Here is a 57,671-nt window from a genome sequence, read left to right as displayed (position 1 = left end):
GATGTTAAAGGTGTGTTCATCCAGCGCAATATTCACATTACCCCACCATACTTCCTTTTCAACTCCGGGAGTTTTCACAACCCGCTTGTCGGCCGGACTTCGCCCCGTTCTTTTCCCTGAACGAACAACCAAAGCACCCGACTCTGATACCGCAGAACCGGGATCGAATTTGATGGCATCCTCATAGAATTTTGCAGGAGCCGGGTTCCTGATGATATTTTCTACTGAAATTTTATGTTTCGATAAATCCACGTTATTTCCCATTGCTTCGAGGCTTAGAGTTCTTCGATTGAGTAAGTACTTATAGGTACCCATCAATCATGAATATTTGATTAACAAATTGCGATCGATTTCGATTTCTAAGAAAAATATTCCTACGCATTACTATTTACAGGGGTTTTTTCCCTAAAATATCAAAATCATACTTTCGGGTGATGCATTCCTTTTTCAATTTCACTTACTTGGAGCTGCACTTTAAACCAAGCATCTCACAATATGTCAAAAATTATACTCACATTCGGCATTCTTGCCGGGCTGATTAACTTGTTCATCGCTACCCTCCTCACCAACCTTGCGGGAGATGAAATGATGCACGCCAATTCGGAGTGGATTGGCTATTTGGTTATGATCATTGCTCTGTCCATGATCTTTGTGGGAATAAAACAATATCGGGATAACTACCTGGGCGGCGTAATCAAATTCGGAAAAGCATTTTTGGCAGGATTATATATCGCGTTGGTTGCCAGTGCTTTCTATGTGGGCGGATGGGAAATTTACCTCCAAACCTCTGATGTCAACTTCATCGAAACCTATTCAACTTCCGTTATTGAAAACATGGAAGCTGATGGCGCATCTGATGAAGCGATAGCGGAAATGGAAGAACAAATACAGTTCTATTCTGATATGTATGAAAACCCGTTTTTCCGTGTCCTCTTAACGCTGTCAGAAATTCTGCCTGTCGGTTTGATTATTTCACTGATTAGTGCAGCTTTATTGCGAAAGAGCACCTTTATGCCAACCGAAGAAAATATGAACCCGGATGCGTCCGCAATTTAAAATTCAACAAGAAAAGCTATGAAAATTGAAGCCGACAGTCCTGAAGAATACATTCAAAAAATCCCCGAAGAACGTAAAGAACCCATCAAAAAACTTCGATCGGTTATTAGTAAAAACCTGCCTGAAGGGTTCAAAGAACAAATGAGCTACGGGATGATTGGTTATGTTGTGCCCCATTCGCTGTACCCGAATGGATACCACGTAGCGCCGGAGCTTCCTCTGCCCTTTATAAATATTGCTTCTCAAAAGAATCATATTGCGGTGTACCACTCCGGCATTTATGCTGATGATGAACTCATGAACTGGTTTAAGGGAGAGTATCCCAAACACGTAAAAACCAAGCTCGATATGGGCAAAAGTTGTATCCGTTTTCGAAATCCGGATCACATTCCCTACGAATTGATAGGCGAGCTGGCGGGAAAAATGACACCCAAGGAATGGATCGAGCTTTACGAAAAGAACATTAAAAGTTAACGAAACCACATTATCATGAATCCTAATAATCACTCTCTTTCACTTGCAGTTAAAGACATCCATGCCTCTAAAGCATTTTATGAAAAACTGGGGTTTGAACCGGTTGAAGGTACCGGCCCCATCGAGAACAACTGGATTATTATGAAGAAGGGAAATTCTCTGATCGGTTTATTCCAGGATATGTTTGAGGAAAATATCATCACCTTTAACCCAACAGATGCCCGAAGTGTCTATAAAGATTTAAAGGAAAAGGAGGTTACATTCCTGATGGAGTCAGATTCCATCCACGAGGATAAAGGTCCGTGCCACTTTTGCATCGAAGACCCGGATGGAAACCAGATTTTATTTGACCAGCATAACGATTAATAAGTTAGCTTTCAGCCATCAGTAAACAGCTTTCAGTTTTTTTCAGAGACATAAACTGAAAGCTGAAGGCCGAAAGCTAACAGCTAAAAATCAAAATCTATGAAAAAGCGAGTAACCGGAATTGGTGGCGTATTTTTGAAAGCTAAAGATCCCGATGCCACAAGAGATTGGTACCGGGACCATCTGGGTATTAAAAGCGGAAAGTATGGCGGCACCTTTGAGTGGCGACATGCCGAAAACCCGGATAAGAAGGGCTACACCGCCTGGAGCATGTTTGATGAAAACACCGAATACACCAATCCCAGCAAAAAAGACGCAATGGTTAATTACCGGGTAGATAACCTGGAAGAGCTGCTTAAGGTTCTTGAAGAGGAAGGCGTGGAAATTATAGGAGAAATGGAAGTTTACGAATACGGCAAGTTCGGCTGGATTATGGATCCCAATGGCTACAAAATCGAACTCTGGGAACCAAACGATGAAGAGTATGAGAAAATTAAGGGCGAGACTAATTTGTCCAGCTAAGCTGGAATTCAAAATTAAGAATTTAAAATTAAAAATTGGGTGGTCAAGAACTCCCAACCCAATTTTTAATTCTTAATTTTAAATTTTCAATCCTCTTCCGCCCAGGCTTCTACATCATCCAGAACTTCGGCAAAGTCGATGCCATCTTTTGCTTTGTTGATGGTGGCCTCGTAATGAACCGGGCCTTCTTCTTCACGGCTGATTAATTTCGTGGCCAGTTTATTGGTGATATTCTGTTGAATCACCCGCTTCAGCGGACGCGCTCCATACACCGGGTCATATCCCCGGACAGCCAGCCAGTCTTTGACAGTATCAGATACATCAAGGGTCACTTCACTCTTCCGGAGCATTTCGTGCACTCTTCGAAGCTGAATATCCACAATGGCTCGGATGTGTTCCTGACCCAGCGGATGAAATACAATGGTATCGTCCACTCGGTTCAAAAACTCCGGCCGGATGGTTTGCTTCAGCTGCTCAATCAGTTTGTTTTGAAGCTCTTCGTATTTCTCATCACTCATATTGCCACCGGTTTTCTCAATCTCATTGGAAATCAGGTGCGAACCAATATTCGACGTCATAATGATGATCGTATTTTTGAAATCCACCGTAACACCTTTGTTATCAGTCAGGCGGCCTTCATCCAGTACCTGCAGCAGAATGTTGAATACATCCGCGTGTGCTTTTTCGATTTCGTCCAGCAGAATAACCGAATAAGGATGTCGACGTGCGGCCTCCGTAAGCTGTCCACCCTCGTCGTAGCCTACATATCCCGGAGGAGCTCCCACCAAACGGCTTACGCTGTGCTTCTCCATGTACTCACTCATATCGATTCGAATCATGGCATTTTCGTCGTTGAACAAAAAATCTGCCAGCGAACGGGCAAGCTCGGTTTTACCCACACCGGTTGACCCGAGAAAGAAGAAGGAGCCAATCGGTTTCTGTTCATCCTGAAGTCCGGCCCGCGAACGCCGAACAGCATGAGATACAGCTTCAATTGCTTTATCTTGGCCGATTACCCGCTTATGTAGTTCTTCTTCCAACTGCAGCAGTTTCTTACGTTCACTTTGTAGCATCTTCCGAACCGGAATGCCGGTCCAGCGTGCAACGATATCGGCGATGTCTTCCGCATCCACCTCCTCTTTCAGCAAAGACTGATTTTCCTGCATGTCATCCAGTTTCTTTTGCGACTCCTGCAGTTCATTCTCAAGCTGGGTGATTGTTCCATAGCGTAATTCAGCTACTTTTTCATAGTTCCCCTGTCGCTCAGCTTTATCGGCTTCGTTTCGGGCCGTGTCAATGGCTTGCTTCAGCTCTCTCACCCTTTGGATCAGTTCGCGTTCCTGCTCCCATTGCACCCGCATCGATTTTCGATCTTCTTCCAGATCGGCGAGCTCTTTCTCAATCCCTTTCATTTTGGATTGATCTTTTTCCCGTTTTAATGCCTCCCGCTCAATTTCTAACTGACGGATTTGGCGTTCCAGGGCATCCAGTTCTTCCGGAAGGGAATCAATCTGAAGCCGTAACCGGGAAGCGGCCTCATCAATCAGGTCAATAGCTTTATCCGGGAGAAAACGATCTCCGATATATCGGTGGGAAAGCTCGGCTGCAGCTACCACGGCCGAGTCGGTTATCCGAACACCGTGATGTACTTCATAACGCTCCTGCAATCCGCGGAGAATCGAAACCGTATCTTCAACAGAAGGTTCGCCCACCAACACAGTTTGTAGTCGCCGTTCCAACGCTTTGTCTTTCTCAATGTACTTGCGGTATTCATCGAGCGTAGTGGCCCCGATGGCGTGAAGTTCGCCCCGGGCAAGCGCCGGCTTCAGAATGTTGGCAGCATCCATGGCGCCCTCGGTGGCACCGGCTCCAACCAGGGTATGAATCTCATCAATAAACAAAATGATTTCACCGTCAGAATCCGATACATCTTTCACTACCGCTTTCAGTCGTTCTTCAAACTCACCACGGAATTTTGTACCTGCTACCAGCGAGCCCATATCGAGGGCTACAATTCGTTTGGTTTTAAGTCCTTCAGGAACATCCCCACGAACTATTCTCAAAGCCATGCCTTCAGCGATAGCTGTTTTACCTACACCGGGTTCACCAATTAAAACGGGGTTATTCTTTGTTCGGCGGGTAAGAATTTGCATTACGCGCCGGATTTCCTGATCCCGGCCAATAACGGGATCCAGCTTATTCTTTTCGGCCAGGTCATTGAGGTCGCGGGCGTATTTCTTCAGGGCCCCATACCGGCTTTCAGCATTCGGATCGTCCACGGTTTGATTGCCACGGACATCCTTCAACACTTTCAGAATGTTCTCTTTGGTCACGCTCTGATCTTTCAACAGATTCGCGATCTCCCCTTTTACGGTCGTCATTCCAATTAATACGTGTTCGGAACTGATGTATTCATCGCCCAGCTTATTTCCTTCTTTCTGGGCAACATCAAAAAGTTCTTTACTCGTATTGGATAAATACTGACCTGAAACGGAAGCACCCTGAACTTTTGGAAGCCGGTCCAGGGTTGTTTCCACCACGTTCTCAATAGCCGACGGGTTTGCCCCCAATTTGCTCAACAATGTATTTACTATGCTCTCTTGGTCACTCAGAAATGCTTTTAAAATATGGGCAGGTTCAACGGCTTGGTTGTTGTAGCTTTGGGCCAGCTCAAGTGCTTTTTGTACAGCCTCCTGCGCTTTCAGTGTAAATTTATTCAGATTCATGTCAATCTCCTTTTTTCTTTTCTACCTGAATAAAAACCAAAATCGTGCCTACGAAATTTTATTGACAGAATTGCAGGACGAAAATGAATTTGAAGGGTAATGGCTGCAGTTCATTTTTTTGAGAAGCTACATATAGACAGGAACAGAAGAGCATCAGTATTAGAAATCAACTCAAACCGGTGATTGCTGTGCGTGCAATAACATCAGCTCTACTTGTCATTTAATGGAAGCTCATATTCTATTGAAGTAGATGCTATCCCCCTGAAATTGCTTAAAATAAAAAACCCCGAACTGTATCAGAGTTCAGGGTTTGGGTTTTTCGGGGTACAAATTCTTTTCTAAAATCTTATGCTATAAGATACAAAATGTTAACAAAGTATCCGTGTAATTTTTGGTAAATGGAAAACACGTTTTGAGTCGGTTATAGTTCCCGACCCGGAATAAAAACCCTGATCCGTATCAGGGATCAAGGTTTGGGTTTTCGGGGTACAAAAATCTATGCTTCGATTACATTTATATCTCGAAAGCGATGTATTGTTCCAAATCATTTCTTTTAATGGTCAAAAGAACAACATCAGTTTCTAAATCTTCAAGCTGTTCGTAAAAATCTTTTGTTGAATCAATAGGTGTTCTGCCAACTTCGGTAATAATGTCCCGGGATCTGAGCCCTCTTTCGTAAGCATTACTGCCATCTCTCACTTCCAGAACAACAACTCCTTCGGTTTCGTTTTCAATATTGAGCTGTCTGCGAATTTCAGATGACAGCTCCCGTACCGTAAAGCCAAGTCGCTCGTCCATCTCTTCTTTATTTTGAGGGGCGATAGAAGCTGTTTGTTCCTGAGGACGTTTTCCTAACGTAACGTCCAGCGTCATATTATCTTCATCACGGATAATACCCAGGGCAATTTCATCTCCCGGTTTGAAAGAAGCAATTCTGGTTCGGAAACTGGCCCAGTCTTTGACCTTTTCTCCGTTCAATGATACGATGATATCTTTTTCCTGTAAACCGGCTTTATCCGCAGGCCCGTCTTCATCAACACGACCTACCATGATTCCCCGGATATCCCCAAGTCCCAGTCCACGTGCCATCGTTTGATCTACTTCTCCGGCCATGTACATTCCCAGATACCCTCTGGAAACTTCGCCATCATCAACCAGATCGTTCATAATTCGTTTTGCCAGGTTGATGGGGATGGTAAATCCAATGCCGTCATTTCCACCGGATCGGGATGCAATAGCCGAATTAATTCCTACTAATTCTCCATTTATATCAATGAGGGCGCCGCCGGAGTTACCCGGATTGATGGCTGCATCCGTCTGAATAAAATCTTCATAACCAACCCATTGCTCCTGTCGGTTTTGGATCAACCCAATATTCCGGCCCTTAGCAGAGACGATTCCAAAAGATACCGTGTGTGCTAAATTCTCGCTAAGCGGACTTCCAATTGCCAGTACAAATGAGCCTACTTTTAATTCATCGCTGTTGCCCATTGGAACAGCCGGTGGATTATCTACATCTATTCTTAGTACGGCGATGTCGGTTTGCGGGTCTGTGCCAATCAGTTCGGCATCAACTTCGTTGCCATCAAACAAACGCACCTGTATTTCATCGGCTTGTTCAATTACATGGTTATTGGTCAGTATATACCCTTCATCAGATACAATCACTCCTGAACCTAACCCACGCTGAACTCGCTCCCGGGTTTCACCGTCACCTCTGGGGTTTCCAAAAAACTGTGAAAAAGGATTGATTACCCGCACTTCTTCCACACGCTTAGTGGTTATGGTTACAACCGATGGATTTGTGTTTTCGGCGATATCAACAATGGCATCATTAAAATCTTTGAGTGAAGCAACCGGCTTTTCCTCAGCAGATTCTACTTTATTTTTGGTAGAATCCGAAAAGGTTACGGAAGTGCTGTCGATGGCAAGATTAAAACCTAACAACACAACAACCGCTGCGGCCACCCCAAATATATTCTTTACTGTGGTACTCATATTTACTCTGATTTAATTGTTATTCATGGATTGCGGTCTTAACAACGTGTCACCTTATTAAAATTGTGTGCTTCCACAAACCTTTACAATTCTGTAGATGTAAATAAGAAACCGAAGCCCCACTGAAGGGACTTCGGCTCCCTTAACCTAATGGATCAGATTTATGAAATCTCGATCTTCTTCTTAACCTTTTCTTCGCTTTTGGCAATGGTGATATTCAGAATACCATTTTCATATTTCGCAGTAATACTTTCTTCATCAATACTGTCGGGTAGCTGGAAAGAACGGCTGAATGAGCCATAACTTGATTCTACCCTGTGAAAGTTTTTACCGCTTCCTTCGCTCTCGAGTTTACGCTCACCGCTTATTGTAAGGTGTCCGTTGTCGAGATCAACGTTAATATCTTCTTTATTCATACCGGGTAGCGAAACTGAAACATCGAACTGATTTTCAGTTTCAGAAATATCTACTGAAGGCATGAACGAATCGTTTCTGTAATTCAGTGATTCATTGAAAAACTCATCTAAGATATCGCTGAATCTTTTTGAGTGAAGATCAACATTGGGTCGGGTGTAATTAACAAGTGCCATAATTAACCTCGCATTTAAGTTTTCGTTTTTTCATTAATTCATTTCAACTAATGCAAGGCATATGCCAACAGAATCAGCAAAGGGATATGCTGACAGACGGGCAAACGATACTGATGAAATTTCAGACAGAATCTATAAAATAGAAAGGTTGACAGTGAAGCCGTTTCAACTATGACAGACTCCAGACAAAATTGACAGAGGGGGAGCTTAGGTTTTAGGGATTAGGTGTTAGGTGTTAGGGTCATCTTGAGCGGAAGCGAAAGATCTTTGCCCTTAATACTTGGTATCTAAATAAAGCTAAGATTCTTCGCTTACGCTGAGTGACTAACTAACACCTAACACCTAATCCCTAATCCCTAATCCCTATCCCCTAACACCTCTAAGAATAACTCTTCTTCCACTCGCGGGCTACGAGAAAGGCCATTTCGAGGCTCTGTTCGTAATTGAGTCGCGGATCACAGAAAGTCTCATAATTATGCTGAAGTTCTTTTTCACCCAAGCCTTTGGCGCCACCCACACATTCGGTCACATTATCACCGGTAAGCTCAAGGTGAACACCGCCGAGGTAACTCCCCTCCGACCGATGTATAGCAAATGATGACTGAACTTCACTTAATATATCATCAAAGTTTCGGGTCTTAATGCCGCCATCGGTGCTGAATGTATTTCCGTGCATGGGGTCTGAACTCCAAACAACCGGGAATCCTTCCCGACGAACGGCTTGTATCAGTTTAGGTAGTTCCTTTTCAACGATGTCTTTTCCGAAACGGGTGATGAGCACAATTTTACCTGCCTCATGATTAGGATTCAGCGTTTCTATCAGCTTCATCGTTTCATCAATTTCATAAGGAGGCCCTAATTTAATGCCCACCGGATTATTGATCCCCTTAAAGTACTCAACATGTGCCCCGTCCAGGTCACGGGTTCGATTACCCAGCCACACCATATGTGCACTCAGGTTAAAATATCCTTTTTTACGCGGAACAGGTCGGGTTTGGGCTGAATCGTAATACAAGTTCAGCGCTTCGTGTGAAGTATAGAAGTCTACTTTTTGTAGTGTTGAGAACGTATCCGGTGCAATAGACTCAACAAAACGCACGGCTTTGGTTATGGAGTTCACCATATCCTCGTATTCGGCGTAATATTCGTTGTTCTGCATAAAATCGAGTTCCCATTGTTCGGGATGATGCAAATCGGCAAAACCTTCATCTGCCAAAGCTCGCAAGAAATTCAGCGTTAAACCGGCTTTGTGATAGCCTTCCAACAGTCGCTGTGGATCGGGCATGCGAATTCCGGACTCAGACTCATAGCCATTGATAAGATCTCCGCGGTAATTATGAATCTCTTCCCCATTCACCATTTCAAAATCATTGGAGCGTGGCTTGGCATACTGCCCGGCAATCCGGCCAACTCTCAACACGGGTACGCCCATCTCGTGAATCAGAATGAAGCTGGTTTGCAGCAGCACCTTCACCATGTTCACAATTTTGGGTGCTTTTGTAGCGTCAAAACTCTCGGCACAGTCTCCACCCTGTAAAAGAAATGCTTTTCCTGCCGCAACATTGGCCAGCTTATCCTTCAGGGCTTCAATTTCCCATGAAGTGACAAGCGGTGGCAGAGATTTTAGGGTTTCAAAACTTTTATCCAGTCGCTCCTGATCGGGATATTCCGGCAGTTGCTTTACCGGTTTATCTTTCCACGATGTTGGCGACCAATTTTTATGTGCTACTTCTTGCATGCGTACAATTTTTGTTGAATGAACAGGTAAACTATCGGTTTTTTGGGGTTAATGCTTAAAAAATTCTCACACACATTGTTTTGCCTAATCAAATATATTACCAGCGAATTCTTAAAGACAGATTATGTTAGAAACGAAATTGCGGATTTTGGTGGTTGACGACCATCCGGCATTAGTAACACTTACGAGGCATAAATTAATTCAAAAAGGGTACGAGGTGTTAACCGCTCAGAATGGCGAAGATGCCCTCGAATTAACCCGAACAGAATATCCGGATCTCATCCTCAGTGATGTAGATATGCCGATTATGGATGGGTTCGAACTTTGTGAGCATATCAAGAAAGATACCCGGCTTAATAAAATCCCGATTATTCTGGTTACTTCTATGGTGACCACCGAACACATTATGAAGGGAATTGAAGCCGGTGCAGATAATTACCTCACCAAGCCATTTGATGACGAAACCCTTTACAGTAAGATCGATGAGTTGATGCTGAATCCCCCTCCTCCGGTAAAGGAAGATGATACGGTAAAAGTGGAAATTGAGGGCAAAGAGTATGAGATCAAAGCCGATTATTCGTACCTGGTTAATCTGTTGATTTCCACTTATAAGAATACCCTTGCTCAAAATAATCAGCTGAGCAGAATGCAAAGCGGGTTAAACGCCGCCAATAAAGAGCTTGAGCTTACCAAAAATGAACATGAGGAACTGATCCATAACATTTTCCCGGAAAAGATTGCGGAGAACCTGCTGGCTTATGGAACCGTAACCCCCGAGCGGTACCATGATACCACCATCATGTTTACGGACTTTGAAGGATTTACAAAGGTAGTCCCCGAACTCAGCCCGGAAAAACTCATCGAAAGCCTTTCGTTTTACTTCGACCGGTTTGACGAATACACCCGGCAACACAATCTGATTAAGATAAAAACCATTGGCGACAGCTACATGGCTGCTGGGGGAATCCCTGAGCGTAACCAGTCGCACCCCATCGATACCATCCTTACAGCTCTTAAAATCAGGGATTTTGTTCAATCCTTTGGAGATAAAAATCAATCGGGCACTCCATACCTCCCGGTACGCATTGGTATTCACACCGGAAAAGTAGTAGTTGGGGTGATTGGAAAGACCCGCTTTGCTTACGACATCTGGGGAGAAACCGTAAATGTGGCATCCCGATTGGAAGAACATTCCAGAGAAAACTCCATCAATATCTCTGAATCTACTTACGAGCGGGTTAAAGATTTCTTTGAGTGTGAATCGCGCGGAGAAATTGAAACCAAGTACATCGGCAACCTGAAGATGTATTTTGTGAAGAGAATTAAACCCGAATTATCTGAAGATGCTGAAGGTATATTTCCGAACCGGCTATTTATCAGAGAGTACAATAGTCTAATCAGGACTGCCGGGGAAGATAACGACGAATAATCTACGCCTTTTCTCCTCCTTTAGGACCGTAGAAAAATACCCAGGTGGCAAAGTCTTCCGTAAAATCTTCAAACCGGTGCACCTCTCCGGCCGGCACAAATAATACCTGTCCGGCTTCAAAAGGATATCTTTTATCTCCATTTACAAAAAAGCCGGAGCCGGATATCACCACATAAATTTCATCCTGTTCATGCGGTTGCTGTTTGTCTGTCTGATCGGGCTTATAATACTCCACTTCAAGACTTCCATGCCCGAACAGTTTAATGAATTCCTTATCCGTTTCTTTTAAACGTTTGGCTGCTTTTTCGGGGGTGATTTCGGTGGCTGATAGGTTTTATTCTTCCATGCTCATTTGATTTATCGCAATTAGTAAAATTCACCCATCAAATTCCATTTCCTTATCAGTCTTCACCTTGCATTCAAATCTTTCTAAAAAAGGAATGAAGGAATTCCGGGCTCTGTTTTGTATTTTTCAAAGTTCTGAATTTTAAAAACACGAGAGACTTTGCAACATAACATTGTAGTACGCGGCGCCCGCGAACACAACCTCAAAAATATTGACATCGACATCCCCCGCGATCAGTTGGTCGTGATTACCGGACTTTCCGGTTCGGGGAAATCATCACTGGCTTTTGACACTATTTATGCTGAAGGCCAGCGACGGTTTTTGGAATCTCTTTCCGCCTATGCCCGCCAGTTTTTGGGGATGATGGAACGCCCTGCCGTAGATTTTATTGACGGCCTCTCTCCCGTTATTTCCATCGATCAAAAAACCACCAATCGAAATCCACGCTCTACCGTTGGTACTGTCACTGAAATTTATGACTTCCTCCGCCTGCTCTACGCCCGCGTTGGTATTCCCTATTCTTACAAAACCGGGAATGAGATGAAAAAACAGTCGGCCGACCAGGTGGTGCAGGCTGTGATGGATATGCCGGAAGGAACCAAAGCATATTGTTTGGCCCCGGTGGTACGTGGTAGAAAAGGGCACTATCGCGAATTATTTGAGCAAACCATTAAACAGGGTTTTGTACAAGCCCGAATTGACGGTGAGTTTAAAGATCTGGAAGATGACATGAAGCTGGATCGTTATAAAACTCATAATATTGAGATTGTGGTTGACCGGTTCGTGATTTCAGAAAAAAGTGAGAAACGCATTGCTGACAGTATTCGGTTGGCGCTGGAAATGGCCGATGGAAATGTGATTCTTGCCATCAAAGAAGGTGACGAAACTACAGACCGGCTGTTCTCCCAGAAACTATTCGATCCTGAAAGCGGACTCGCTTATGAAGATCCCGCTCCGAACCTGTTTTCCTTCAACTCCCCCTACGGAAATTGTAAAGAATGTGAAGGACTTGGATATACGTATGATGTAAGCTGGGATTTACTCGTTCCCAATAAAGACCAAAGCATTGCCGATGGCGGAATTCGTTTCCTGGGTGCTCCCCGCGATATTTTTGTATTCAAGCAGCTGAAAGCCATTCTCGATTCTTTTGGTCTGGACTTTGAAACCCCCATCAAGGATTACCCTGAAGAGCTGATCGATATCCTCATGAATGGCAGCGGAGATAAGAAATTCTCTGTCAGCTACGATTTCAAGGATAACTCGGTGACCTATAAGCACAAGTTTGAAGGCTTACGAAATACCATCATCGATCAGTATCACAATAGTAAATCCAACAAACAGCGCGACAAAGCCAAAGCCTTTATGGATAAGGTGACTTGTCCGGAATGTGATGGCGGCCGGCTCAACAAAGAAGCTCTTTCCTATAAAATTGACGGCCATACCATTCACGATCTCGTGCAAAAAGATATTCAGGAACTGCGCGATACCTTGTATGGAATTAACCTGAATGAACGTCAGCAGATTATCGGAAATCAGGTGCTAAAAGAAATTCGTGACCGGCTCGACTTCCTGCTGAATGTAGGGTTGAGTTACCTCAGCCTTGACCGGGAAGCACAAACTCTGAGTGGCGGTGAGGCTCAGCGCATCAGGCTTGCAACACAAATCGGAACCCAATTGGTGGGTGTACTTTATATTCTCGACGAGCCAAGCATCGGTCTTCACCAGCGCGACAACATCAAACTGATAAAATCATTAGAAACCCTTCGCGATCTTGGAAACAGCGTGATTGTTGTAGAACACGACCGGGAAACCATAGAACATGCTGATTTTGTAGCTGATCTTGGTCCGGGAGCCGGGGTTAATGGCGGACACATTGTAACGGCCGGCAAACCGGATGAACTCGATCCCGAATCCAGTACAGCCAAATTCCTGAACGATGAAGAAGTCATTGAAATGCCGGAAACAAGGCGTGAAGGAAACGAAAAATCTATCAAAGTGACCAATGCCCGCGGACATAACCTTAAAAATCAGGATCTGGAAGTTCCTCTGGGCAAATTCATTTGTGTTACAGGTGTTAGCGGAAGTGGAAAAAGTTCACTGATCAACCAAACACTGGTACCGATTCTTTCCAATTATTTCTACAAGTCGAAAACCGTGCCACTGACTTATGATGGCATTGAAGGTATCGACAATGTTGACAAAATCATCTCCATTGATCAGAGTCCGATTGGCCGTACACCTCGTTCCAATCCCGGCACATATACCAAAGTGTTTGACTACATTCGACGGTTGTTTGCCGAGCTGCCCGAATCTAAAATCCGGGGCTATGACCAGGGGCGTTTTTCTTTTAATGTGAAAGGCGGACGATGTGAGGAATGTGGCGGAGATGGTGTCCGCAAAATCGAAATGAACTTCCTGCCCGACGTGTATGTAACCTGTGAAACCTGCAATGGAAAACGCTACAACCGGGAAACCCTCGAAATCTATTATAAAGGCAAAAACATCTCGGATGTATTGAAAATGCCCATCAGAGATGCAGCCGATTTTTTTGATGCCCAACCGGCTATAAGCCGAAAACTGGAAACACTGGTAGATGTTGGGCTGGGATATCTTACCCTTGGCCAATCTTCCACCACGTTATCGGGCGGGGAGGCTCAACGCATTAAGCTGGCTCGCGAGCTTTCCAAAGTTGGAACCGGTGATACGTTGTATGTGATGGACGAACCCACAACCGGACTTCACTTCCAGGATGTGCGAATGCTCGTAAATGTAATCCAGCAGCTTGTAGAAAAAGGAAATACGGTGATGGTGATTGAGCACAACCTCGACCTCATCAAAGCCGCCGACTGGATTATTGACCTCGGTCCCGAGGGTGGAGCCGGAGGCGGTGAGATCATCGCAACCGGAACTCCTGAAGAGGTAGCCGAAGTGGAAAAATCTTATACGGGGCAGTTTTTAAAGCAGGAATTTGAGCGATTGAGCAAACAACCGGCATAGCTTCATTTCTTTTCAACTTTTACTTTCACAATGGGGTATTTGTTGATTATATTTTGAGTCTGAATGAACTTTTTCAGAACACATATCACCCGATCGTTTAGCGTTGGCCTGCTGCTTGCCGGAATGGTTTTCTATTTCATGAAACCGGTAAGTGATAATGCAGAGCAAGACGCGTTTACCTCGTGGCTGAAATCAAATTTGAAGTCCGGTGACAATACATCGGTTGTAGATCAGCTCAAAGAACTTTCCTCCGGCACTGATGAACTGGAATCTGTGATTCGTCAGGCATCGGCTTTGGTGAAAGCCCACGCAGATGACTTTCAATTTCCCGTGGATGCACAATCCAAAGACGAAAGTGAAGTTTTCCGTGTTCTGCTAAAAGAATGGACTGCCTATCAGAATTCATCTTCCGGAATGGGCAACGCTGTACTTATTAAACAAGCTCAGCCTCATTCAGTTTTACCGGTTGATGGATTAGCCTTTTATGGCAAAATGGTTGCGGAACAACAAGCATTTACTTTTTCTCCTGCCGGGGAAAAGTTTGAGCAGCAGTCTGTCAGCCAGTACAACTTTCATATCTCTCCCCTTTCCGGCGGCACAGCAATTGGTGCGCCATAGAAGCCAACTCTTCTCTAAAAACTTTTTCATTTCTTTTTAAGTGAAAAGTGATCACGCAATAAAGTAAATAGCATTAAGAACTTGCTCACTTTATTGTTCTTCACGTATCACCCCAAATTTTCAAACTTCTAAATAATAAATAACATGCAAGGAAACGGATTTAAAATCGGTTGTATCGTGGCTTTTCTGGCCCTTACAATTTATTACCTCTACCCAACAGTAGTATGGTCATTAGAACAAAACTATATGGAAGAGCTCAGTCCTTCTGAACGAGCTCAGTACCAGGAAGAAAACCAGCAAAAGCTGGAAGATCTTCGTACCAACACCCTTTCCCTGGGTCTTGACCTTCAGGGTGGTATGCACGTAACGCTTGAAGTGGGCGTGCCACAGCTGATCAGAGAATTGGCCGGCGAAAATGCCGATCAGCTTCTGAATGACGTGATTGATGTAGCTGCTGAACGATCGCTCGAAAACGACACGGATTTCATCGACGAAATGGTTGCTGAATTCGAATCTCGCGACCCTGATGCCCGTCTCAGCCGGTACTACCGAAATGATGCAATGGACATCACCCGTCGTTCTACCAACGAAGAAATCGCTACCTTCCTGAAAACACAGCGACAGTCCGCTCTCGACAGGGCCATCGAAATTATTCGTACCCGTGTTGACCGTTACGGTGTAACCGAGCCTTCTATTGTGAAGCAGGGTAACAACCGTATTGTTGTTGAGCTGCCCGGCGTGGAAGACAAAGAACGTGTACGCAGCCTTCTGAAAGGAACTGCGCGACTCGAATTCCGCCTGGCTGCTGATGCCCAGGAGTTCCGTGGTTTTGTAAACTCCGTATATGAATATTACGACGACTACACCGCAAGTGCTGATACTGCTGATTCAGCCGCTTCAAACCAATTCAATCCTTTAGAGGAAGTGTTGGTACCGGCTCAAAGTCCATACCTCGTTGGGTATGCTACTCCTGAAGATACCGCCAGGGTCATGGACCTTTTGACAACTGATGATATTCAGCGCATGATGCCAAGAAGTACCACCATGATGTGGAGTGCGAATCCTCTTGAAGGACAAGGCGGTTCAGACCTTTACCAGCTGATTGGTGTAAGAACTCAGGTAGAGCTGACCGGAGACGTAATTGAAGCCGCAAGCGTACAGTTTGACCCGGCTACCAACGTACCCGAAGTTTCTATGACTATGAATAGCGAAGGCGCCCGTAAATGGGGGCGAATCACCGGTGCTAACATTGGCAAGCCGGTAGCTATTGTTCTGGATGGATTTGTATTCTCTTACCCGAATGTAAATACCAAGATTTCCAATGGTCGTTCGTCCATCACCGGGTTAGATGGTGTGGACGAAGCCGAGGATTTGGTAAACATCCTGCTTTCAGGTGCCCTGCCCGCTCCTTTGGAAATTCTTGAAGAACGTACCGTTGGTGCTACTCTTGGTGCTGAATCTATTCAAGCCGGTTTAAACTCCATCCTGTTTGGATTGGGTATTGTAGCCATCTTTATGATTATCTACTACCGCACCGGTGGCGGAATTGCAGATCTCGCGCTGCTGCTCAACATTATTTTCATCCTCGGTATTCTGGCGGCATTCAAAGCCACCCTTACCCTGCCGGGAATTGCCGGTATTGTATTGACAATCGGTATGGCGGTGGATGCCAACGTACTGATATTTGACCGTATCCGTGAAGAGCAACGAACAGGAAAAACCCTCAAAGCATCTATTGAAGCAGGTTATGCCAACGCAATGAGTGCCATTGTTGATGCCAACGTAACCACCTTCTTTGTGGCTATCATCCTCTTCAGTTTTGGAGTTGGGCCAATCAAAGGTTTCGCAGTTACACTGATGGCCGGTATTGTAGCATCATTGTTTAGTGCTATTGTGATTACACGGGTAGTTGTTGATTACCTGACACAAGCCAAAAAATCTGCTGTAAGCTTCGGTTAATCAGTAAAAAGAAATTTAAAACGACAAAAGGAATAATATTATGAGATGGTTTGAAACCCCTAATTTTGACTTTAACGGAGCACGGAAGGTGGCCTATATTTTCTCGGCTATTCTGTTCCTCGCTTCGCTTGGAGCAATTCTGACAAAAGGACTCCAGTATGGTATCGACTTTAAAGGCGGTAAGGAGTTCGTACTGGATTTCGAGAACCCGGTAAGCGTGGTTGACATGAGATCGGACCTTTCCGAGCCCCTCGGTGCCACACCGGAACTGAAACTGTTCGGTTCTGAAAGTGAGATCCTCATCCGTACCGACAATGAGCTACCCATCAGCGAGGTGCAACAAATTATTACCTCCTCGATGACCGAACTCTACCCCGATAACCCATTCACGGTGATTAAAACCGATGTAGTAGGTCCGCGTTTTGCCGAAGATTTGAAATCCGGAGCATTACAGGCCATTATCTACGCCATTGTGATTATCTTTATCTACATCCTCATCCGTTTCCGGAACTGGACGTTCTCGGCCGGGGCGGTCGCTGCACTGATTCATGATGTGGTTATTGTATTGGGTGTATTCACCTTAATGTCTGACCTCGTTCCGTTCAGCCTTCAGGTTGACCAGGCCATTATTGCGGCCTTCCTGACCATTGTGGGTTATTCATTGAACGATACGGTGGTTGTATTTGACCGTATCCGTGAAAACTCCAATGTGCACAAAGGGATGGAATTTATGCCGATGGTAAACAAAAGTTTGAATGACACTCTAAGCCGTACCGTCATAACTTCCATTACCACCTTGTTTGTGGTAACTGTGCTGTTTATTTTCGGCGGTGAGGTGTTGAAAGGCTTTTCTTTTGCCCTCTTAATCGGTATTGTACTTGGTACATACAGTTCGCTATTTGTAGCCAGTTCGTTGGTAGTTGAACTCGAAGCACGTACAAAAAAATCTTAAAACATAAACAACAGGAAATCTATGAGCTTTAATACATCAGAACGCTACAACAGCGTTGTTATCGAATTCAAAGGGAACGTTATGGGTGGCCCTGATGCAGTTAGTCTGAATGAAAAATTGCATGAACTCATCGACAATGATAAAACCAACATTGTGGTTGATCTTGGAAAAGTGAAATTCATGAATTCATCCGGACTTGGTATGTTGATTGGAGCTCTTACCACTATGCGTAAAGCCGGTGGTGATCTTAGAATTGCCAACGCAACCGACAAGATCGAAAGCCTGTTGATAGTCACGAAACTGATCACGGTATTCAAACACTACAAGTCTGTAGAAGAAGCCGCTGAATCATTTGAAGAGTGATTTTATAACTTAAAACTGAATACAGAGGGGTGTTCCGCACCCCTTTTTTATTGAACAAATTATGAGTACAAGAGTTGTTATTGGAGCACAGTGGGGTGATGAAGGTAAAGGCAAAATTGTTGACCTGCTCAGCGATAAAGCCGATTACGTTGTTCGTTTCCAGGGCGGTGCGAATGCCGGACATACCCTCAAGTTCGACGATAAAAAAGTAGTTCTTCATCTTATTCCTTCGGGGATATTTAATGGCGATGCTGATTGTGTGATCGGTAATGGGGTTGTTATCGATCCCATCGCACTGGTGGAAGAAATCAAAGGCGTACAAGACCTGGGATTCAGTCTCGAGGGACGGTTTCACATCAGTCAAACGGCCCATGTAATCCTTCCCTACCACAAACTCCTTGATCAGCTTAAAGAAAAACGTCGCGGTGGCGATGCCATCGGTACCACAGGTCGGGGTATTGGCCCGGCTTATGTGAGTAAAGTATCCCGCGTGGGTATTCGTATGGTTGATCTGCTGGATCGCGAAATCCTTAAAGAGAAGATTGACCAAAACCTCAAAGACATCAATTTTGCGCTGGAAAACCTGTATAAGGAACCTACGCTAAAAACAAAAGAACTGATGGCTGAGCTGGAAGATGCCATCCAAACGCTGGAACCCTTTATCTGCAACACCACCAACATGCTGCACGAGGGTATCAAGAATGATAAATCCATTTTACTTGAAGGCGCACAGGGTACCATGCTGGATGTAGATCATGGAACGTATCCTTTTGTAACCTCTTCATCTCCAACCTCCGGCGGAGCCTGTACCGGGTCAGGAATTCCACCTACGGCTTTAGATAAAGTAATGGGTATCACCAAAGCCTATTGCACCCGTGTTGGAAACGGCCCCTTCCCTACTGAACTACTTGACGAAACCGGCGAAGAATTGCGTAAGAAAGGAGCTGAATTCGGTGCCACTACCGGGCGTCCTCGTCGCTGTGGCTGGCTCGATTTAGTTGCGCTGAAATATGTGGTTCAACTGAACGGCATCAACGAGCTCACGCTCACCAAGATGGACGTGATGGACGGCTTTGAAGAGATTAAAGTATGTACCGGCTACAAGCTGAATGGAGAAGAAACTGATGTTTTCCCACTTTGCCTTGATGAAATCCGTGATGTGGAACCGGTGTACACCTCACTTCCGGGCTGGAAAAATTCAATTGAAGGGATGACCAACTGGGACGACCTTCCCGCTACGGCACAATCCTATATTCACTTTATTGAAGAATACCTGGGTGTGAAGTTCACCATTATTTCTACCGGGCCGAAGCGTACCGAAACTATTGTGCTTTAAAAAAATCACCATGGTCATCCCGGCCTTGAGCCGGGATATCCCATAAACAAACGAAAAAGTTTATGAAGATCGCGAGTCTAAGCCCGCGATGGCTCCGGGTAATACCTTAGTTCGATTACTTCCCGGCGTATTCCAGCAGCTCATCATAGGCTTCCTGGCATTCTTCCAGCAGGTCTTCCAGTTCCTCAGGAAAAGGCTCGTTCTTGGATTTGTAAGCCCTGAACCCTGTTGAGCGGTGAACATTATGGTACCAATATTTGGCCCAAACACCGTCTTCTTTACGGGGACCGGCCGGCCATTTCAGCATGGCTTCATCAAAAGGAATACCAAGTGTACCGCATAATTCACGAAGACGGGATTGCGGATACTGCAGAATATCTTTCGAATCCACTATGAGTGGCTTCTTGCCAATATTGTCCAGGTACTTGACCACTTCCAGGTGTTTGGCATATCCGACATCCTGCATAGTTGGGTTCTTAACCTGCTTTGCATATGAAGGCAGCATATCCTTTGGTGGGCGAGTCAGGATGACGTTAATCGTTTCTTCCAGAAAGCTCCAATCCAGGTTTACCAGATGGTGGGTCATATTCTTGAAGAAAGCGATCGGGGTATCGTAATCGCCCAGGATAATTTCATCCACCACTTTCTGTCCATCATTTTCTTGGCTTTTCAGTACTTCATCAGCACCGGGATGATAGTTTTTGGCATCGGTATTTGCCAGGTAATGAGCATACAAAGGCTCATCAAAAACCGTGGAATCATCGCGCTGGGCGAAAGAATACATAAGTGCTGTTGAGATATTTCGTGGACCGCTCCACAAACAAATTCGTTTTGTCTTTAACATTTCTCCGTTTTTTACTTTAGCGGTCAGTCCGGTCCTTCTCAAATAATCCTACTCTGCGGACGACCTGTATCTATATTAAAAAATTATACTTTAACTTCATTCACTTGTGCCTCAATAGCCTGCTCATACAGTTTCTGAAGGCGTTGAGTCATGGTTCCGGGTACAGTTTCCGTAATTGTTCGGCCGTCTATCCCGGTTACGGGAGTGAGCCCTCCAAAACTTCCGGTTACAAAAGCTTCATCTGCTCCATACACATCAAATAAGGAAAAGTTCTTCTGGAAACAGGGGATTCCTGCTTGTTCACAAATTTCAATCACTTTACCGCGGGTTATACCATTCATGCAATACTGACCGGTGGATGTCCACACTTCACCGTCCTTCACCATAAAAAAGTTAGTGGCGTTACAGGTAGAAACGAAACCGTTTACATCCAGCATCAAAGCTTCATCAGCGCCGGCTTCCAGGGCTTGGACCAGTGCCTGCACCTCATGGATCTTGCTATGGCAGTTAAGCCGGGGATCCAGGTAATCGGGCGAACCCCGGCGAATGGTACTGGTGAACAACGTCACTCCTTTGTCTCGGCTCTCCGGGTCTGCTTTCTTGTATTCTGCGATAATTACAAGATTAGGCCCTGATACGGTGAGCCGTGGGTCTTGAGATGGGGTTTTCTTGATTCCCCGGGTAAACATGAGGCGCACGTGTACGCCATCCTTCATGTCGTTGGCGTCCAGGGTTTCCCAAATAGCTTTGGTTATTTCATCGCGGCTCATGCCCAAATCCATGCCCACCGTTTTGGCGCCCTGAAACAACCGGTCATAATGTTCTTTCAGAAAGACGAGCACTCCTTTGTGTAGGCGAAATCCTTCCCAAACGCCATCCCCCACCAAATACCCGCTGTCAAAAACAGATATTTTGGCTTCGTTACGGGGAAAAAGCTCCCCGTTCACATAAATAAGTACTTCTTCGTTACGCGGATCATAAACCGCATTATGTGTGCCGTGCGTCATGCTTTTATTCAATAATGATTGCCCTCAAATAAAAGAAATATAACGCTCGGTTGCGAATTTCGTTTTTAGAGAGGTTCTGAGGAGGATTTTACCCGTTTTCGGGCTCATTCGTCCAGCACAACACCTAAGGTTCAGTCAGCCACGTAAAGTTGTCGATCTCCTTATTCCTCAAAAACAAGAGCATCAGGATCGGCACCCAGCTCTTTGAGGTATCCCATCACGGCTTCATTGAAAGGCATTGGCCCGCAAACGTAGAATGGCTGATCAAAGTCATCGATTTGAGATTCTAAAAACTCCTTATCGATAAAGCCATCCAGGAACAGGTGATCTCCGGAAGGTTCTTCGTTCGTGATGGCATTCACAAAATTATCTCCCAGGATGTTTTCAAACTCCTCTTTCAGGATGATATCCTCTTCCGTTTTATTGGAGAAGATGAGTTTGTTATCCCCTACTTTTCCCTTCTTATGCAAGTCTCTGAAGATGGCTATAAACGGGGTTACACCAGCTCCACCGGCCAGGAACACACCTTCACCTTTATATTGAATGGTTCCCCATGCGTCGTCCACAATCAGGGAATCTCCAACTTGCAGCTTACCAAGCTGCTCAGTAACCCCGTCATGGTCGGGATAGATTTTAATCACAAATTCGAGGTCCGGGTCTTCATTGAGTGAGGTAAAAGTAAACGGCCGCTTTTCGTCCCGCCAGCCATCCTTGTCTATAGCAACTTCGGTCGCCTGGCCGGGTTCGAATGTGTATCCCTCAGGCTTTTCGAGGGTGAACTGTTTAACGTCGTGCGTTACATTTTGAATGTCTTTAATCTTCAGTGTATGCGCCATAATTCTATCTTTCTTAATCTTCGATAGTAACTACAATTATGGCTTTAAAAACATTCGCTACACTTATTGAGAACTCCGAAAAAGCCTCAGGTTCTTCATGGCTTCGCCCTGAACTTTCTTTTGCAGGAATGGAGACCAGCCCAGAATGTATCCCGGCACGCCCAATGCCATCGCTGACCATTTCCAGAAATTAAACTCATCGAGGTGACCAGCAATCAAACCGTCCTGAAACTCAAAATGAGCGGTAATTTTGTTATGGACTTTTCTACCTGTTTTAGAAAAAAGATATGAAGCTTCCCATTGGGCCGACCCTCTCTGGTCATTGGCCCGAACAGAGTGAAAACGAAGATCAAATTCTTTAGCCTTTGAACACAGCATGCTCCACATAGCATCAATTTCTTCTTTAGAACCAAGATCAAATACCGGGTCTTTAAAGGATGCTTCCTCATGATAACAGCTCATCATGGATTCAGTATCCAAATCCTGGAAGGCCGAATAGAAGCGGGTGATTAGTTTTTCATTCTTATGCATGCTTTGATCCTCGTAGTATTGCTGAAATTGAACCTGTGATTACAACTATTAAACTACCCACAAGTGTATAAAGTGGCCAGGCGATGGCCAGCCCGTCTCCGGGAAGCAAATTTTGAATTGGGCCCTGAACCATGAAAAGCAATGCGATCAACCCGCAGAAAAAGCCAATTAATGCATCTGTTTTGTCCGGCTTGCTGAAAAACATTCCCAACAGAAATGCTCCTAATAATCCGCCATAGGTATAGGACGCTATCCCCAGCCCCAATTCCACAATGGCCGGGCGTTCGCCTCCCTGAAGCTGCAGAATCGCAAAGAAAACAGCTGATGCCGTAAGAATTATCCCCCAGCCCATCGTAATTTTACGGGACATGGACAGGTCCTCAGCTTCGGTATTATTCTTTCCGAAATAAGGTTTGTATAAATCATAGGTGGTTGAGGAAGCCAATGAGTTCAGAGAGGAGCTCAGGCTGCTCATGGCTGCTGCAAACAGGGCGGCCACAATAAGCCCCGACACCCCGACCGGTAGCTGCTCTACGATGAATTTAGCAAATACTTCGTCAGTGGTAGCCAATCCCATTTCTGTGGCAGAAACTCCTTCATAAAACATGTAAAGCAACAACCCAATCCCCATAAAAAGAGCAAACTGAAGCATAGCCACAATTCCACTCCAGATCATCGCCTTTTGGCCGGATTTTAGATTACGAGTAGCCAGCACCCGCTGCACCAAAAGCTGATCGGTTCCATGAGAAGCCAGCGAGAATACAGCCCCGCCCACAAGTGCTGTGATTAAGGTGTACGGCTGAGCGATGAATTCCCTGAAACTCATATCAAAGCCAAGATTGACCAGTTGCAACTTCTCGCCGGGCAGTTCGAATCCTGCCGGCAAATTCCCCAGTAAAACTCCTACTGCTATTAATGCACCACCGATGTACACGATCATCTGCACAAAATCCATCCAAACCACCGCTTTGATGCCTCCAAAGAATGTATAAACAAGCGTTATGGCCGTAATCACGCAAATGGACAGAATGTAGAGCTCAAGATCACCCCAACCGGAAAAAGCACCGCCTAACCGCAGAATAATAGCGAGAGGAATAGCGGTGGCAAACAGCCGGACTCCATCAGCCAGCAGGCGGGTAATCATAAAAGTTGAACTTGCCGCATTACGCATGCCGGCACCGAATCGCTTTTCCAGAAAGGTATAAGCCGTGAACAATTCGCCTTCATAGTATTTGGGGAGAAAGAACAACGCGACGCCGATCCTGCCAATTACATATCCCACCGTTATTTGCAGAAAGGTCAGGTTCCCTCCATAAGCCACGGCCGGAATACTGATAAAAGTAAGCGTGCTTGTTTCGGTGGCTACAATAGAGAATAACACCGCCCACCATGGAATCCCTTCACCCCCTAAAAAGTAATCTTTATTGGAAGTTTGCTTTCCGGATGACTTTAATCCCAAAAAAGCTACACCGACCAGGTAAACAACAATAACAATGTAATCGATAACAGAAAATTGCATACAGCTCAGTTTAGATGAGAAGTGGGTTCTGCCCGGTTTCCATCTGCATTGCAAACTGAAACATCAAAGCCCTTAACAATGCTGTACCCGCCATAAACGCCTTCTTTATTCAGAGCTATATATCCAACCTGTGTATCTTTCTTGTTCGAGGAATCTCTTTCAATAATTCGCTGAATAGCAATTTTGCATGCTTCTTCCGGGGAATGACCGGCACGCATCATTTCCACCACCAAATGGCACCCCGCCGTTTTAATAACCTCTTCTCCAGCTCCGGTTGCAACAGCCCCTCCAAATTTGGGATCGATAAAAAGACCGGCTCCGATTATGGGAGAATCGCCTACACGTCCGTGCATCTTATAAGCAGCGCCACTGGTGGTACAGGCTCCACAAAGCCTGCCGTCTTTGTCCAGAGCCAGCATTCCTATGGTATCGTGGTTCTCTATATTGACTTCAAGCTGATACTCTGAAGTCTCGAGCCATTTCTTCCATTCTTTTTCCGCCACCGGTGTAAGCAGGTTTTCCTTTTCAAATCCCTGAGAAAGAGCAAACTGCCGGGCTCCTTCTCCCACCAGCATAGCATGTGGAGTGTCCGTCATTACTTTACGCGCCACCGAGACCGGGTGTTTGATATCCTGCAGAAAAGCTACCGATCCACATTCTCCGTTTTCATCCATCACGCAGGCATCCAGGGTTACATTTCCGTCTCGGTCGGGCCGGCCTCCATAACCAACCGTACTATTTTTTGGATTTGCCTCTTCCACCTTCACACCGGCTTCTACGGCGTCAAGGGCGTAGCCACCTTTGTCTAAAATCTGCCAGGCCGCCTCATTTGCCCTTACTCCCGTTCTCCAGGTTGAAACGACCACCGGTTTCTTACCGGTTTGAACCGGTCCCGATTTTGCTTTTAAAACATTTAGTGGAAGCAACCCCAGTGCTGTGGCCTTTATAAACTCTTTTCTGTTGAACATGCTATCTCCGTTAAGGTGTGCGACCTGCTCTTATTTACCCCATATTCGTCAATTCTTTTATCTCTTCAAAAAAGAGACAAACTTCTGAACGGCTTTCCCGCGGTGTGAAATATCATTTTTAATAGCCGAATCCAGTTCGGCAAAAGTTTTATCGAAGCCTTCCGGCTTAAAAACGGGATCGTACCCAAATCCTTTATCACCTTTTTCTTCGGTAAGTATTTCCCCTTTACAAATCCCTTCAAAAACATATTCCTTATCAGAATGCACGAGTGCAACTACGGTTCTGAATTGTGCTTTCCGGTCGGTAATCCCGTCTAATTCGGTCAGCAATTTGTTCACGTTATCCTGATAGCTTGCCCGCTTTCCGGCATAACGGGCGGAATACACTCCGGGTTCTCCGTTCAAGGAGTCCACTTCCAGGCCAGTATCATCCGACAGAGCAGGAAGCCCGGTTTCTTTGGCGACGTATCGAGCTTTTTTGAGCGCATTCCCCTGCAAGGTTGGTTGATCTTCCACGACCTCTTTCAGCTCCGGAAAGCCTTTTGTGGAAAGAACCTCAATCCCGAGAGGCCTCAGAATTTGTTCGAGTTCCTCAATCTTATGAGGGTTCTGCGATGCTATAACAAGTTTGGTAAGCTTCACCCTTTCTTCCTCGGAAAAAGTTTAAAGTACAAGTTAATTCCACTCCCGATCGTAAGCAACGCGTTCAGAGCCGTAAATACCGTATCGTCAATCAGCACGGAGTAAACGGTAAGCATCAGGCTTGATGAAAAATACATAATGATAAAGGCGATGTTCATGGAGGTACTGCCCTCTTTAATGGTTTCCCAGGTTTGAGGTATCCATGCGGCTACTAAAATGCCGAACCCGACCCATCCTAATAATTCTATTCCTGTCATTCTCTGCCTTATTTTAGCTGATGTAAAATTTCCTGTGCTTCATGCCACTTCAATCTTGGCCCGTATTGCGATACGATCCTGGAACCCGCTAAACTTGCCAGCTTCCCGGAATTTGCGAACCCAAGGTTATTGGTAACCCCGTATAGAAAAGCTCCGGCAAACATATCTCCTGCCCCGTTGCTATCCACAGCTTTTACTTCATATGGCTCTATGTCGATAAAAGTATCACCATCAAAAATCATGGCTCCATTTCGGCCCTGAGTGATTACGAACCTTTTGGCTTCCTGCTTCAGGTCTTCACGGGCTTCCAGCAGATCATCCTTTCCGGTAAAAGCTTTGGCTTCTTCTTCATTACAGAACATGAGATCTACAGAAGCTCCAATCACATCTTTAAAATTTTCTTTAAAGGCCTGAACGATAGATGGATCGGAAAGGGTGATGGCTGTCTTCACATTATTGTCTTCCGCGATTTTTTTTGCTTGCTTCATCGCTGCCAGCCCTTCTTCTGCTGCAACCAGGTATCCTTCCAGGTACACGTACTCTGAATCTTTGATTGCCCGTTCGTCGACTTCATTCGTTGATAGTCCGGATGAAATTCCCAGATAGGTATTCATTGTTCGGTCGGCGTCTTCGGTGATCATCACCAGGCATTTCCCTGTGACTCCCTCTTCCCGCTGCTGCCGATCAAAGTTAGTGGGGATGCCGGCGTCTTCCATGTCTTTAAGATAGAAATCTCCGAATTCGTCGGCCGCCACTTTACACGAATAAAAGGCATTCCCGCCAAACTGACTGACCGCAATAACCGTATTCGCCGCCGAACCGCCGGATTTTTTCTCCGTTTTTTGATGATCAATAGCTCCTATCAGGCGACGCTGGGTTTCTTCATCCACCAGGGTCATCAACCCTTTCTGGACATCGTGTTGCTGAAGAAAATCGGGACTTACTTTAAACTCTAAATCTACCAGGGCATTACCAATGCCGTACACATTATACTTTTTACTCATGGATAATTTTGTGACTCAATATCAATTTTTTTCGGAGCCCTAAAAGTACGGACATGAGATAAGCTTTAAAAACAATAGATAGATACCAAAAAAAATAAAGCCCTCTCTTCTTTCGAAAAGAGGGCTTGAAGTTTGTGACTAAACTCTACTTAGTTCACAATAATTGGGTCTGCATTTCCATCCGGATCTCCATTCACATTCCCATCTGTGCTGGCATTTCCAAGAAGCAGGACACCGGCTGCATGTGGCGCCGCCATAGATGTACCGCTAATGGTGTTGTATCCGCCATCTTTCCAGGTAGAAGTGATGCTTACACCCGGTGCAGCATAATCAACGGGAGGATTTCCGTAGTTCGAGAAAGACGCCCAGTTATCATTACTGTCCATAGCAGAAATAGTAACTATGTTACTTCCGTTTACTCTGGCAGGAGATGAATTATTGGCATCAGTGCCTTCATTACCTGCGGCAAGTGAAAATTTAATTCCGTTTTGTGAAGCCGCAAGCACCGCATCATCAAGAGCCTGAGAAGTTGGTCCGCCTAAACTCATGTTAGCAACATCTCCCTTACTTCCGTTTGCTCCAACGTGGTCAACACCGGCAATTACACCAGAATAAGAACCACTTCCGCGGCTGTCCAGAACTTTAACCGGAATTACGGTTGCTCCTGCTGCTACACCAATCACACCTTCTGTATTATCAATGGCTGCTATAGTCCCTGCCACGTGTGTTCCATGACCGTTTCCATCATCTAAAGATTTACCATCCCTGCCTGATGTAAAGGCGTTAAAGCCTCTGGAAGCATCTACATTTAAATCCGGGTGATCTAAATCAATACCTGAATCAAGAATCCACGCAACATTACTGCCTGTATAAGTAGCGCCGCCATTAACACGGGTAATTCCATATGGCGTTTCCTGAGTGGTACTTCCACCACCATCGTCATCACCGCCATCTTTACATCCAGGCCATGGAGAGCAAGATCCGGGAGGTGCAAAAGAAACTACACGGTCTTTTTCGATGTATTTCACCCCTTTGTTAGCATTCAGGCGTGCGATTTGCTCATCAGTAAGCTGAGCTGTGAATCCTGCAATTGTATTATTGTATTTAACTACAACGTCCCTTTCCGGAATTTGCGCATCACTCATGATTGCATCCCGGGCAACTTCAATTTGTGAGGTGTTGCCAAGCTTGTATCGGGCGGTTTCAGATGCCTGCATGACCACAATATATTGGCCTTCAATAATCTGATCTCCTCCGGGTAAGTCTGGATTGTTTGTAACATCCGTTACATTTTGACACCCCACTACCATTAACATAAGTACCAATGCCCCAGTAGTTAGTTTAGATATTATTCTACTATTCATATTAATTTAGGTTTGATTAGTATTCTATTGATTTCGAGTAAATGAGAATAATGACGGGCTTACAACACTATATTCACCCATAAGAAGAGCAACATTTATAGAGTGATTATTTAAATAAATGGTATGTTGTTTGTACCGCATCATATACAACAGTAATACACCCCCCTTAATGTTACAAGAAAATTTTAAAAAATTTTTACAATCTCGTTTAATTGGTTCATTACCGGGTAGAGATGCCCAGCGAATTATGGCCCCTCACCCAAAAAACGGGAAACCAAATAAAACGCATTACGAGCCTGCACATGATGATTTCAGAAACAGCAGTGTTTTGGTTCCATTTATAGCTTGGAAGGAAGAGCTGGAAGTCCTGCTAACCCTGCGCACCGAGTCTATTAATCATGGCGGACAACTAAGCTTTCCCGGGGGTGGTAAGGAAGGTGATGAAAGCATAGAAGAAACCGCTCTGCGGGAGGCTCAGGAAGAAATTGGGTTACACACCGGTCAGGTTGAAATTATCGGACAACTAACCCCGCTGTACGTGGGACACTCGGATAACATGGTAACCCCGGTTATTGCTTTTCTAAACGAAGAGCAGTCGTTCACCCCCAACCCGAACGAAGTAGATGAAATCATCACTGTCCCGGTCTCCGACTTAATCAAAGAACACAACCGTGTGGAAGAAGAATGGGATTTACGAGGTACCCCTTATCGAGTTCCTTTCTGGAATATTCATCGTGTCCCTTTATGGGGAGCCACCGCCATGATGATGAGCGAATTGGTTGAACTATATAAGGAATTCGTTAATCGTTAATCGTTAATCGTTATTCGTTATTCGTTATTCGTTATTCGTTATTCGTTATTAGTTTTTGGTCATTGGTCATTGGTCATTGGTCATTGGTCATTAGTCATTGGTCATTGGTCGTTGGTCGTTGGTCGTCATTCATTCACCTTACAAAACAATCCCCTAATCGCTATCTTTACGTTCAATAATCAATAAGCAGATTCATGTCCCTTTTACTGGTAGCCAAAAACCGAGATTTTACTTCCCTGAAAAAAGCTCTTCTGGAAAAAGACCCTAACCTGGATGTAGAAATCTGGCCGCGTGTAGAAAATAAGGAGCGGGTTCAATTTGCCGTTTGCTGGAACCATCCAAAGCATGTACTCGACAGCTACCCAAACCTACGGGCAGTATCTTCGCTGGGCGCCGGGGTCAATCACTTATTAAACGATGAAGATCTTTCTGAGGATGTAAACATTTGTCGTTTGATTACAAGCTCCCTCAAAGACCAAATGGCGGAGTATATTTTGAATGCCATTACCAATTACCGGTTGCATACAATCACCTATGCCGATCAAAGAAGAACCGCAAAATGGGAGCCTCAGAGCTCTATACCTAAAAAGCATGCCCCTATAGGAATTATGGGGATGGGAGAAATGGGATTAACTGTTGCAACATTATTGTTGCAACAAGGATATATCGTGAATAGCTGGTCGCTTTCAAAAAAAGACCTTGAGGGTTTGCAATCTTTTGCCGGAAATAAAGAACTCGATGACTTTCTGGGGCAAACGAAAATCCTGGTCAACTTGCTACCTCTTACTGATGAGACGGAAGGAATCCTGGATCTTGAAGTGTTTAAAAAACTTCAGAAACCCGGCTACCTGATTAACGTGGGCAGAGGAAGTCATTTGGTGGAAGAAGATTTGATCTACGCTTTGGATACCGATAACCTTGAGGGAGCCTGCCTGGATGTTTTTGAAACAGAGCCGTTGCCGGAGAACCATCCCTTTTGGAACCGGGATAATATCATGATCACCCCTCATATTGCGGCCATAACTCCAGCCAAAGAAGCGGCCGAAGTGATCATTGAGAATTATAAACGTGCTTTATCCGGTATGGATATGTTGTATGAAGTGGATCGGGAAAAGGGATATTAGAAAAGCCTGACTACTTGATAACCCAGCCAAACAAAGAAGAGACCTAACACTACCTGAAGCCCAAGATTCAAGAAACTCAGCAGAAGCTTACTGTTTTCCCACAGCAGAAAAGTTTCGTGGGAAAAGGTAGAAAAGGTCGTAAAGCCGCCGAGAATCCCCACAAATATAAACAGCCGGAACTCCGGATTAACCCATGACTTCATTTCGAACAACCCGGCTAAGAAACCAATCAGAAGACACCCCAGCAGATTCACCAATGCCGTACCATATGGAAATGAACTGTCCGGAAATTGGGATTGGGTAAACAAGGAAAGCAGATACCGGGCAGCCGCTCCGACAAACCCGCCGGTGCCTACTGCTAAAACCTTAATCCAGTCTATATTCATCCTAAATGTTTACAGGATGCACCCAGCCAAACTGATCATCTTTTCGACCGTACTGGATATCGGTAATTTCGTTGAAGCATTTCTGGGCAAATTCGCCGGGCTTCTCCCGATCCAGCTCTATAGTTTTTCCATTGTGCTCAATCAGGCCAACCGGAGATACAACCGCTGCGGTACCTGAACCAAAAACTTCTTTCAGGCTTCCGTCCTCATAGGCCTCAAAAACCTCATCAATTGAAATCTTGCGTTCTTCAACGTTGTAGCCCCATTCTTTGGCTAAAGCAATCACCGAACGGCGGGTAACACCTGGAAGGATAGAACCATTAAGTCCCGGAGTAATCAATGTGTCGCCAATCAGGAAGTGAATGTTCATAGTCCCCACTTCCTCAATATATTTCTGCTCTTTGGCGTCTAACCAGAGTACCTGTGTAAAGCCTTTTTCTTTGGCCTTTTGAGCCGGAAGAAAACTGGCGGCGTAATTTCCGGCCGTTTTTACATTTCCGGTTCCGCCTACAACCGCACGTACATATTTTTCGGGTGTGGTCAGTGAAACGGGGTTAAAGCCTTCTGCGTAATAGGCGCCAACCGGTGAGGTAATAATCTGGTACGTAAATTTATCGGATGAACGGGCGGCAAGCAGGTTGTCTGAAGCAAAAATAAACGGCCTGATGTATAGCGCCGTACCGTTTTTCTTGGGCACCCATTGATGATCTAAGCGAATCAGTGTTTCCAGAGCATCAATAAAAGTCTCGTAACTGGTTTCCGGGATACACATTCTGCGACAGGAATGATTGAACCGTTCGTGATGCGTTTCCGGGCGATAAATGTTCACCGTGTTTTCATCCACATAAAATGCCTTCATCCCTTCAAAAACAGCCTGCCCGTAATGTAGCACGTTAGAGGCCGGGGTAACTTCAAAAGTCCCAAAAGGTTTAATCACAGGCTCATTCCACTCGCCTTCTGAAAACTTCATTTCGAACATATGGTCCGAAAACTTCTTACCGAACACAAGGTTATTAAAATCAACCTCATGAATGCGGCTTTGTTCCGTTGGATGTACTGTGATATTGGTGCTTGAAATTATCTCGTTCATCATACTCTTAAAATAACACGTTTCGGGTTAAATAACAGAGCGCCCTGCGTTAATTATTTTTTTAGTAACCTTTAGCCGGTACTCTGCATTGCAGCGGCAATTCCGTTAATGTTCAGGAATAAAACCTCTGTCAGTTCTTCTTTTTGTTCCTTCTCATCCGCATCCTTCCATCTTGATAACAATTCTGCCTGAATAATATTGAGCGGATAGGTAAATGGGTTTCTAAACAATATCGAATTCTGAATCACTTTATTATGATCCAGTATGTTTTCATAACCTGTTATGGAGGTGACCCAATCTTCTGCTCTTTCGAAATTTTCAATTAAAAGTTTATGGAATTTTGAAGGCTTGGTATTGTATAAATCTGAAGTTGGCAAATGCGTTCGGGCCATTTCCCGCTGTGAGTTGTTCAACACCGTCCGGAAAAATGTCCACTCCTTGTTCCATTTTTTCAGGACTTCCAATGCCTGACTATTCTTCTCTTTAGCAGCTTCCAGCCCTTCTGCTATGCCGTACCAACCCGGAGTATTATAGCGTACCTGAGTCCAGGCAAATACCCATGGAATGGCTCTCAGGGTATCAAAAGTCATGGAATCCGATGATCCTCGTGATACCGGACGGGAGGCTATCGGTAACTTGCCAATGTGTTCAATCGGGGTGATTCCGGAATACCAATTCCAGAAATCCGGATCGTCAATCAGGTTTCGGTATGCTTTCATCGAAGATGCGGCCAGGGTCTCGATAATTTCACGTTCCTCTGCCTTGCCGGATAAGTAACCGGGCGCCTCAGAATATTGCGCCATCGTTACTTTGGTCATGGCATTCACAATTTGCTCAAGGTGCCGATGGGTGATCGATGATAACATATACCTGAACGAAATCACCTCGCCCTGCTCCGTAAAACGAATACGCCCATTATTGGCAACCGCCGGCATGGCTACAATGGCCTGGTTCGACTGACCTCCGCCCCGGCCAACAGTTCCTCCCCTTCCGTGAAATAACCTGAAATCAACTTCATGTTTACGGCAAACCGTTCCAAGTTCATACTGAGCCTTATTCAATGCCCAGTTGGCCATCCAGTAACCACCGTCTTTGTTGCTGTCAGAATAACCCAGCATAATTTCCTGGAAGTTATCCCTTGATTTCAGATGCCGGGCAAAAAGGTCGTGTTCGTACATTTGCCCCATCAAGTCCGCACTATTTTCGAGATCTTCAATGGTCTCAAAAAGCGGAACAATATCCAGCTGGCTGTCAACCTCTCCTTTTGTGAGGCTCCATAATCCTGATTCTTTTGCAATCAGCATCACTTCCAGCATATCGCTGATACCATGCGTCATACTGATGATGTAACTACCAAATGTGTCAGGGTTCAGCGACAGCATATCACCAATTTCCTCAAACACCGTCATTACCCGGCTGGCTATTTCCGAGCGTTCACTCTTAATAGGGCTGAGCGGGCGGGGATTCGAAAGCTCCTGAACCAAAATATCTATTTTTTCATCTTCGCCGAGTTCACCGTATTTCTCAACCACGTTAGCCTGAGAAAGCAGCTCCGCCACTGTTTCTTCATGCAAGCTACTGTGCTGTCGGATATCCAAAGCACTTAAATGAAACCCAAAGGTTCTGGCGCGGATGATCATATCCTGAAGTTTGCCCTGCTGAGAAAGTCCGGGCAGGCCATTTTCGACCAGGCTTTCTTTAATCAGCTCCAGGTCAGCTATAAACTCCGACGCAGTATATTTCTGAGATTTTTCCAGAATATCTTTCTTATCTCCGTCAAGGGCATCCAACAGATACTGAACCTTCTCCATGACATGAACCACCTTGCGGCGATACAGCTCATGAACATAACGGCGACTGATCCGCTCAGAAATCGGGAATTCCTTCTCGTCTTCTTTCAGGGATTCTTTAAGTGCATCAGAAACGGTTCCCTGCTTATTGGAAACGCTCAGATATCTTCGTAGCTCATTCAGATCTTTTAAAAACTTACTCAGCACAGTTCGGCGCTGCTGAATAACCGTTTCCCAGGTTACGCTTGAGGTCACGTTCGGATTTCCGTCTCTGTCGCTTCCAATCCAGGAGCGATATTTCAGCACGATAGGGACTTCCGGGCGTTCATTGTAATAGGTATCAAATGCCTGTCGAATATCCCGGTATAAAATTGGAATGGAATCCCAGATGGAATGCGTAAAATAGAACAACCCGTTCTCCACCTCATCCTCTACCGATAAGCGTTCCGCTCGGACTTCATCTGTCAACAGAAGCAGATTCAGCACATTCAGGATCTCGCGTCGCAAATCAATTTTCTCGTCCGGGGTGATGTCACTGTCTCCCAATCGTGAAATCATCGAAGCCAGCTCCTGCTGTTTCAGCAAAACACTTCTTCTGCGCGCTTCAGTTGGGTGCGCCGTGATAGTAGGCTGTATATCCATCTGTTGAAAAACATCCAGGGCCTCTTCGTAGCTGCATCCCTCTTCCTTCAGCCTGTACACCGCTTCGGCAATACTCTCCTTTCGGGGCGATTCCGGGGTTTCCTCAAACTCCCGGCTTCGGTTTACCCTGCTGATTTCGTATTGCTCCAGCGAGTTCACAAGATGAAAAAAGGTGGTGTACATGCGCAGCACTTCCTTGATTTCCTGCAGCGACATCCCGCTCATTTCTTTCTGAAGGGATTTAAGTGCTTCCTCATCTCCTTCATCCAGGGCATTTACACTTTCAAGGGGGAGCCTTCCGAGTTTTTCAACTAACTCTTCGCCATGTTGCCGGACGGCGATTTCCTCCAAAATCTCGGTGAGGTTAATAACTCTCTTTGATAAGCTTTGGCTGATCCCGCTGCTTTCAGCAAGATCACGGACAGTTTCTTTCCAATGCATAAATAATAAAAGTTTGAAATGAGTGAGTGAGTGATTAAATAGTTAAGGTAGAAATAAATAAACTCTTTTATAATTTCTTAAAACTTAACGCAACACTAAATATACATGCAATGAGTGTAAAACGCTGTGGATGGGCTGAAGATCAATTCGATGAATACGTAACCTATCATGACGAGGAATGGGGTGTTCCGGTTCATGATGATAAAACCCATTTTGAGTTCCTGATTCTGGAAGGAGCTCAGGCCGGTTTAAGCTGGTCAACCATCCTTAAAAGACGAGATGGTTACCAGCAGGCATTTGCGGATTTCAACCCGGAAAAAGTCGCCCGGTTCGATGAAGAAAAAATTCAGGATCTGCTCCGGTTTGAAGGCATTATCCGCAACAAGTTAAAGGTGAGGTCGGCCGTGACCAACGCGCAGTACTTTCTTGAAATACAGGAAGAGTTCGGCAGTTTCGACAACTATATCTGGGGTTTTGTTGGGGGTGAACCGATTATCAATCACTGGAAAAGCATGAAAGAAGTACCTGCTACCACTAAAGAATCCGATGCTTTGGCTAAAGATTTAAAAAAACGGGGATTCAAGTTTACCGGTAGCACCATTATGTACGCTCACATGCAGGCTTGTGGACTGGTGATGGATCATACGGTGGATTGTTTTAGGTATAAAGAGCTGAAATAGTAGCTCCACCATCACCCGGCTCTCCATTTTTTCAGGAATTGAGCTTACTTTAACCGAGCCGAATGATGGTTTGTAAGGAAGATCCATCATTCCGTTTTCCTTCTAAAGCCCGAAATGCATAGGTCGAAGCAGAAACGGGGTGATGGATGACCCTTTGCCAATCTAATTCACTTCCAATCCGGAATTGGCAAGTGTACTAAAGCCACCAATGTTATACACCTTTTCGAAACCGTTTTCTTTCATCAGCCGGGTAGCTTGTCCACTTCGATTACCTGAGCGGCAGTAAAGATAGTAGGTTTCGTTCTTGTCCAGGCTATCCAGCTTAGATTGGAAATCTCCGTTCAGCAAATCAAAGTTATGATCTGCCAAGGCAAGATGACCGCTGTTGAATTCATCTTTTGTGCGTACATCAATGACTACGCCCGGCGTCTCCTGATGCTTTTGTTTGAAGGACTCAGGTTGTAGTGTCGAATTGTCCGGGCCGGCTTTCTTTGAGTTAAAACTAATGAATAGTACCACGGCTAAAGCTACTACAGCTAAAACGGTTATAACTGTCTTCATAATTGATCCTGTTATTATTAAAAATTCGTGTAAATGATATAGGCTCCCATCACCATAAGGAAATAACCAAAACCGGTTTTAAGTTGTTTCTGGGGAACTTTTTGGCTGATTTTATTCCCCACAAAGCTTCCGGCTATTCCAATGAGACTGAACACTCCGATCAGCTCCCAGTTCATGCCCAGGCCTTCCATCGCTAACACATCTATGTATTTGTAGAAGCCCAGGATGCTTTTGAGGGTAATAATCAAAAGGCTGGTTCCTACGGCCACACGCATCGAAAGCCCGCCTATGAGTACCAGCGCCGGGATAATAAGGAATCCTCCCCCAACCCCAACCAAGCCGGTTAACACCCCCACGGCTAACCCTTCGATAACTAACACCCACTTCGGAATGGATGCCGGTTTCTTGTACGAAATTTTTGTTCTTTCCCTGATCATCATGAAAGCGGCAATGATCATCACTCCGGCAAAAATCATCAGCTGCGTATTTCCGGAGATGTATTGGGAAAGAGAAGCTCCGCCATAAGTACCAATCATGCCGGGGATGCCGAAGAAGATCAGACTTACCCAGTGAACTTCTTTTTTTATCACATAAGGGATAGAACCTATAAAGCTGATAGCTGCCACAATCCCTAACGATTCAGCGATAGCCAGCTTTTCGGGCTCACCTACAAGGTAGATGAGCACCGGAACGGTAAGGATTGACCCGCCCGAACCAAGCAGTCCAAGTGATATTCCAATAAGTAAGGCCCCGCACCAGGCTAACCACATTAGTTAGCCTCTGCAGTTGTCCAGTTATTCTTCTCTAACCATGGTTCAACCATGTCGTCAATGTATTTCACCGCATAGTCGGCTCTTTCAAGCATGGCAGATGCTGCCGATGCCCGTGCACCTGACTTACAATGAACCATGATTGGTTTGTCGTTCGGGACTTCATCGAGCCTTTCCAGCAGCCTTGTATGGGCGATGTTCATGGCTTCAGGATGATGGCCTTCATCAAACTCGGATTTCTTACGAACATCCAGAAGGTTTGCCTCTCCTGTTGCCAGGTATTCTTCTGCTTTTTCGAAGTCAATGGTTTCAGTGGTAAAAAGCTCACCGCCTTTTTCAGAAAACTCCTGAAGCTGTTCCGGGGTTGCATACCCTTTCACATTATCCAGACCAATACGGATCAGATCTTTTACCGCCTCTTCCACTTTATCCTGCTCAATGATCAGGTAGATGTCTTCATCTTCATTCACATATGAGCCAACAATGGTGTTGAACTGCTTATTCATGGGTGAAAGCAATGCTCCCTGAATATGCTTATTCATAAACTCTGTGCGGTTTCGTGTATCTACAATAACCGCGTTATCAAGCCGCACATCACCAATCATTTTTTCAACGGAGATGTGTTCCGGGTGTGGCATTTCGCCCAGAACTTTGGGCCCTTTTTTGTTATCGCGCTTCATGCGTGCGAAATAGAGCGGTGGTTCCGGCTGTCCGTCCAGAATATAATCCACAAACTCCTGCTCGCTGATTGCAGCCCGGATGGAACCGTTAAAACGCTGCTCATATCCAACCGTTGATTCCGGCACGGCTCCCAGTGCTTTACCACAGGCACTTCCGGCTCCGTGTCCCGGCCAAAGCTGCAGATATTCCGGCATTTCCTTAAATCTCTGTAGTGATTGATACAGCACTTTGGCTGAGCTCTTCATCGCTCCCTTCTGCCCCGCTGCTGATTCGAGCAGATCAGGTCGGCCTACATCACCTACAAACACAAAGTCCCCGGATAGAATCCCCATGGGTTCATCGGTGGCAGCACCATCGGTTACCAGGTAGCTGACGTGCTCAGGTGTGTGCCCGGGACTATACACCGTCGTAAATTTGATATTGCCTATCGAAAACTCATCGCCGTCTTTCAATAGCTTGTGATCGTAATCACTACCCATGAGCCACTCGTATTTCCAGTCCTTATCGCCTTCGTCTGAGGCGTACACGGTAAGGCCTTGCTCGGCAAGTTCGCGTAAGCCGGACAAATAATCGGCATGAATGTGAGTTTCTGCTGCAGCTACCAGTTTGAGGTTGTTCTGCATGGCGAGCTCCTTATAACGGTCCACGTCCCTCATTGGATCAATAATAATGGCTTCGCCGGTACGCTGACAACCGATCAGGTAGGCGTATTGTGCTAATTTCTCTTCAAATATTTGCTGAAAAAACATAAAGCTTCGTATTAATTTAGTGAGGCAGATTTGGTTTCAGATATCCATATGCTAATGCGCCAAAGATAGCACTTAAGGTTGGGATCAGAAATATTAAATATCCGCTCCCGATTAAAGCATACATGGGGCCCGGACATGCACCCGTAAGTCCCCATCCAAGGCCAAATATGGTTCCGCCTATAATGTAGTTTTTAGTTTTAGAATTATCTTTCTCTTTGATGGAAATCGGGTTTCCATTCACATCTTTCACATTCCACTTTTTAATAAACATGGTGGCAATCATCCCAACCACTACAGCCAGTCCAATGATGCCGTACATATGTATGGAATCGAAACGGAACATTTCCTGAATTCTGAACCAGGAAACCACTTCTGATTTCACCAGAATAAATCCAAATACAATACCTGATAGAATAAATCTCATGATAACCTGCTTAATTTAGAATGAGTGGTAGAATGGCATAGGTTGTTATCAACCCACCGATAAAGAAACCGATAACGGCAATCAAAGAGGCTTTTTGTAGGGTAGCCAAGCCTGTAATGGCATGGCCGGAAGTACATCCGCCCGCATAACGTGCCCCAAAGCCAACGAGAAAGCCGCCTAAAATCATCAATACAAAACCGGCCGGACTTACAATATTCGACCAATTAAAGATTTCGAGGGGAATCAAACTGGTGAAGTTACTGATGCCCAAAGCTGTGAGTTCTGATTTGGTAGCTTCGGAAATTTGAACGGTGTAATCTCCGCCGTTGGTAAATCCGGCAATTACTCCACCGATTAACACTCCGGCTACGAGTTTCAGATTCCAGGCGCCTTCTTTAATCCAGTCGTAATTAAAATATTCCACCTTAGAAGGAACCATGGATGCACAAGCATGCCGGAAGCTGGATGATATTCCAAAAGTTTTGTTTCCAATAACCCAAAGCAGCGGAAGCATCAGGCCTATAAGCGGGCCGGCCACATACCAGGGAATTGGCTGAGTGAATAGTTCTGTCATTTTTGATCTTATTTGATGAATGTCTTTTTGATTCGTGACAATGATAAGAAGCTGAATTAATTTGTTACAACATGTTATAACAAGTATCTTTCATCTCCATTGCAATTCATGAATTCATTATGTCTGACTTTAATTCAAAACACGAAAAAGTAGCTACAAAACTGCGCGATGAGATCACCGGAACGGAATATGAGCCCGGCGACCAGCTTCCTTCAGAAAACCGATTATGTGATTACTTTAAGGTGAGCCGGGTTACCGTTCGCCATGCATTATCTACCCTGGAAAATGAAGGCCTGATTTACCGGAAACAGGGAGTCGGGGCTTTTGTAAGCGATCAAAAACTGAAAAACTCCCTGGTTCGTCTTACTGATTTCTCCGAGGACATGAAGCAGGCAGGCTTGCAAAGCAGTTCCAGGCTTATTTCCCTCAATCGGGTAGACCCCGTCCCCGAAGTGAATGAAGTGCTTCAGCTGCGCCCGGATATGAAACTCATCCAAATAAAGCGGGTCAGGCTTGCCAACGGAAAACCGGTTGCCTTCGATATCACCTGGCTGCCACCCGGGTATGGACAGCTGTTGTTTGATGAGGACCTCACTACCCAAACCATCTATGATGTGTTTGAGGATAAGTACGAAATTCTGATCCAGGGAGGCAGCTACCGGATCACGGCAACAAACGCTGATGAATCCATTGCCAAACACCTGAACCTGGACCCGGGAAGTGCTTTACTGGAAATAGACCGCTGTTCTCGTACAACCGGAGATAAAAAAGTGTATTTCCAAAAAAGGTATTACAATCCGGCTCATGTTTCTTACGTGATGGAACTATACCGAAATGAGGACGAGAACGGTTCCTATAAAGATGGACTACCGTTAAAAGAATTTTCTCCTGTATTTGCTAAATAGTAATGAAAACATCATTTTCCGAGTATCTAATCACTATTCACTAATTGTATTGATCTAATGAAAATAACAGAGAAAATATTAGCAACCTCATTGCTGTTGCTCGCCATTTCGTTTTCGGGTGTACAGGCACAGTACCTTGAGGAGTTTGAAGAGAAAGTAACCGAGTTCACCCTCGATAACGGACTTACATTTGTTGTCATAGAACGTCCGGTTGCTCCGGTAGTCAGTTTTGCTACCTATGTAAACGTTGGGGGTGCAAACAACCCACTTGGGAATTCCGGTCTTGCTCACGTTTTTGAGCACATGGCCTTTAAAGGAACTCATGACGTGGGAACCAGCAACTGGAAAAAAGAAAAGAAGGTACTTCAGAAACTGGATGCTACCTACCAGAAGTGGCTGGAAGAAAAACACTCCATCAATCCTGATTCTACAAGAATTAACGAGCTTTGGAGCGAGTTTGAAGCCCTTCAGGAAGAAGCCGGACAGTATGTGGTTAACAATGAGTTTTCTGAAATTGTGAATCGCAACGGGGGTACGGGAATGAATGCCACCACCAGTGCCGACCGCACCAACTATTTCTACAGCCTTCCGGAAAACCGAATTGAGCTTTGGTTCAGCCTGGAATCTGACCGCTTTCTGAATCCGGTGTTCCGCGAGTTCTATAAAGAAAAAGAAGTGGTTCGTGAAGAACGCCGATCAAGTTATGAATCAAGTCCGGTTGGGAAACTATACGAGGCTTTTCTGACGACTGCCTATAAAGCTCACCCATACGGCACTCCAAACATCGGCTGGCATTCTGACATCACCGCAACAACGATGGAAGATGCACGTGAGTTTTATGAGACCTATTATGTACCCAACAACATCACCATTGCCATTGCCGGTGATGTGGACCCGAATGAAGTTCGGAAACTGGCAAAAACCTATTTTGGGCGGTTGAAGAAAGGCCCTACCCCTCCTCCGATCTACACCGAAGAACCTGAGCAAATTGCAGAAAAAAGATTCACCATCGAGCAGCAATCCCAGCCATTTTTGTTATTGGGATATCATACGGTGAACGATCAGCATCCTGATCACAATGCCTTAAATCTGCTTAGTAATATTTTAGTAGGCGGAAGGACTTCCAAATTGTACAAACGCCTTGTTGAAAAGGAGCAGGTGGCTCTGGGCTTCCAAAATCTAAATGGGGTTCCGGGAACCAAATATGAGAGCATGTTCGCCCTGTTAGCCGTACCGAACCGCGGCTATGACACCGACACTCTCGAAACTGCCATCTACGAGGAGCTGGAAAAAATCAAGAACGGTGAAATCACACAGGAAGAACTGGATCGCGTTCGAACCAATGCACGCGCCGGGTTAATTCGTGGCCTTGATTCCAACTCAGGCCTCGCTGTACGACTTGGGCAGGCCCAATCACTGCAAGGCGACTGGAGAAAAGTATTCACCAACCTTGAAGACCTTGAAGCGGTGACGATTGAAGATATTCAGCGCGTGGCGAAGAAATATTTAGTGAAAGAAAACCTAACGGTAGGTTCCATTGTGAATGCTCCGGCCGGGGAGGTTGCAGATGCGAATCAATAACAGAATTTTTAAAAGAATGGATGCTGGAAAGATGATTACAACTATGAAAAGATTAAGTCTTTTGTGCCTCGCGTTAGCACTCACAAGTTCTGCGCTTTTTGCACAAAAGAAGTACGATGAGATCAAATACCCGGAACTGAACAGCTTTCAGGTTCCTGAGGTAGAAACTTACACGGCCGATAATGGCATCACCTACTATTTACTGGAAGACACCGAGCTTCCACTAATCGAGATACGGGTGAATATTAAAACCGGGGGCGTTTTAGTGTCTGCCGAAAAAGAAGGCCTGGCTTCCATTACCGGAACCGTTATCCGCTCAGGGGGAACACAGTCTATCCCTGCTGATTCCCTCAACGTACTGCTTGAAAATAAAGCTGCAAGTATGGAAACGGGTATTGGGTTTACTTCCGGCAGTGCCTGGATGAATGTGCTGGCAGAGGATTTTGATGAACTGCTTCCCATTTTCATCGACCTGCTTACCAATCCGGCTTTTCCGGATGACAAAATTGAGCTTGCAAAAACTCAGACCAAAAGTAGCATTTCACGGCGAAATGACAATTCGCAAAGTGTAGGGGTTCGCGAATTCCAGAAGCTGATTTATGGTCCTGAATCGGTGTATGCCCGAACAACGGAATATGAAACCATCGACAACATCACCCGCGAAGACATTGTTAATTTCCATAAAGATCATTTTGTATCTGAAAACATGATGATTGGTGTGGTTGGTGATTTCGATGCTTCCGAAATGAAGCAAAAACTGGAAGAAGCTTTTAGCAACATTCCTTCCGGCGAGGAAACCTCTCTCGATTTCCCAGAAGTTGATTATGAGCCACAAAGCACTATCAACTTTGCTCACAAGTCGGATGTGAACCAGAGCTTCATCCTGATGGGTCACCTGGGTGGTATGCGCGACAATCCTGATTATCCGCAAATTCAGGTAATGAACCGTGTACTTAGTGGTGGTTTTTCCGGCCGGTTGATGCAGGTTATCCGAACTGAAATGGGGCTCGCCTATTCGGCCTTTGGTCAGTACAGCATGAACTCCTTCTACCCCGGATTTTTCTTTGCCGGCGTATCTACCAAGAGCTCTACAACCGCTGAAGCCATCGAAGCAGTCATCGAGCAAATTCGCCGTCTTCAGAATGAACCCATCACCAAAAAAGAATTGCAGGATACCAAAGATCAAATCCTGAACTCATCGGTGTTTGAGTACGACAGCTATGAGGAAGTGCTCAGCCAGCAGATGTCGTATGATTACCGAGGTCTGCCCGGGGATGCTTTTGATCAATACATTGAGGGCGTAAAGAACACAACCATTGAAGATGTTCAGCGCGTTGCCAAAGAATACTTAAATCCCGACTACCTGCAGATTATGGTGGTTGGCAACAAAGATGAAATCGGAGATCAGCTGCAGCAATTTGGTGATGTAAATGAAGTTGATATTACCATTCCGGAGCCGGGCTCAGATGAACCGGTGGTGGACGGTGATGCCACCAAAGGAAAAGAATGGCTCGAAAAAATGGCCAATGCCCTGGTGGAACCGGGTAGTGATGTGGTTTCCATTCAGGAAAAATCTGTAATCACGCAGAAAACACCTATGGGTGATATGGATATCCAAAATTCTTCGGTCACCAACTTCGCGGATTACTCCACCGAACGAAACCTGACAACGCCACAGGGTCAAATGACCATGAGCTTCAAAGACGGAAGTGGAACCATGCAGATGGGCGGACAGCAGCGGCAGCTACCTCCACAAATGGCCAAGCCTATGCTGAATGAAATGAAGCGTAATTACCTCTCCATAGCCATCAACCACGAGGATATTCAGGCTGAATACCTTGGTGATGAAACCGTTGACGGAGAAGATTATGCGGTTGTTAGAATGACCAACGATCAGGTTAAGGTAACTTACCTGCTTGATCAGGAAACCGGACTTCCTCATATGAGCCGTTATACCGAGATGAACCCTCAAACCGGACAACGACAGGAAGCTAAAAGCGTGTATTCTGACTGGAACGAAGCCGGCGGTGTTATGTATGCTTATTCCGTCGTTACCTATGTTGACGAGCAGGTAGCTGCAGAACTGACGGTTGAAAGTCACTCTATTCCTGAATAGTCGTTTTCACTGACTAATTTCAATCCCGCATTTCTTAATTGAGATGCGGGATTTTTTTAGCTATATATAATTGGTTGTTAAAATTTATAGAGGAGATACACCATGTCAGCCTGGGATAACGAATACCCGTCAAGTTCAGAGTATGCGCATTACTATGCAGATTACGTTTCTCACGTTCCCAAGGGGAACATTATCGAAACGCTGAATACTCAAATGCATGAAATGTACACCTTTATCAATGCCATACCCGGTGATAAAGCTTTCCATGCATACGCGGAAGGCAAATGGACGGTAAAGCAGGTAATCGGCCACATAATAGAAACCGAACGGGTGTTTAGTTATCGCGGGCTGGCTTTTTCCCGCCGCGACCCAAATCCGCTTCCCTCCATGGAGCAGGATGATTATGTGAAGTATTCCAATTACAACAGCCGGACCATCCACAACCTCGCGAATGAATATTTAGCCGTCCGCATTTCCACCATTCACCTTTTCCAGAACATGACCAAAGAGATGATTTCCCTGAAAGGCACTGCCAGCGGTGTGGAGTTTACGGTCCGTTCTATCCCTTTCATCATTGCCGGCCACGAGCTGCATCATAAAGAGATTATTCGGGAGAAGTATTTGTAGACCATGTCCCTCTTTTTTTAACCTTGATTTACAGGATTTTTGGGATGACCGGGATTACCTTGCCCTCATTCCAGTGCTTTGTTGAGGATCGAGATTAAAGGATCAAATGAAAAGCTATTCGCCCGACCTTACTTCTTCCCCTTATGATAATTGGCTATACGGATAAGCTCTTTTTCCATATCCTCGATTTTCCCGGTTAAAATACCGTGTTTCATTCCATATCGGATGAGCAGCATATTCAGAATACGGTCCGGTTTGGGGACTTTTGGTTTATCGAAGAACTTATTTCGAACAAATTGAATAAGAAGAGACAACAACCCCACTTTGAACAAAAAGAACAGTCCTAATCCATACCAAAGTGCATTAAACTCAACGCTTATCCCGACACCGGCTATTAAGTCGTTAAGACTAATCCCAATCAGGAATACCCCGGAAACGGTATAGATGAATCCGTCTTTATTCAGCAAGCGGGCAATCGGTGTGGAAATCACATTCACAAACACACCGGTATTAAAGTACCACAGAAAATAAACAGCCAACGAAATTATAAAAGCCCATAACGCATCAACGGTAGCATAAACGAGGATGAAGTAAAGCATCAGTGCCAGCCCGTTAGAGCTTTTCACCCAGGCATCGGCTTCCTGAATGATTTGTTCCAGGGGTTTTTCTTTCAGCAAGCCCGGCACGTATTTCTCAATTCCATCCCGTGTAATATGATACCAGTTTCCATTGGAGGTGGTTATTCCATCCGGAAGCTCCAGCATCTGCCATTCAAAACGTCCTCTTTTAAAATTTTCCATGTCCAAATATAGGCTTTAATAAAGAAGGTTTCAGGCCTGGGCTACCGTAGCTATCATAATTTCTTTACAACCGGCTTTCTTCAGTTTGGATGCCAGCTCAAAGGTAGTGGCTCCGGTGGTGAACACGTCATCAATCACAATGCAAACGGCATCCTCAATGGCTTCGGGATTCTGAACCTCAAAAGCCCCGGCAATATTCTTCCTTCTCTTTTCGAGAGAAAACCCGGTTTGCGTACTCGTATTCTTAGTCCGGATGACCGTTTCCTGCTTTACAATATGAAGATTCGTTACCTCGGCTACACCTTTTGCAATATGGAAAGCCTGATTATAACCCCGCATTCTTCTTTTCTTTTTATGAAGGGGAACCGGAAGCAGCAAGGCCTTCTTATTCCTGATTCCATTGACAAACAGAGGATTACCAAGCAGGCTTTTACCAAGCTGGCGACCCACATCTTCCCCAACTCCGATCAACCGGTTATACTTAAGCTGATGCAAAAGCTCTTGCAAATGCCCGCCTTTGTCAAAATTCCAGAGCGCATGCTGAAGGCTGATCCCTTCCGGAAGCAGGATATCGCTTGAAGCTTGTTTTCCACCCCGGTAAGCTTCCTCAAATTTATCTTTTAGACACATCGTACATACAAAGTTTTCATTCGTCGATAGCTTCAGCCCGCAAACCGTACATACTTTGGGAAATAAGACCTCTAAAACGCCCTCTTTAAATTTTGTAAGCAACATAATTTTTCCGCATCAATTAAAGCTAAAAGTTTGCTTTTCCTATCACATTTAATTACTTAGCTTCTTATAATTTTGTAAGCAGACCTAAATTATTTTATATGTCTCTGGGAAAAGACCTTGCCTCTATACGTAAAAGCCAAAACCTCTCATTAGAGGATATACAAAATGCTATTAAAATTCCTCTTAGCACACTAAAAAGCATTGAGGATGGCAGCATATTTTCTGACAAGGGTAAGAACAAAACCTATGTTCGCAGCTTTGTACGAAGCTATGCCAAGGTTTTGAAAATTGAAGATGATGAAATTGTTCAAGCGCTCGATGAATTGGAAGAAGGCTCCTACACAGGTAGCTTGATTGGAGACTCAACGGAAAACGAATCTGAATCACAGTTCGATTTAGCCCCCAAAGACACCCTCCCTTCTGAAAGCCCTGATGATGACAAACCTGCTTTTGAGGAAATGAAACCCAAACAGGAACCCAAGGAGCCGAAAAGAACTCCACCTCCCCCCGAAGAAGACCCGATCAACTGGGCAGATATGGGCCGTAAGTTTACAACAGCAAGTAAAGACTCCAGGGTTTGGTTGATGATACTGATTTTCGTGATTGTAGGTGCTCTTGGCACAACCGGATATATATTCTGGGATGATATCGGCTCGTTCTTCCAAAGTGAAACCGCAGAAACCGAGCAGCCAACCACCGGACCATCTGATCAAAATGCCATTCTACCAGCCCCGGTAGATTCCACTGCTATCTCAGAGAATAACGAACCGGAAGCAGGTGAAACATCAACTACTGAAAATGAGCAAACATCACCAGCGGAACCCATCGAGCTGGGAGACACGCTCACCATCTCTGTTTATGCTGCCTACGGTCAGCTTGAACCCATTCGTGTGACCAGCGACTTGAACTGGCGTACCAACCCTTTTTGGATGGAGCAAGGTGAGTCATACTATTTTGATTTCAGTGACACTCTGCTTGTTCGCGGTCAGTACAGCCGGTTATTGTTGATGTTCAATGGACATGTAATTGAAAACCCGCGACAGAATTATTTTAATTCCGCGTTCAATTCAATCATGATAACACGGGATGTGCTCGATCAGCCCCGATACCTTGCTCCTCCCCCAAGCGAGTTTCCGCTCAGCGTAGGCCCACCAGATAGCACCGTGTACAGAATCAGATTATAGCAGCATTTAAAATGACTAAGAAAGAAGCCCGGGAACGCGTAAACGAACTTCGTGATCTTCTTGACCAGGCCAACAAAGCCTATTACAAGGATGCTCAGCCTTTTATGAGCGACAAAGAGTTTGATGAAACACTCAAAGAACTCGAACAGCTGGAAAAGGAATTTGAGCTTCACGATCCGGAATCTCCAACACAAAGGGTCGGGGGTGAAGTTTCTTCCGTTTTTGAAACGGTTCAGCATCCGGTCCCACTCCTCAGCTTAGACAATACCTACAACGAGGAAGAACTGAATGATTTTGACGGACGGGTAAAGAAAATACTCGGCCATGAAGATTATGAATATATGGTGGAGCTTAAATTTGATGGCGCCTCACTCCGACTTCGATACGAAAATGGAGAATTAGCCCTTGGTGCAACCCGCGGTGACGGTCAGCAGGGGGATGACATCACCAACAATGTGAAAACTATTCGCGATATCCCTCTTACATTGAAAGGTGACTATCCTCCGGTTGTTGAAGTTCGTGGAGAAGCCTACATGGAGCGCGAAGCTTTCGCACGAATGAATCAGCACCGGGAAGAACAGGGACTCCCTGTTTTTGCCAATCCCAGAAATTCCACCGCCGGATCTTTGAAAATGCAGGATCCCAAAGCCGTCTCCCAGCGCCCCATCCGCTTTTTTGCTTTTGATTTGCTGCTGGATGAAGAAGATGATCCCTTAACTCAGTTCCGTAAAGCTGAACTTTTAGCAGAATTTGGGCTGCCTGTTTCGGAATATTATGAAGTCTTTGCATCTATCGATGAAGTTCATAGCATCATCAAAGAGTGGGATGATTTACGCCATCAGCTTCCTTATGAGACAGACGGCGTGGTAATTAAGGTAAACCAAAGCCATTTACGGGAAGAACTCGGAACGACTTCTAAATTTCCTCGCTGGGCTATCGCTTACAAATTTGAAGCTGAGCAAGCCACCACTACTATTAACGACATTACCCTGCAGGTAGGCCGGTTGGGAACTATCACTCCGGTTGCTGAGCTGGAAGCTGTTGAACTGGCCGGCACTACTGTGAAACGGGCTTCTCTGCATAATGAAGATGAAATTCAGCGAAAAGATATTCGTATAGGCGATACCGTTGTGGTTGAAAAAGCCGGGGAAATTATCCCTCAGGTCATCAGTGTGGTCAATCCGGATCGTGAGGATCGAAGTGAGCCGTTCAAATTTCCGAAAACCTGCCCTGCTTGTAACTCCGATCTCATCAAATACGAAGATGAAGTTGCCTGGCGATGTGTGAACCCCACTTGTCCGCCCCAGGTACGCATCCGCATCGAGCATTTTGCTTCCCGGGATGCCATGGATATAGAAGGACTGGGCGAATCTGTTGTTGATCAGCTGGTTTCTGAAGGACTGATCAAAACCTATGCTGACTTATATGACTTACGGAAAGAGCAGATTGTGGAACTGGATCGTATGGCTGAAAAGAGTGCGCAAAACCTGATAGATGCCATCGAGAAAAGTAAGGAACAGCCCTTTGAGCGTGTTATTTACGCGCTGGGTATTCGCTTTGTCGGGAAAACCGTAGCCAAAGATTTAGCCAAAGCATTTAACACCATGGAGAAGCTGCAGTCACTTAGTGAAGAAGAACTTACCGATGTAGATTCCATCGGACCCAGAATAGCCGAGTCGGTGGTTGACTTCTTCAGCAATGAAAAGAACCGGGCGATTGTACAACATTTGGGCGAGAAAGGCCTTCAGTTTGAACAGGAAGAAGAGCAATTGGCCTCCAACATATTTGAGGGTAAAAAATTTGTGCTTACAGGCTCCCTCCCAACCTATACAAGAAAAGAAGCCACTGACCTCATTGAAAAGCACGGCGGTAAAACAGCCTCTTCGGTCAGTGGAAACACCGATTATGTATTAGCCGGGGAATCAGCCGGAAGCAAACTTGATAAAGCTAATCAACTCGGAGTCCCTGTTTTAGATGAAACCAAATTCCGGGAATTAATCGGAGAGTGACAAGTGGCAAGTGATAAGGTGATGTGGTGATGTTTTGTTTAACCACTTCACCACCTCACCACCTCACCACCTCATCACCCTATCACCCTATCACCTCATCACCCTATCACCCTATCACCCTATCACTTCATCACCAATTCACTCCCCACTTTATCCCTCCCTAAAATTCCCTATCTTCCCGAAATTCACCTAAGCCCTACGGTATATGGACATTAAACCATTGGATACGGAACAGATTGGACTGAAGACGCTGGAGAAACATCTCATGCGTTCCAAAAGTGAAGTTTCCCTGAAAATTGGTTTACCGAAAGAGATCTCTTTTGACGAACGTCGGGTCTCGCTGACTCCCGGTGGTGCTTCCATTTTGAAGGCAAACGGACACGAAATTTTCATCGAAAAGGGAGCTGGTGAGGATGCCAACTTCCCCGATCACGAGTATGCCGATGCCGGAGCTGAAATCGCCTACTCTCCTGATGATGTTTTTAAAAAATCCGATTTAATTCTAAAAATAGCACCGCTCACCAAAGATGAGTTCAAGCTTTTGCAACCCGGACAAGCTTTGATTTCAGCCCTCCACATGGGTAGCCAAACCGAAGATTACCTGAAAGCTCTTACCGAAAAGTCCATAACCGGGATTGGCTACGAGTTTATCCGGGGGGAAGACAAAGAATTTCCCATCGTACGAATGATGCATGAAATTACGGGTTCAATGTCGGTACAAATTGCGGCTCACTACCTGGAGAGCATGAGCGGCGGACAAGGTATTATGTTGGGTGGAATTTCCGGGGTCCCGCCTGCTACTGTGGTTATTTTGGGAGCCGGCATTACCGGCGAATATGCAGCACGAACAGCTCTCGGTTATGGCGCACAGGTTTTTGTAATGGATACTGATTTAACAGCTCTGCGACGGCTTGAAAACGCCCTTGACCGGCGAATCATTACGGCTGTAGCCAATCATCAGTATTTAAGTACCGCCCTGAAATTTGCGGATATTATCATTGGTGCAGCAATGGCCGAAGGTGAACGATCGCCCTGCTGGGTTACTGATGAAATGGTTGCCGGAATGAAGGCCGGAAGTGTAATTGTGGATACAGTTATTGATCAGGGAGGATGTGTAGCTACCAGCCGGCCTACCACTCATTCCAATCCTGTTTATTCTGAGCATGATGTTATTCATCATTGTGTGCCCAACATCCCGGCAAATGTTCCCCGAACAGCTACCTACGCCCTTAATAACGTACTGGTACCATACATTTTAGCGATTGGAAACGCCGGTGGAGTTAAGGAATGTCTGTGGGAAAATGTAGCCCTAAGAAACGGCACTTATTCCTATAAAAAGCATATCACCAAGAAAACTCTGGCCAAAATGTTTGACATGCCGTACCGAGAGATTGAAATGCTTATTGCCTCCCAAATTTGAAATTACCTGATGTCAGAATTAGCTGAATCGAATTACAAACGTATTTCTATCATCAACTGGATGCTAACCGTACCTATGATGGTGCTTTTTGCGTGGCCATATTATTTTGGAGCGGGCTTAATCGGCATGGATATCCTTTTCAGGTACATCGGCGCCTTTTTCTTTGCGGTTCCTTTTATGCTTACCATCCTGCACGGACATGTAACCATGGCTTTGGGCTCTGTTCACCGTCATCATTATTATGACTGGATGACCAATGAAAAACCTCTCACCTTTGGACTCTTCTTTCATCCAATGTTTGTCAGAACCCGGTTTCGACTGATTATTCTAATAATCAGTGTATTACTTCTACCCGCAGGTTATTTAATCGGTTTATAATAGTAGGAACGTATCACATGATACGTTCCTACTGAAATTAATATGCTGTGCCTTTCTTGATATCTTCTACCACACTTGGATCCAGCAGCGTTGAAGTATCTCCAAGATTATCGAGATCATTGGCAGCAATCTTCCGAAGAATGCGGCGCATGATTTTACCGGAACGGGTTTTCGGTAATCCGGCAACAATCTGGATTTTGTCCGGCTTGGCAATGGGACTGATGATTTTTGTAACCAGATCATTCAGCTCTTTTTTGAACGCCTCCGGATCCTTGATTTCTTCATCACAAATCATGAAGGCGAAGACACCCTGCCCTTTGATGTCGTGCGGATAACCCACAACAGCCGTTTCCACTACCTTCTCATGCTCATCAAGGGCATTTTCAATTTCAGCTGTACCCAGACGGTGGCCGGAAACATTAAGCACATCATCCACCCTTCCGGTAATGCGGTAATAGCCGTCTTCATCCCTGCGGCAACCATCGCCGGTAAAGTAATAGCCCTTATAGGTACTCAGATAGGTTTGAATATACCGGTCATGATCTCCATACACCGTTCGGGCTATAGATGGCCATGGGTGTTTGATACACAAGTTTCCGGATACATCATTTCCTTCAATCTCATTTCCGTCTTCATCCATTAACACCGGGAAAACTCCGGGCAATGGGAGAGTCGCAAAACCGGGTTTGGTTGGGGTGATTCCGGCCAGTGGTGAAATCATGATTCCTCCCGTTTCGGTCTGCCACCAGGTATCTACGATCGGGCATTCTCCACCGCCGATATGTTCATCATACCAATGCCAGGCTTCTTCGTTAATCGGTTCACCCACGGTGCCAAGTACTTTCAGCGAACTCAGATCATACTTCTTCACATAGTCAATATCGTACGACATCAACGCCCGAATAGCGGTCGGTGCCGTATAGAAATGTGTTACCTCGTATTTCTCTACAACCTCCCAAAGCCGACCAGCATCAGGATAAGTAGGAGTTCCTTCAAAAATAATTCCGGTTGCTCCATTAAAAAGAGGGCCGTAAATAATATAACTGTGACCGGTAATCCAGCCAGCATCGGCCGTACACCAGTAAATATCATCGGCTCCAACCTGAAATACCTGACGGAACGAATAACTGGTGTACACCATATAGCCTCCGCAAGTGTGTACCACACCTTTCGGCTTGCCGGTAGAACCGGATGTGTATAGAATGAAAAGCGGGTCTTCAGCATCCATCTCAACCGCTTCATGTTCTCTGGATGCATTACGAATCAGGTTATGCCACCATTCATCACGTCCTTCTTTCCAGTCAATTTCACGGTTGGTGCGCTGGCATACAATCACGCTTTCAATAGAAGGGCTGCTTTCCAGCGCCTCATCAGAAATATCTTTCAATGGAACGTGCTTGTCGCCACGGCGAAGTCCGTCATTGGTAATCAGCATCTTCGCCTCGCAATCGTTGATTCGCTCTGACAGTGATTGAGCTGAAAAGCCGGCAAATACGATCGAATGTACAGCACCAATACGGGCACAGGCAAGTGCAGCAATTACAAGCTCCGGGGTCATCGCCATGTAGATAACAACACGGTCCCCTTTTTCAACCCCTTTGCTCTCCAGCACATTTGAAAATCGGCATACATCTTCATGCAGCTGTTTATAGGTGATGGTTCGACGAAAGGAATCCGGGTGATTCGGCTCAAATATAAATGCCGTTTTATTGCCAATGGTATTCAGGTGACGGTCTAAGGCATTTTCAGTGATATTCAGCTTACCACCTTCAAACCACTTAATATTCGCATCTTCAAAACTTCCGCTTTGGGTTTTATCCCACCGCTTTCGCCAATAGAACGTTCCGGCCTCATGGTCCCAGAATTTCAACCGGTCTTTTTTACTTTCCTCAAAATTCTCTTTGTACTCGTCGAACGATTTTATATTAAGCCACATTTTTTATTCAGTTTGGTTATTCAATTTTGCTGATGTTGAAGGTTTTTTTGCGGATAATCAAGTCAAACTCTCGTTTTGAGAAGATTTAACCTTTTTTATGCACATAGATGAGTAAAGGCAAACAAATTATTGAACACTGGTTTGAAGCCAGGGGCTGGAATATCTTCCCCTTTCAGCAGGAGGTTTGGAATGCCTTTCTTAATGGTAAACAGGGATTACTGAATGCCCCAACCGGAAGTGGTAAGTCCTTTGCCTTGTTTATGCCGAATCTCATCAAATGGATTGATGAACACCCCGAACAGTTCCGCAAGAAAGAGAAAAACGGGCTGAAAGTTTTATGGATAACACCGCTTAGGGCATTAGCTAAAGACATTCAAATAGCTCTTCAAAGCTCGGTTGATGAAATGGGAATTCCCTGGGAAATAGGGCGGCGCACCGGGGATGTGTCTCAATCTGTAAAGCAAAAGCAAAACCGGAAGATGCCGGAAGTTCTCATCACCACTCCGGAAAGCGTACATATCTTACTAGCACAAAAAAACTGCGAACGGCATTTCAAAAATCTGGATACGGTAATTGTAGATGAATGGCATGAATTACTGGGTTCGAAACGAGGTATTCAAACAGAGCTTGGACTATCAAGGCTAAAAGGACTTCGTCCAGAACTACAGGTATGGGGAATTTCAGCTACCATAGGGAACCTTGACGAAGCACAGGATGTGTTGCTGGGACCTAATCAAAAAGAAGCCGTCATCATTAAAGCAAACGTTCCGGAAAAAATCGAGGCCATCTCCGTCCTCCCCGATGAAATGGAAAACTTTCCATGGTACGGTCACCTGGGGTTGAAACTGCTCCCAAAAATTCTCCCGATTATTGATGAAAGCCGCTCCACCCTAATTTTTACCAATACCCGTGCCCAATCGGAAATCTGGTTCCAAAACCTACTGGAAGCCCGCCCTGATTTAGCCGGAGCCATCGCCATTCATCATGGCTCGCTCGACCGCAAGGTAAGGGATTGGGTTGAAGCTTCCCTGCACGAGGGCATTTTAAAAGCGGTCGTTTGCACCTCCAGCCTGGATTTGGGAGTTGATTTCAGCCCTGTTGAAACCGTGATCCAAATCGGAAGTCCCAAAGGAGTAGCACGATTCATGCAGCGAGCCGGTCGCAGCGGGCATCAACCCGGTTCCACCAGCAGAATTTATTTTGTTCCCACCCATGCCCTGGAGTTGATTGAAGCTGCTGCCTTAAAATCGGCCATCCACTCCGATGAAATGGAAAGTCGCGACCCGGTTCTCAAACCCTATGATGTATTGATTCAGTATTTGGTCACTCTTGCTGTTTCAGATGGATTTTATCCCGATGAAATTTTCACGGAAGTAAAAGACACCTTCGCCTATCAAACCCTAACAGAAAGAGAATGGAATGACATCCTGCAATTCATCACCGTGGGTGGTAAATCGCTGAGCAGATATAATGAATACTCAAAAGTAGAGATTGATGAAGACGGATTTTATAAAGTAACCAGCCGGAAGATTGCTCGACGGCACCGAATGAGTATCGGTACCATTGCCAGCGACGCCATGCTGCGGGTAAAATACATGAGCGGAAGATCACTGGGAGCCGTTGAAGAATGGTTTATTGCTCAACTTAATATTGGAGATACCTTTTGGTTTGCAGGCCGTAATCTCGAGCTTATAAAAATGAAGGACATGACTGTCTATGTTCGAAGAGCAAAGGGCACTTCTTCCAAAGTTCCCAGCTATATGGGAGGACGCATGTCTCTTTCTTCTAACATGACCCATATTCTTCGTAAAAAGATGCATCAGGCCGTTTCAGGTGGTTATGATGATGTCGAGCTTAAAAAACTGGAGCCGCTTTTTGAGATTCAGCGGGATTGGTCTGTTTTACCTGATGAAGATCAGTTTCTGATTGAAAAATCTTTTTCTCGTGAAGGGTGCCACGTATTTTTCTTTCCGTTTGAAGGGCGTTATGTGCATGAAGGAATGTCGGCCCTGATTGCCCACCGCCTCTCCAAGATGACTCCCATTACGTTTTCGATTGCCATGAATGATTACGGCTTCGAATTACTTTCCGATCAGGATATTCCCATAGAAGCAGCTTTGGAAAATGACCTGTTTTCTGCAGATAACCTTGTGGAAGATATCATGGCCAGCATCAACAGTGCTGAGTTGGCCAAGCGCAGGTTCAGAGAAATTTGTCAGATAGCAGGCTTAGTATTTCAGGGGTTTCCGGGACAATCCAAAACCAACAAGCATCTTCAAATGTCGAGCAGCCTCTTTTTTGATGTGTTTATGGAACATGAACCCGATCATTTGCTCATTCAACAAGCTTTTGATGAAGTGATGAGCATTCAGCTTGACGAGGTAAGGCTACGCAAAGCCCTGAAAAAGATATCCGAACAGACAATTGTTTTCAATCTTACCGAGCGATTTACTCCTTATGCTTTTCCTATTATGGTAGATCGCCTTAGAGAAAAGCTTAGCTCCGAGAAACTTACAGACCGCATCAAAAAAATGCAGCTGCAATTAGAAAAGCATGTGAAATGAGGTTCAAGAACGCACAACAGTTAAAACTTAAAAGCCAAACATTAAAGCTGCTCCCGCAAAAAGCCTTGTTCTGGAAAGAACAAAAAATGCTTGTGGTGTCCGATGTACACCTCGGGAAATCAGGCCATTTCCGTAAACATGGAATCGCGGTACCAAACTCTGTTAATGAGTCCAACATCTCCCGGTTAAATGAACTTGTTGAGAAGATCGAACCTGAAAAAATAGTCTTCCTCGGCGATTTATTTCATAGTGAATCGAACAACGAAATCGAGCAATTCAAAGAATGGAGGCAGGCTCATGCGGCTACGGAAATGATACTTACTATCGGAAACCATGACCTCTTAACCGGTATTGAATATGAAAAGATGGGGTTGAATTGTGTGAACCAATTTCACGCTTCTCCATTTACTTTCCTCCATGATGAATCCGAAAATCAGGACTCGAACTCCTATTGCATATCCGGGCATATTCATCCGGCCGTTAAGCTCAAAGGGAAAGCACGTCAACACCTTTACGTACCCTGCTTTTACTTTGGCAAACAAGCTGCCTTACTCCCTGCTTTTGGAAGTTTTACCGGCAGTTACAGAATTAATCCCGCACAGAATGAATCTGTTTTTGCGATTGTTGAGCAGGAGATAATACAAATACCCGTCAATTCTTAGCCTTCACTAAAAATGTGTTACAAGCAAATTTTGCCTTTTATTTTTCTTTTTTTGGGAGCCTTTTTTCTCATTTCACCCGAAATGTTACACGCACAAAACAGCACTTTTGATGCTCAATTCCACGCACAAAAATCATATGATTTGCAAAAAAAAGGAATGATTTTTCTTGGAAGTTGGGCAACTTTGAACATTTTATCCGGCTCAACAGGGTATTTTTTGAGCGAGAAATCAACTAAATATTTCCATCAAATGAATGCAGGATGGAATCTTGTAAACGCGGGAATTGCAGGCTTTGCTCTTTATAGTATTTCCCAAATTGATGTTGCCTCGCTCAGCTACACTCAGTCTCTAAATGAACTTCAGAGACTGGACAAGTTCCTGCTCTTAAACACCGGATTAGATGTGGGGTATATGTCAACCGGAGCCTGGCTATGGGAACGGGGAATACGAAAGAAGTCCTCCCGACTTGAAGGGTATGGGAAATCATTAATCGTACAGGGTGGATTTTTGCTTGTCTTCGACCTGGTGCTATATTTTTTACACAGCCCCATCACTTCAGATCTGATACAATTAACGGAAAGTATAAATGTTACTGCTTCGGGATTTAGAATTAATTTCTAAACCTATTGATTGGACTTACGCTTATAACAGTGGTGTAGGCGGCTTAGAATTCGGTGCTTGCGCGTACGCACGTTAGCATTAGAGAGGTCGAACTCCTGAACGGCATCATCTGTGCTGGCATCGGGCTTATCCATGAAATACTCGATAAATTCACGCGATTTTTTACGAAGCTCGCTCAGGCATTCTTCTAATATACGCTGTCGTTCTTTATCCAGTAGATTCTTGAACTGCTCTTCAGGCTCATACACTTCATTAAAAGCCTCATCGTCATAATTAAACTTATGCTGCCGCTTCACATAGCGAAGATACTCGTGCCGGCAGGCTTTGATCAGGTAACTGAAAATATACTTACTGTTCTTGATGTTGTTTTTTCGGACCTGTTCAAACACATCCAGGAAGGCCTGCTGAACACATTCTTTTGCAGCGTTTGCTTCAGCACTCATTACCACCTGAAGATAATCCTCAAGCCTGGGTATCACTTCCGATAAAAGCTCACTGGCTTTTTCATCATTCCCCTTCTGGAGCGCTTCTACTAATTCTGAATAATCAACTCTGAGTTGTGCCAAACTAACCAACCACTAATTAAAATTTTCAGCACTCTTTGTGCCTTTTTCCTTATGCGATAACCGGCATATGATTACCACATCATATAATCCGTCAAAATGTTTACAGCTTCAATAATAAGTGATTTTTTTTGAATTATTAATCCTTTTTAATCTTTTAGTGGCGGCTATAAATATTAAAAATTAGATTATATGTGTAACAAATAGATTAAAAAACACTCTTTTACTGGAGTATATGTATGTTTTTTAATTTAAAAATTGACTTTAAATAAAATTGTAACAAACAGAGTTCAAGGAACTCTTGTACTTGACCCAATTTTTAACCAAAAACCCATTACTGTTATGAAATCTGTTAAATCTCTTTTCGCCCTCATCGCTATCGTTTCTCTGTCGTTCGGATGTGCT

At 45.0% G+C, this 57,671-nt stretch carries 53 protein-coding genes (1 of these 53 only partly in view); 25 read left to right on the top strand and 28 right to left on the bottom strand.

Annotated elements, in window-relative coordinates; genetic code table 11:
• On the bottom strand, positions 1-264 hold the start of the coding sequence (gene pckA / locus JJ941_RS13490) for a phosphoenolpyruvate carboxykinase (ATP) (RefSeq protein ID WP_290966245.1). The gene continues 1,335 nt to the left of window position 1, outside the view; 264 of the gene's 1,599 nt are visible here — the first part of the coding sequence; it begins with the start codon at positions 262-264; its stop codon lies off the left edge, out of view.
• 231 nt (positions 265-495) lie between these two features.
• Here pckA and JJ941_RS13485 point away from each other — a divergent pair, with 231 nt between their 5' ends.
• From JJ941_RS13485 to JJ941_RS13470, 4 genes are all read left to right on the top strand, one after another.
• On the top strand, positions 496-1,056 hold the full coding sequence (locus JJ941_RS13485; RefSeq protein WP_290966244.1) for a DUF4199 domain-containing protein: 561 nt from the start codon (positions 496-498) through the stop codon (positions 1,054-1,056).
• 18 nt (positions 1,057-1,074) lie between these two features.
• Positions 1,075-1,530 (top strand): DUF1801 domain-containing protein, encoded by a 456-nt coding sequence (locus JJ941_RS13480; RefSeq protein ID WP_290966240.1) that lies wholly within the window; start codon positions 1,075-1,077, stop codon positions 1,528-1,530.
• A 15-nt stretch (positions 1,531-1,545) separates the two neighbouring features.
• Complete coding sequence (locus tag JJ941_RS13475) at positions 1,546-1,896, top strand: VOC family protein (RefSeq protein ID WP_255132922.1); 351 nt, start codon at positions 1,546-1,548, stop codon at positions 1,894-1,896.
• Between the two features lie 99 nt (positions 1,897-1,995).
• Positions 1,996-2,418 carry a VOC family protein gene (locus tag JJ941_RS13470; protein WP_290966236.1) on the top strand — a complete coding sequence of 141 codons (423 nt, stop codon included), beginning with the start codon at positions 1,996-1,998 and terminating at the stop codon, positions 2,416-2,418.
• Between the two features lie 86 nt (positions 2,419-2,504).
• On the opposite strand, the gene clpB is transcribed toward JJ941_RS13470, so the two are convergent.
• The 4 genes from clpB to JJ941_RS13450 all read right to left on the bottom strand — a co-directional run bounded on the left by clpB (position 2,505) and on the right by JJ941_RS13450 (position 9,470).
• Positions 2,505-5,144: an ATP-dependent chaperone ClpB gene (gene clpB / locus JJ941_RS13465; RefSeq protein ID WP_290966233.1), complete on the bottom strand. Its 2,640-nt coding sequence runs from the start codon at positions 5,142-5,144 to the stop codon at positions 2,505-2,507.
• Positions 5,145-5,657: 513 nt separating this feature from the next.
• Positions 5,658-7,142, bottom strand: coding sequence for a Do family serine endopeptidase (locus tag JJ941_RS13460; RefSeq protein WP_290966230.1), 1,485 nt, complete (start codon positions 7,140-7,142; stop codon positions 5,658-5,660).
• A gap of 161 nt (positions 7,143-7,303) precedes the next feature.
• Positions 7,304-7,732 carry an Hsp20/alpha crystallin family protein gene (locus JJ941_RS13455; RefSeq protein WP_290966228.1) on the bottom strand — a complete coding sequence of 143 codons (429 nt, stop codon included), beginning with the start codon at positions 7,730-7,732 and terminating at the stop codon, positions 7,304-7,306.
• A gap of 379 nt (positions 7,733-8,111) precedes the next feature.
• The gene (locus tag JJ941_RS13450) at positions 8,112-9,470 is read right to left on the bottom strand and encodes a class II 3-deoxy-7-phosphoheptulonate synthase (protein WP_290966227.1); all 1,359 of its coding nucleotides are present in this window, start codon (positions 9,468-9,470) and stop codon (positions 8,112-8,114) included.
• A 124-nt stretch (positions 9,471-9,594) separates the two neighbouring features.
• On the opposite strand from JJ941_RS13450, the gene JJ941_RS13445 reads away from it, so the two are divergent.
• Positions 9,595-10,899 (top strand): adenylate/guanylate cyclase domain-containing protein, encoded by a 1,305-nt coding sequence (locus JJ941_RS13445; protein WP_290966223.1) that lies wholly within the window; start codon positions 9,595-9,597, stop codon positions 10,897-10,899.
• A gap of 1 nt (position 10,900) precedes the next feature.
• Here the strand turns inward: JJ941_RS13445 and JJ941_RS13440 are convergent, their stop codons facing one another.
• The gene (locus JJ941_RS13440) at positions 10,901-11,134 is read right to left on the bottom strand and encodes a cupin domain-containing protein (RefSeq protein ID WP_290966220.1); all 234 of its coding nucleotides are present in this window, start codon (positions 11,132-11,134) and stop codon (positions 10,901-10,903) included.
• Positions 11,135-11,404: 270 nt separating this feature from the next.
• Here JJ941_RS13440 and uvrA point away from each other — a divergent pair, with 270 nt between their 5' ends.
• From uvrA to JJ941_RS13410, 6 genes are all read left to right on the top strand, one after another.
• Positions 11,405-14,242 (top strand): excinuclease ABC subunit UvrA, encoded by a 2,838-nt coding sequence (gene uvrA / locus JJ941_RS13435; protein ID WP_290966217.1) that lies wholly within the window; start codon positions 11,405-11,407, stop codon positions 14,240-14,242.
• A 63-nt stretch (positions 14,243-14,305) separates the two neighbouring features.
• Positions 14,306-14,860: a hypothetical protein gene (locus tag JJ941_RS13430; protein WP_290966214.1), complete on the top strand. Its 555-nt coding sequence runs from the start codon at positions 14,306-14,308 to the stop codon at positions 14,858-14,860.
• Between the two features lie 144 nt (positions 14,861-15,004).
• Positions 15,005-16,819, top strand: a complete 1,815-nt coding sequence (gene secD, locus JJ941_RS13425) for a protein translocase subunit SecD (RefSeq protein ID WP_290966211.1) — start codon at positions 15,005-15,007, stop codon at positions 16,817-16,819.
• Between the two features lie 40 nt (positions 16,820-16,859).
• Positions 16,860-17,771, top strand: coding sequence for a protein translocase subunit SecF (gene secF, locus JJ941_RS13420; protein ID WP_290966207.1), 912 nt, complete (start codon positions 16,860-16,862; stop codon positions 17,769-17,771).
• Between the two features lie 21 nt (positions 17,772-17,792).
• On the top strand, positions 17,793-18,134 hold the full coding sequence (locus JJ941_RS13415) for an STAS domain-containing protein (protein ID WP_255132945.1): 342 nt from the start codon (positions 17,793-17,795) through the stop codon (positions 18,132-18,134).
• 61 nt (positions 18,135-18,195) lie between these two features.
• On the top strand, positions 18,196-19,470 hold the full coding sequence (locus JJ941_RS13410; RefSeq protein ID WP_290966203.1) for an adenylosuccinate synthase: 1,275 nt from the start codon (positions 18,196-18,198) through the stop codon (positions 19,468-19,470).
• A 115-nt stretch (positions 19,471-19,585) separates the two neighbouring features.
• On the opposite strand, the gene JJ941_RS13405 is transcribed toward JJ941_RS13410, so the two are convergent.
• The 10 genes from JJ941_RS13405 to JJ941_RS13360 all read right to left on the bottom strand — a co-directional run bounded on the left by JJ941_RS13405 (position 19,586) and on the right by JJ941_RS13360 (position 28,442).
• Positions 19,586-20,314 (bottom strand): sulfotransferase family protein, encoded by a 729-nt coding sequence (locus tag JJ941_RS13405; RefSeq protein WP_255132949.1) that lies wholly within the window; start codon positions 20,312-20,314, stop codon positions 19,586-19,588.
• 83 nt (positions 20,315-20,397) lie between these two features.
• Positions 20,398-21,321 carry an aminotransferase class IV gene (locus JJ941_RS13400; protein ID WP_290966199.1) on the bottom strand — a complete coding sequence of 308 codons (924 nt, stop codon included), beginning with the start codon at positions 21,319-21,321 and terminating at the stop codon, positions 20,398-20,400.
• A 161-nt stretch (positions 21,322-21,482) separates the two neighbouring features.
• Positions 21,483-22,157, bottom strand: coding sequence for an FAD-binding oxidoreductase (locus JJ941_RS13395; RefSeq protein WP_290966196.1), 675 nt, complete (start codon positions 22,155-22,157; stop codon positions 21,483-21,485).
• A 63-nt stretch (positions 22,158-22,220) separates the two neighbouring features.
• Positions 22,221-22,688: a nuclear transport factor 2 family protein gene (locus JJ941_RS13390; RefSeq protein ID WP_290966193.1), complete on the bottom strand. Its 468-nt coding sequence runs from the start codon at positions 22,686-22,688 to the stop codon at positions 22,221-22,223.
• Positions 22,681-24,207 carry a sodium:solute symporter gene (locus JJ941_RS13385; protein WP_290966190.1) on the bottom strand — a complete coding sequence of 509 codons (1,527 nt, stop codon included), beginning with the start codon at positions 24,205-24,207 and terminating at the stop codon, positions 22,681-22,683. The genes JJ941_RS13390 and JJ941_RS13385 overlap by 8 nt, the downstream gene beginning before the upstream one ends.
• 5 nt (positions 24,208-24,212) lie before the next feature.
• Entirely contained in the window at positions 24,213-25,175 is a 963-nt protein-coding gene (locus JJ941_RS13380; protein WP_290966187.1) for a N(4)-(beta-N-acetylglucosaminyl)-L-asparaginase, read from the bottom strand.
• A gap of 57 nt (positions 25,176-25,232) precedes the next feature.
• Positions 25,233-25,817: an RdgB/HAM1 family non-canonical purine NTP pyrophosphatase gene (gene rdgB, locus JJ941_RS13375; protein ID WP_290966184.1), complete on the bottom strand. Its 585-nt coding sequence runs from the start codon at positions 25,815-25,817 to the stop codon at positions 25,233-25,235.
• Positions 25,814-26,074 carry a PQ-loop domain-containing transporter gene (locus JJ941_RS13370; RefSeq protein WP_290966182.1) on the bottom strand — a complete coding sequence of 87 codons (261 nt, stop codon included), beginning with the start codon at positions 26,072-26,074 and terminating at the stop codon, positions 25,814-25,816. Before JJ941_RS13370 ends, rdgB begins: the two co-directional genes overlap by 4 nt.
• An 8-nt stretch (positions 26,075-26,082) precedes the next feature.
• Entirely contained in the window at positions 26,083-27,078 is a 996-nt protein-coding gene (locus tag JJ941_RS13365; RefSeq protein ID WP_290966180.1) for an adenosine kinase, read from the bottom strand.
• A gap of 149 nt (positions 27,079-27,227) precedes the next feature.
• On the bottom strand, positions 27,228-28,442 hold the full coding sequence (locus tag JJ941_RS13360) for a S8 family peptidase (RefSeq protein ID WP_290966178.1): 1,215 nt from the start codon (positions 28,440-28,442) through the stop codon (positions 27,228-27,230).
• Between the two features lie 169 nt (positions 28,443-28,611).
• On the opposite strand from JJ941_RS13360, the gene JJ941_RS13355 reads away from it, so the two are divergent.
• Both JJ941_RS13355 and JJ941_RS13350 read left to right on the top strand, forming a co-directional pair.
• Positions 28,612-29,253: a CoA pyrophosphatase gene (locus tag JJ941_RS13355; protein WP_290966176.1), complete on the top strand. Its 642-nt coding sequence runs from the start codon at positions 28,612-28,614 to the stop codon at positions 29,251-29,253.
• Positions 29,254-29,447: 194 nt separating this feature from the next.
• The gene (locus JJ941_RS13350; protein WP_290966174.1) at positions 29,448-30,377 is read left to right on the top strand and encodes a glyoxylate/hydroxypyruvate reductase A; all 930 of its coding nucleotides are present in this window, start codon (positions 29,448-29,450) and stop codon (positions 30,375-30,377) included.
• Here JJ941_RS13350 and crcB read toward each other — a convergent pair.
• From crcB to ppc, 3 genes are all read right to left on the bottom strand, one after another.
• Complete coding sequence (crcB, locus tag JJ941_RS13345) at positions 30,374-30,763, bottom strand: fluoride efflux transporter CrcB (RefSeq protein ID WP_290966173.1); 390 nt, start codon at positions 30,761-30,763, stop codon at positions 30,374-30,376. The genes JJ941_RS13350 and crcB overlap by 4 nt on opposite strands.
• A 1-nt stretch (position 30,764) precedes the next feature.
• A complete protein-coding gene (locus JJ941_RS13340) occupies positions 30,765-31,856 on the bottom strand; it encodes a branched-chain amino acid aminotransferase (protein ID WP_290966171.1) in 1,092 nt (363 codons plus the stop codon).
• 68 nt (positions 31,857-31,924) lie between these two features.
• Entirely contained in the window at positions 31,925-34,726 is a 2,802-nt protein-coding gene (gene ppc / locus JJ941_RS13335; RefSeq protein WP_290966169.1) for a phosphoenolpyruvate carboxylase, read from the bottom strand.
• A gap of 110 nt (positions 34,727-34,836) precedes the next feature.
• Between ppc and JJ941_RS13330 the strand changes: the two genes are divergently transcribed.
• Positions 34,837-35,406 carry a DNA-3-methyladenine glycosylase I gene (locus tag JJ941_RS13330; RefSeq protein ID WP_290966167.1) on the top strand — a complete coding sequence of 190 codons (570 nt, stop codon included), beginning with the start codon at positions 34,837-34,839 and terminating at the stop codon, positions 35,404-35,406.
• 162 nt (positions 35,407-35,568) lie between these two features.
• Here the strand turns inward: JJ941_RS13330 and JJ941_RS13325 are convergent, their stop codons facing one another.
• The 5 genes from JJ941_RS13325 to JJ941_RS13305 are packed head-to-tail and all read right to left on the bottom strand — an operon-like array spanning position 35,569 to position 39,165.
• Complete coding sequence (locus JJ941_RS13325; RefSeq protein WP_290966164.1) at positions 35,569-35,967, bottom strand: rhodanese-like domain-containing protein; 399 nt, start codon at positions 35,965-35,967, stop codon at positions 35,569-35,571.
• A 17-nt stretch (positions 35,968-35,984) separates the two neighbouring features.
• Positions 35,985-36,737, bottom strand: coding sequence for a sulfite exporter TauE/SafE family protein (locus JJ941_RS13320; RefSeq protein WP_290966161.1), 753 nt, complete (start codon positions 36,735-36,737; stop codon positions 35,985-35,987).
• Positions 36,737-38,167 carry an MBL fold metallo-hydrolase gene (locus JJ941_RS13315; protein ID WP_255132985.1) on the bottom strand — a complete coding sequence of 477 codons (1,431 nt, stop codon included), beginning with the start codon at positions 38,165-38,167 and terminating at the stop codon, positions 36,737-36,739. The genes JJ941_RS13320 and JJ941_RS13315 overlap by 1 nt, the downstream gene beginning before the upstream one ends.
• A gap of 16 nt (positions 38,168-38,183) precedes the next feature.
• Complete coding sequence (locus tag JJ941_RS13310; RefSeq protein ID WP_290966157.1) at positions 38,184-38,591, bottom strand: DUF6691 family protein; 408 nt, start codon at positions 38,589-38,591, stop codon at positions 38,184-38,186.
• Between the two features lie 10 nt (positions 38,592-38,601).
• A complete protein-coding gene (locus tag JJ941_RS13305; RefSeq protein ID WP_290966155.1) occupies positions 38,602-39,165 on the bottom strand; it encodes a YeeE/YedE thiosulfate transporter family protein in 564 nt (187 codons plus the stop codon).
• Between the two features lie 119 nt (positions 39,166-39,284).
• Between JJ941_RS13305 and JJ941_RS13300 the strand changes: the two genes are divergently transcribed.
• The 4 genes from JJ941_RS13300 to JJ941_RS13285 all read left to right on the top strand — a co-directional run bounded on the left by JJ941_RS13300 (position 39,285) and on the right by JJ941_RS13285 (position 44,394).
• On the top strand, positions 39,285-40,070 hold the full coding sequence (locus JJ941_RS13300) for a GntR family transcriptional regulator (protein WP_290966153.1): 786 nt from the start codon (positions 39,285-39,287) through the stop codon (positions 40,068-40,070).
• 57 nt (positions 40,071-40,127) lie between these two features.
• On the top strand, positions 40,128-41,651 hold the full coding sequence (locus JJ941_RS13295; RefSeq protein ID WP_290966151.1) for a pitrilysin family protein: 1,524 nt from the start codon (positions 40,128-40,130) through the stop codon (positions 41,649-41,651).
• Between the two features lie 43 nt (positions 41,652-41,694).
• Positions 41,695-43,767, top strand: a complete 2,073-nt coding sequence (locus JJ941_RS13290) for a pitrilysin family protein (protein WP_290966148.1) — start codon at positions 41,695-41,697, stop codon at positions 43,765-43,767.
• Positions 43,768-43,869: 102 nt separating this feature from the next.
• Entirely contained in the window at positions 43,870-44,394 is a 525-nt protein-coding gene (locus tag JJ941_RS13285; RefSeq protein WP_290966145.1) for a DinB family protein, read from the top strand.
• A gap of 128 nt (positions 44,395-44,522) precedes the next feature.
• Here JJ941_RS13285 and JJ941_RS13280 read toward each other — a convergent pair whose 3' ends face one another.
• Together JJ941_RS13280 and JJ941_RS13275 are read right to left on the bottom strand one after the other, a co-directional pair.
• The gene (locus tag JJ941_RS13280) at positions 44,523-45,194 is read right to left on the bottom strand and encodes a hypothetical protein (RefSeq protein ID WP_290966142.1); all 672 of its coding nucleotides are present in this window, start codon (positions 45,192-45,194) and stop codon (positions 44,523-44,525) included.
• 30 nt (positions 45,195-45,224) lie between these two features.
• On the bottom strand, positions 45,225-45,929 hold the full coding sequence (locus tag JJ941_RS13275) for a phosphoribosyltransferase family protein (RefSeq protein WP_290966140.1): 705 nt from the start codon (positions 45,927-45,929) through the stop codon (positions 45,225-45,227).
• A 98-nt stretch (positions 45,930-46,027) separates the two neighbouring features.
• Here JJ941_RS13275 and JJ941_RS13270 point away from each other — a divergent pair, with 98 nt between their 5' ends.
• The 4 genes from JJ941_RS13270 to JJ941_RS13255 all read left to right on the top strand — a co-directional run bounded on the left by JJ941_RS13270 (position 46,028) and on the right by JJ941_RS13255 (position 50,920).
• A complete protein-coding gene (locus JJ941_RS13270) occupies positions 46,028-47,113 on the top strand; it encodes a helix-turn-helix domain-containing protein (protein ID WP_290966138.1) in 1,086 nt (361 codons plus the stop codon).
• Between the two features lie 11 nt (positions 47,114-47,124).
• Entirely contained in the window at positions 47,125-49,122 is a 1,998-nt protein-coding gene (gene ligA, locus JJ941_RS13265; RefSeq protein ID WP_290966136.1) for an NAD-dependent DNA ligase LigA, read from the top strand.
• A 205-nt stretch (positions 49,123-49,327) separates the two neighbouring features.
• The gene (locus JJ941_RS13260) at positions 49,328-50,542 is read left to right on the top strand and encodes an alanine dehydrogenase (protein ID WP_290966134.1); all 1,215 of its coding nucleotides are present in this window, start codon (positions 49,328-49,330) and stop codon (positions 50,540-50,542) included.
• A 9-nt stretch (positions 50,543-50,551) separates the two neighbouring features.
• On the top strand, positions 50,552-50,920 hold the full coding sequence (locus JJ941_RS13255) for a hypothetical protein (protein WP_290966131.1): 369 nt from the start codon (positions 50,552-50,554) through the stop codon (positions 50,918-50,920).
• A gap of 37 nt (positions 50,921-50,957) precedes the next feature.
• Here JJ941_RS13255 and acs read toward each other — a convergent pair whose 3' ends face one another.
• Positions 50,958-52,856 carry an acetate--CoA ligase gene (gene acs / locus JJ941_RS13250; RefSeq protein ID WP_290966130.1) on the bottom strand — a complete coding sequence of 633 codons (1,899 nt, stop codon included), beginning with the start codon at positions 52,854-52,856 and terminating at the stop codon, positions 50,958-50,960.
• A gap of 107 nt (positions 52,857-52,963) precedes the next feature.
• Between acs and JJ941_RS13245 the strand changes: the two genes are divergently transcribed.
• The 3 genes from JJ941_RS13245 to JJ941_RS13235 all read left to right on the top strand — a co-directional run bounded on the left by JJ941_RS13245 (position 52,964) and on the right by JJ941_RS13235 (position 56,703).
• Positions 52,964-55,420, top strand: a complete 2,457-nt coding sequence (locus JJ941_RS13245; protein WP_290966128.1) for a ligase-associated DNA damage response DEXH box helicase — start codon at positions 52,964-52,966, stop codon at positions 55,418-55,420.
• The gene (pdeM, locus tag JJ941_RS13240) at positions 55,417-56,082 is read left to right on the top strand and encodes a ligase-associated DNA damage response endonuclease PdeM (protein WP_290966125.1); all 666 of its coding nucleotides are present in this window, start codon (positions 55,417-55,419) and stop codon (positions 56,080-56,082) included. Before JJ941_RS13245 ends, pdeM begins: the two co-directional genes overlap by 4 nt.
• 81 nt (positions 56,083-56,163) lie before the next feature.
• Positions 56,164-56,703: a hypothetical protein gene (locus tag JJ941_RS13235; RefSeq protein ID WP_290966122.1), complete on the top strand. Its 540-nt coding sequence runs from the start codon at positions 56,164-56,166 to the stop codon at positions 56,701-56,703.
• A 2-nt stretch (positions 56,704-56,705) separates the two neighbouring features.
• On the opposite strand, the gene JJ941_RS13230 is transcribed toward JJ941_RS13235, so the two are convergent.
• A complete protein-coding gene (locus JJ941_RS13230; RefSeq protein ID WP_290966119.1) occupies positions 56,706-57,269 on the bottom strand; it encodes a sigma-70 family RNA polymerase sigma factor in 564 nt (187 codons plus the stop codon).
• Positions 57,270-57,671 lie beyond the last annotated feature (402 nt).

This window comes from Gracilimonas sp. (assembly GCF_017641085.1).
Classification (GTDB): domain Bacteria; phylum Bacteroidota; class Rhodothermia; order Balneolales; family Balneolaceae; genus Gracilimonas.
The sequence above is the reverse complement of the archived record's forward strand: the minus strand, read 5'-3'. Positions and strand labels throughout refer to the sequence as shown.

Bases quoted from the DNA above. Each gene is read 5' to 3' on its own strand.
- JJ941_RS13460 (WP_290966230.1), bottom strand. From the start codon at position 7,142: ATGAGTACCACAGTAAAGAATATATTTGGGGTGGCCGCAGCGGTTGTT.
- JJ941_RS13370 (WP_290966182.1), bottom strand. From the start codon at position 26,074: ATGACAGGAATAGAATTATTAGGATGGGTCGGGTTCGGCATTTTAGTA.
- JJ941_RS13340 (WP_290966171.1), bottom strand. From the start codon at position 31,856: ATGATGAACGAGATAATTTCAAGCACCAATATCACAGTACATCCAACG.
- JJ941_RS13320 (WP_290966161.1), bottom strand. From the start codon at position 36,737: ATGTGGTTAGCCTGGTGCGGGGCCTTACTTATTGGAATATCACTTGGA.
- JJ941_RS13310 (WP_290966157.1), bottom strand. From the start codon at position 38,591: ATGAGATTTATTCTATCAGGTATTGTATTTGGATTTATTCTGGTGAAA.
- JJ941_RS13450 (WP_290966227.1), bottom strand. From the start codon at position 9,470: ATGCAAGAAGTAGCACATAAAAATTGGTCGCCAACATCGTGGAAAGAT.
- JJ941_RS13395 (WP_290966196.1), bottom strand. From the start codon at position 22,157: ATGGCGCATACACTGAAGATTAAAGACATTCAAAATGTAACGCACGAC.
- JJ941_RS13305 (WP_290966155.1), bottom strand. From the start codon at position 39,165: ATGACAGAACTATTCACTCAGCCAATTCCCTGGTATGTGGCCGGCCCG.
- pdeM (WP_290966125.1), top strand. From the start codon at position 55,417: ATGAGGTTCAAGAACGCACAACAGTTAAAACTTAAAAGCCAAACATTA.
- JJ941_RS13470 (WP_290966236.1), top strand. From the start codon at position 1,996: ATGAAAAAGCGAGTAACCGGAATTGGTGGCGTATTTTTGAAAGCTAAA.
- acs (WP_290966130.1), bottom strand. From the start codon at position 52,856: ATGTGGCTTAATATAAAATCGTTCGACGAGTACAAAGAGAATTTTGAG.
- JJ941_RS13330 (WP_290966167.1), top strand. From the start codon at position 34,837: ATGAGTGTAAAACGCTGTGGATGGGCTGAAGATCAATTCGATGAATAC.
- JJ941_RS13410 (WP_290966203.1), top strand. From the start codon at position 18,196: ATGAGTACAAGAGTTGTTATTGGAGCACAGTGGGGTGATGAAGGTAAA.
- JJ941_RS13480 (WP_290966240.1), top strand. From the start codon at position 1,075: ATGAAAATTGAAGCCGACAGTCCTGAAGAATACATTCAAAAAATCCCC.
- JJ941_RS13300 (WP_290966153.1), top strand. From the start codon at position 39,285: ATGTCTGACTTTAATTCAAAACACGAAAAAGTAGCTACAAAACTGCGC.
- JJ941_RS13355 (WP_290966176.1), top strand. From the start codon at position 28,612: ATGTTACAAGAAAATTTTAAAAAATTTTTACAATCTCGTTTAATTGGT.
- JJ941_RS13475 (WP_255132922.1), top strand. From the start codon at position 1,546: ATGAATCCTAATAATCACTCTCTTTCACTTGCAGTTAAAGACATCCAT.
- crcB (WP_290966173.1), bottom strand. From the start codon at position 30,763: ATGAATATAGACTGGATTAAGGTTTTAGCAGTAGGCACCGGCGGGTTT.
- JJ941_RS13245 (WP_290966128.1), top strand. From the start codon at position 52,964: ATGAGTAAAGGCAAACAAATTATTGAACACTGGTTTGAAGCCAGGGGC.
- JJ941_RS13280 (WP_290966142.1), bottom strand. From the start codon at position 45,194: ATGGAAAATTTTAAAAGAGGACGTTTTGAATGGCAGATGCTGGAGCTT.
- JJ941_RS13295 (WP_290966151.1), top strand. From the start codon at position 40,128: ATGAAAATAACAGAGAAAATATTAGCAACCTCATTGCTGTTGCTCGCC.
- JJ941_RS13285 (WP_290966145.1), top strand. From the start codon at position 43,870: ATGTCAGCCTGGGATAACGAATACCCGTCAAGTTCAGAGTATGCGCAT.
- JJ941_RS13275 (WP_290966140.1), bottom strand. From the start codon at position 45,929: ATGTTGCTTACAAAATTTAAAGAGGGCGTTTTAGAGGTCTTATTTCCC.
- JJ941_RS13360 (WP_290966178.1), bottom strand. From the start codon at position 28,442: ATGAATAGTAGAATAATATCTAAACTAACTACTGGGGCATTGGTACTT.
- JJ941_RS13455 (WP_290966228.1), bottom strand. From the start codon at position 7,732: ATGGCACTTGTTAATTACACCCGACCCAATGTTGATCTTCACTCAAAA.
- JJ941_RS13365 (WP_290966180.1), bottom strand. From the start codon at position 27,078: ATGAGTAAAAAGTATAATGTGTACGGCATTGGTAATGCCCTGGTAGAT.
- JJ941_RS13385 (WP_290966190.1), bottom strand. From the start codon at position 24,207: ATGCAATTTTCTGTTATCGATTACATTGTTATTGTTGTTTACCTGGTC.
- JJ941_RS13350 (WP_290966174.1), top strand. From the start codon at position 29,448: ATGTCCCTTTTACTGGTAGCCAAAAACCGAGATTTTACTTCCCTGAAA.
- JJ941_RS13380 (WP_290966187.1), bottom strand. From the start codon at position 25,175: ATGTTCAACAGAAAAGAGTTTATAAAGGCCACAGCACTGGGGTTGCTT.
- secF (WP_290966207.1), top strand. From the start codon at position 16,860: ATGAGATGGTTTGAAACCCCTAATTTTGACTTTAACGGAGCACGGAAG.
- JJ941_RS13325 (WP_290966164.1), bottom strand. From the start codon at position 35,967: ATGAAGACAGTTATAACCGTTTTAGCTGTAGTAGCTTTAGCCGTGGTA.
- JJ941_RS13235 (WP_290966122.1), top strand. From the start codon at position 56,164: ATGTTACACGCACAAAACAGCACTTTTGATGCTCAATTCCACGCACAA.
- JJ941_RS13405 (WP_255132949.1), bottom strand. From the start codon at position 20,314: ATGTTAAAGACAAAACGAATTTGTTTGTGGAGCGGTCCACGAAATATC.
- JJ941_RS13400 (WP_290966199.1), bottom strand. From the start codon at position 21,321: ATGACGCACGGCACACATAATGCGGTTTATGATCCGCGTAACGAAGAA.
- JJ941_RS13260 (WP_290966134.1), top strand. From the start codon at position 49,328: ATGGACATTAAACCATTGGATACGGAACAGATTGGACTGAAGACGCTG.
- JJ941_RS13255 (WP_290966131.1), top strand. From the start codon at position 50,552: ATGTCAGAATTAGCTGAATCGAATTACAAACGTATTTCTATCATCAAC.
- JJ941_RS13290 (WP_290966148.1), top strand. From the start codon at position 41,695: ATGAAAAGATTAAGTCTTTTGTGCCTCGCGTTAGCACTCACAAGTTCT.
- JJ941_RS13315 (WP_255132985.1), bottom strand. From the start codon at position 38,167: ATGTTTTTTCAGCAAATATTTGAAGAGAAATTAGCACAATACGCCTAC.
- JJ941_RS13445 (WP_290966223.1), top strand. From the start codon at position 9,595: ATGTTAGAAACGAAATTGCGGATTTTGGTGGTTGACGACCATCCGGCA.
- JJ941_RS13270 (WP_290966138.1), top strand. From the start codon at position 46,028: ATGTCTCTGGGAAAAGACCTTGCCTCTATACGTAAAAGCCAAAACCTC.
- ligA (WP_290966136.1), top strand. From the start codon at position 47,125: ATGACTAAGAAAGAAGCCCGGGAACGCGTAAACGAACTTCGTGATCTT.
- JJ941_RS13485 (WP_290966244.1), top strand. From the start codon at position 496: ATGTCAAAAATTATACTCACATTCGGCATTCTTGCCGGGCTGATTAAC.
- secD (WP_290966211.1), top strand. From the start codon at position 15,005: ATGCAAGGAAACGGATTTAAAATCGGTTGTATCGTGGCTTTTCTGGCC.
- JJ941_RS13415 (WP_255132945.1), top strand. From the start codon at position 17,793: ATGAGCTTTAATACATCAGAACGCTACAACAGCGTTGTTATCGAATTC.
- JJ941_RS13430 (WP_290966214.1), top strand. From the start codon at position 14,306: ATGAACTTTTTCAGAACACATATCACCCGATCGTTTAGCGTTGGCCTG.
- clpB (WP_290966233.1), bottom strand. From the start codon at position 5,144: ATGAATCTGAATAAATTTACACTGAAAGCGCAGGAGGCTGTACAAAAA.
- JJ941_RS13390 (WP_290966193.1), bottom strand. From the start codon at position 22,688: ATGCATAAGAATGAAAAACTAATCACCCGCTTCTATTCGGCCTTCCAG.
- ppc (WP_290966169.1), bottom strand. From the start codon at position 34,726: ATGCATTGGAAAGAAACTGTCCGTGATCTTGCTGAAAGCAGCGGGATC.